This is a genomic window from Paractinoplanes abujensis (assembly GCF_014204895.1).
Classification (GTDB): Bacteria; Actinomycetota; Actinomycetes; order Mycobacteriales; family Micromonosporaceae; genus Actinoplanes; species Actinoplanes abujensis.
The window spans coordinates 4,211,347-4,262,884 of record NZ_JACHMF010000001.1 but is presented as its reverse complement, the minus strand read 5'-3'; the positions used below and the strand labels follow the sequence as shown (position 1 = coordinate 4,262,884).

Genomic DNA, 51,538 nt, shown 5'->3' with positions numbered 1-51,538 from the left:
TGCCGGCGTCGGCGGCCAGGAAACGGACGGCTCGCTGCAGGAACGCCCGGTCGGCGCGGGCGGAGGCCACGATGTCGGGCAGGAACTGCCGCACCTGATCGCCCACGGCCCGGTCGGCGGGGTAGTTGTCGGTTCCGCCCAGCCAGTAGTTCCAGATCCTCGCCGTGTGCGGCACGTCGATGTTCACCAGCGTCCTCCCGGTGGCGATCCAGCATGGACAATCATAGATTTCCGGCGCCCGGCCCGGCGAGAGCGAGCAGGCTGGCGGGATGGTGGTGGCGGCGGATTACGCGTGGGCGATCGAGACCTACGCGCTGGACCTGAACTTCTGCCTGACCTTCGTACGGGGGCTGGAACCGGACGAAGTGATCGAACGGCTCGGTGGGGCCGATCCGGTGCCGGTAAGAGGCTCCGGACGGGCTCTGAGCGGCGCCGGCCCGATCCGCACGTGGGTCGACGAGCGCGGCGCGGAGCATCCGACGGAGCTGGACTACGTCGCCGTGACCCGGGCCGGAGACTGGGCGATGATCATTGAACCCAACGGGTTTCTGTGCACCGGCGACGAGGTCGTGCGGGTGTTGTCGGCGGGCGGCGAGATGGTGTCGCTCTACTTCAACGAGAACACCACGCCGCAGTTCTCGTTCGCGCTCGACGGCCGCCGGATCGTCGTGTTCGACCCGGGACACCCGCCGGGACGCTACGGCGACGACCCCGGCCGCCTCGACGGGCTGCTGGCGGAGCTCGGGTTCGTCACCGCTGCCGCCCCGGACGACGAGCTGTGGGCGGAGGAGTACGACGAGGAGTACCTGGAACGGGCGCTCGCGCTGATGGAGCGGATCACCGGCGTGCGCTGGGATGCGGACTTCCTCGCGAACGCGACGTTCTCCTGCGCCGGCGTCGGGCCGGACGCCGCGGCCCGGCCCTGGTACGACGAGGTGCGGGAGGAGCTGGCGGCCCACGCCGACGACACGGTGCCCGAGGGCGACTTCGACCGGTGGGGTGAGCGCGACGTCAGCGATCCGCGGATCAGGGCGCTCGGCTCGGCCGGGGTACGGCTGTTCCGGGAGGATCGCGAGCTGGCCACGGCGATCGCGTACGCGCCGGCGGAGCTGATCGAGCGGATGGCCCGCTGGGCCTGGGAGCGGCCGTTCCGGATGGCCGGCCTGTCCGGTGAGGCGTGGCTGGCGCCGATCCGCGACCGGGTACGCCGGGGCGAGCTGGTCCCGCCCGAGGAGGTGCGGCTGGTCGAGGACCGGATGGACGCCCACTTGCGTTCGGTGCTGCCGCCGTGGTTCGACGAGGATCAGCGGCGCAACAACGCGCGGGCGCTGGTGGTGGGGTGGGATTCGCACGGGCCCGTGGCCGACCTGTGCTGGGCGTTCGCCAGGGCCGAGGGCGCCGGCGGCGGTGCGTGGCCGGCCCTGTTCGCCGACCTGCGGCGCGACTTCCCCGACCTGGCGGGCGTGGTGATCCCGCCGCCGGGGGAGCCGCCGGTCGAACGCGCCGCCGTGCGCCGCAAGCGGGAACGCCGCGAACGGGAGTGGGCGGAGTACGACCGTCAGGAGGCGGAGCGCCGCTGGGGCGGCCGCGTCCCGGCCGATGAGCGGCTGCTGGATCCCGAGGTGCGGATGTACGCCGCTGACCTGGCTCGAGCCGACCGTGAAGTGCTCGATCGGATCGCGGCGGCGGATCCGCGGACGCAGCGCGCGATGGCGGCCTGGGCGGTTCGGGCCTGCTGCACCCGCGCCGGTCTGATCGGTGCGGACTGGGTTGAGGCGGGAGTGTCCGCACTCGAGCGCGGTGACCCGCCGCCGCCGTGGTTCGCCGACTTCGAGGCCGCCTTCGCCCGGTGGCAGGGGGTGCCGAAGGAGAGCCTGATCCGCACGGCCAGTTTTCAGACCGACGCGGATCCCGGTGCGCCGCCGCGGATCGAGCCCGCTGTGCTCGCGCTGGGCGCCGTGCTGGGCGCGCGCCACGACAATCCGCTGGTGGCGGTCCTCGACCCGCTGCGGACCGCGCTCATGCTGGACGATCCGGCGACGGTTCTGGCCGGCTTACGGGTGGCGTTCCGCCTGGCTTGAGGCGGCCCAGGTAGTGCTGCCACAGGATGCGGGCCGCGACCGCACGCCACGGGCGCCAGGGTTCGGCGCGCAGGGTGGTCTCGGCGGGGGAGGGCAGGGCCGGCAGCTGCCACAGTTCGGCGATCGCCGCGATGACGGCCAGGTCGCCGGCGGGCCACGCGTCGGGCCGGCCCAGCACCGAGAGCCGGTAGATCGTCGACGTCCACGGGCCGATGCCGGGCAGGGCCTGCAGCTGCCGGTCGACCTCGGCGTCGTCGAGGGTGGCCAGCTCGTCGAGGTTCAGGGTGCCCTCGAGGACGGCGGTGGCCGCGGCCCGGGCGTACCGGGTCTTCTGCCGGCTGAAGCCGACCGCGCGCAGCTGCTGGTCGTCCAGGGCGAGCAGGCTTTCCGGGGTCAGCGGGCCGGCCTGCGCGCGTAAGCGGTCGAAGACGGCCCGCGCCGAGGCCAGCGACACCTGCTGTTCGAGCATGATGTGCAGCAGCGACGGGAAGCCGGGCTCCCGGTCCCACAGCACGGGCATGCCGTGGCGCTCCACGACGGCCGCGAAGACGGGTTCGCGCCGGCTGAGTTCGTCCACGCCGGCGTGCAGGGAGGCTTCGGTGAGCACCTCCCCACGCTAGTCGGCGCGGGCGGGGGAGCCGTCCGGCCGACGGTGGGGTGGCCGGCCGGACGACCCCCGGCGGTGGAGAAACTGATCTTGGGTACGCGTCGTCGCGCGATTGCGGTTCCCGCGGCTCACACTCTGATCACTGATCATGACTACGGGGTGGCAGGGATGACGACAGGTACCAGCATCATCGATCTCGTGGACGGCTTCGTCGCGACGCTGCGTGAGCACGGCGTGCAGATCGAGCGGGAGGCGGTCGAGGCGGAAGTGGCCGAACGCCTGGCCGACATCGCGGAACGCCTGGGGGTCGGCGTGCCCGTCGTCCTGCGCGACTACGCGTCCGTGGAGTGGGGCCGGCAGATGGCGCTGGCCGTGGTGGCGCAGATCCGCGACGATCACCTGCTCGACGTCGCGCCGCGCTGATCATCACTGAACCGGTTCACCTCCTCGGCGTGCTCGTGGCCGTGGCGTCCGGGGTGGCCGTCGAAGAGCGGGCAGTCGCGCTGCTCCGGGCACCAGGTGTACGGGTTGATCTCGGACGCGCTCAGCGTCCACTGAACCCACCACATCGTGGCCTCCACCTGCTGCCCGAGCGCAGCGTGGGAGCCCTCGTGCCCGCGTTCGAGCTCGCATCCGAGCTCGGACTGCACGCTCGGCGCCGCATTGGGGAGCCCGTTGAAGAAGGCCAGCTGGGCCGCGTCGAGGGTGATCCGGGCCGGACAGATCATCACATCCTGACAATCGATAGACATGATTCCCTGCTTGCCCGATTCCGGCCCGGCTGAACCGTATCAGCCCAGGTTGAGGACGATCTTGCCGCGCCGCGAGCCAGGCGTTCTCATGTTCACTCTCCGCGGAGCAGGCTCAGCACGCCCTCGGCGGGCCGGTACCCGAAAGCGTCCGTCGCCGCGCCCGAGTCGTAGACCCGGTCGAGGCGCGCGGGCAGCGGCCAGCCCCGGGCCCGGAAGGCCGCGGCCACGTCGGGGGCCCGTACAGCAATGAGCCCAGCCGCGTCGTGATGCAGGGCCACACAGTCGTCGCGCCGGAACGGGTAGCGCCCGGCGATGGTGAACGTGCCGGTCACGGTGCCGTGGGTCAGCACGCCGGTCACCGCGGCCACGACGTCCTCGAGGCGCACGGCGCGGTGCAGCAGCCGGGTCGCCAGCACGGGCAGCGGCTCCGGGAAGCATCGGGCGATGCGCAGCACGACGGACGGCAGGGGACCGGCCGCAACGAGTCGCTCGGCCGCGAGCTTCGTCTCGTCGTAGATGTCACGCGGCTGCGGCGCCAGCGCTTCGTCGACCCAGACCGCCCGATCGACCGGCACCAGCGCGCTGCCGTACACGCTCGTGCTGCTGATGTAGACGAACCGTCGCCCGCCTGCCGCGTCCGCCAGCAGCGCCTCGGTGGCGTCCACGTTGACCGCCCGGAACTCCGCGTCGTCCATTACCCCGACGTGCGGCGCGTGCAGGGCCGCCGCATGAACCACCACCGCAGCCCCCCGTACGAGGTCCTGCCGCACCCGGGGGTCCCGGAGGTCACCCACCACCTGCGTGCATGGCCCCGGCGCACGATCCCCGCCCCGGACCCGCCACCCGGCCGTCGCCAGCCCCCGGGCGACGGCCTCGCCGACCCGCCCCGAACTCCCCGTCACCGCGACCAACCGCTCGTCGTCCACCCTCGGCAGGATAGGGCCTGTCCTGCCGACCACGGAGGGCTGCCGCGTGGCCAAGGCGGCGCCTGACGGCGTTGCGGTACTGGACGCGGGCTCGCCGATGGCATACCGGATACCGGCCGGTTGCAATCGGGTGCCATGTGTCCGACCCCTGCGATCCGGGCCCGGGGCGGCCGACAAGAGGCCCCAGACGCGGCCCCACCTCGGCGGGCCGCCCATTCGCGGGGAGCGTGGGATGAGTTCGGTTGAGGCGCCGGTGCATCGGCGAGGTGTGATCGGCTGGGTGCAGGATCGCCGGGTGAGCACGAAGATCCTTTCGGCGGTCCTGGTGGTCGCGGCCACCGGCACGGGGGTGGCCTCGTTCGCGGTGACGCAGATGACCAGCCTCAACAACAGCACCAACGAGGTGTACGTCGGCACCCAGCAGTTGAACACCATGGCCGAGGTGCGCAACGCGTTCAACCGGGTCCGGATCGACTCGCTCAACCACTTCTTCGCCCCCGACAAGGCCACCCAGGACCTGGCCGAGAAGGCGATCACCGAGGACCTCGACGCGCTGGCCAAGGCGGAGGCCACCTACAAGACGTTCGAGCTCGGGGCGACCCGCGCGGTGGCGCTGGCCGACTTCGACAAGGCGTGGGCGCAGTACGTCTCGATCCTCAACGACCGGCTGCTCCCGCTGAGCCGGGCCAACAAGAGCGCCCAGGTCGCCGTCGTCCGTAAGCAGGAGATGGACCCGCTGATCGCCACCTCCCGGGCCGCCATGGACGTCCTGGCCAAGGAGACCGTCGCGGCCGCCGAGAAGGAGAAGGTGGAGGCCGCGGCCGCCTACGCCAGCGCCCGCAACCTCGTGATCGGCCTGATCATCGCCGGGCTGCTGGTCGGCGTGGCCGCCGCGATCGGGATCGCCCGGCTGATCACCAGGCCGCTGGCCCGTTGCGTCGAGGTGCTGCAAAGGATCAAGGACGGTGACCTGACCGCCCGTACGGGCCTGACCGGCAAGGACGAGGTCGCCCAGCTGGCCCTGTCGCTGGACGCGTCGACCGAGTCGGTGGCCTCGACGGTGCGCCAGGTCGCCGACAACGCCCGCCACGTCGCCGCCGCCTCCGAGGAGCTGTCGGCCGTGTCGGTGCAGATGTCCTCGGCCGCCGAGGAGACCTCGGCCCAGGCCGGCACGGTGTCCGACGCCGCCGGCACGGTTTCGCTGAACGTGCAGACCGTGGCGGCCGGCGCCGACGAGATGGGCGTGGCCATCCGGGAGATCGCGACCAGCGCCACCGAGGCCGCCTCCGTCTCGGCGCAGGCCGCGGCGACCGCCGAGCGCACCAACGAGATCGTCGCCAAGCTGGGCGAGTCGTCGGCCGAGATCGGCAACGTGATCAAGACGATCACCGCGATCGCCGAGCAGACCAACCTGCTCGCTCTCAACGCCACCATCGAGGCGGCGCGGGCCGGCGAGATGGGCAAGGGCTTCGCCGTGGTCGCCTCCGAGGTCAAGGACCTGGCTCAGGAGACCGCGCGAGCCACCGACGACATCTCCCGCCGGATCGGCGCCATCCAGAGCGAGACCGAGCAGGCAGTCGTCGCGATCGGTGAGATCACCGAGGTCACCGCCCGGATCAACGACCACGCCGCCACCATCGCGGCCGCCGTCGAGGAGCAGACGGCCACCACCAACGAGATGGCGCGCAGCGTCGCCGAGGCGGCCTCCAGCGCCAACGACATCGCCGGCAACATCAGCGGGGTGGCCCAGGCCGCCGACGCCACCGCCACCGGCGCCACCGAGACCCAGACGACGGCCCAGGAGCTGGCCCGGATGGCCGAGGAGCTCAACCAGACGATCTCGGTCTACCGCGTCTGACACCAGGTTCTGACCGAACGAGGCGGCCCACCGGGCCGCCTCGTTCGGTATGCGCAGTGCGCTCGGGTTACGCGCCCGCGCCGAAACCCGGTCGTCCCGCCGCCCACTGCGGCTGCAGCAGCACCGACGTGCGCGGCCAGCCCCGCTGCTCGACGAGGTGCCGCTGCAGCAGGCGGCACGTGTCGCTCTCCCCGGCCACGTACGCCGTGCCCGGCCGTGCGGGCAGGTCGAGCTCCTGAACCGCGCGCAGCAACACGCGTGACGCCACACCCGAGGCCGTGCCACGGTGCACCCACGGCAACGGCGTCCGCGCCCCGAAGTCGGGAACCTCGTTGCCCGGGGTGCTGGTCTCGAAGACCCCGTACGTCTCGGCGTCCCGGCCCAGCGCGGCCCGCATGGCCAGCAGCGGCACGGCCCCGGTCTCGTCGCCCAGGAACAGGTGATGCCGGGCCGCCTCGTCCAGCGTGATCTTGCTGCGCGGCGGCTCCACGACGACCCGGTCGCCCACCGCCACGCCGCGGGCCCAGGCGCAGCCGGGCCCGCCCGCGTCGTGCAGGGCGATCCGCAACGTCACCGAGGCCGCACCCGGATCGTGCCGCCACAACGAATAGACGCGCCGCTCGGGCGTGTGCACCACCAGGTGAGCGCCGGGCCGGCTGCGCAGCCGCCGCAGCTCGGGCCCGACCAGCTCGACCTGTCGGATGTGGGTGGCCACGTCGCAGACCGCCCGCACCTCGGTCATCAGCGGCGCCCGCCGGGTGAAGGTCACCGCCCGAGGCTAACGCCCCGGTGGCGCACTCGGGTGCGGCCCCGGCCCGGCCGCTGTCCGGTGCGGGATGGTGAGTATCAGGCTGTCGTGCCGGACCGGCGGAGTCTCGATGTGCTGGGCGCGTGGGCGCAGGGGCTGCATCGGGACGGCCGGGGTGCGTACGGGAGAAGGGGTCGTCAGCACGAGGTCGCGCAGGCGGCGGCCCAGGGGCCGCTCGACCCAGCGGTGCACGAGCCCGGCCAGGCCCAGCATGAGCAGCGTGGTGACGGTGATCAGCACCCAGACCGGCACGGTGAGCCGCTCGTAGGCGGCCCGGATGACGGTGTGCCCGATCCGCGAGTGCAGCAGGTAGAGCGGGTAGGTGAGCGCGCCGGCGACGGTCAGCCAGCGCCATTGGATGCGCTCGGTGTACCCCAGCGCGACCAGCAGCAGCACCCCGTACGAGAGCGTGATGATCACGAAGCCGGGCCACGGCGGCACGTCGGAGCCGAGGTCGTGCATCCGGTCGTCCACCCGGGCCAGGCAGACCAGCCAGGCCAGGCCGGTGATGCCGAACAGCAGCGGGGCCGGGCCGAACCGGTTGATCAGGTAGAGCGCGATGCCGCCGATGAAGTACGGCGCGAAGTCGCTGATCACCAGCGCGTTCAGGGCGGGGCTGCCCAGCGAGGGCACGAGCACGGCGGCGGTCATCCAGACGGCGCACAGCAGCACGGCCCGCCGGTACGTCAGTCCGCCCCGGGCCAGCACGAGCGCCATGATCAGGTAGAACTTGAGCTCGATGAACAGCGTCCAGTAGACGCCGTCGACGGAGTGGTGCCCGAGCGGCTGCTGCAGCATGGTCAGGTTGACCACGACGTCGAGCACGCTGGGCCGGTGCCCGTCGGTGACGCCGCCGCGCAGCGGGAAGAGCATGGCCACGAGGCCGGTGAGCACCACCGCCGCCCAGTAGGCCGGGAAGAGCCGGCTCACCCGCGAGGCGAAGAACTGCCCGAGCGTACGGCCCCAGCTGCTCATGCAGATGACGAACCCGCTGATCAGGAAGAACAGTTCGACGCCGAGGAAGCCGTAGATGGTGACGTGCACGGTCGAGGGCAGGAAGTGCTCGGGCAGGCGGACACCGTCGATGCGCCAGGCCACGGTGTAGTGGAACGCCAGCACGGCCAGGGCGGCCACCAGGCGCAGACCGTCGATCACGGCCAGCCGGCGGCTCATATCTTGGTCAGTTTCAGTGCGTACGCGTCGAACTGCCCGATGCTGCTGAACACGATGCGCACGGATCCGGCGCGGGGCATCGTGAGCTCGTACTCGCGGGCCTCGCCCGCGTCGGTGCAGTCGACGCTGCTCTGCTGATCGACCGTGCCGTTGAGCAGGATCGTGAACGGCAGCTCGGTCGGACCCGAGCAGCCCACCCGCAGCCGGTATCTGCCTTCGGTGGCCTCGATGCCGACGTCCTGGTCGAACGCGTCCATCACGTCGGCGTGGCTGGCCCCCGGCACCAGGGCGGCGGCCACCTCGACCTTGTCCGCCCGCCCGCGCCAGAGCATGCCCGAGGCGGACGGGCTCGCGGACGACGCCGGCACGATGGTGTTCTGATAGTCGTTGCGCTGGTCGATGATGAAGGCCCCACCGGCCGCGATGACCACGGCGGCCACCACCGACGCCCGTACGGTGGCCCGCCGGTGCACCGTGCGCCGGGCGGCCTCGGTGCCGGGCGGCTGCACCTGGGGCAGCGTCCGGGTGCGCAGGTCGTCGAAGAGCGGGGTCAACGGGTCAGACACGACGGGCCTCCGGCTGCAGCTGGCTGGCGAGAGCCGTACGACCGCGGTGCAGCCACGACTTGACGGTGCCGACGGCGACGTTCTCGCGCTCGGCGATCTCGTTGACGCTCAGGTCGCCCAGGTAGTGCAGGACCACCGCGCGCCGCTGGGCCGCGGGCAGCGTGGCCAGCGCCTCCACCAGTTCGATGCGGACCGTGTCGGGCCCCGCCACCTGTGGTTCCTGCGGGCGCTGGCGGCGCAGGAACGACAACGCCGTGCGCGAGCGCCGCCAGCGGCTGACCGCCAGGTTCCAGGCGACCCGGCGCACCCAGGCGACCGGGTCGTCGTAGCGCGACACCTTCGACCAGCGCCGCAGGGCCCGGCAGAACGCCTCCTGGACGACGTCCTGGGCCTCCTGGCGGTCGCCGAAGTACGCGTACAACTGCACGGTCAGGTCGGCGTACTGCGCGGCGTACACCGCGTCGAAGTCCGCTGGGGGATCGGCGGCCGGCATCGTCGTTGCTCCCCTCGGAGGACCCTCCGCGGTGGTGGTCATGGGGACTACACGCGGCACTGCCGATCAAGGTTGCACCCTATTTTTGCCCTTCTACCGCCGGATGCTTCCCGAACACCGTGTATTCACGTTCGTCAAAACTAGCTAGCGTGAGAGCGCTCTCCCCGTTCTCCCCCCAGACTCGGAGTCCGTCCTCATGCCATCCCGACGAAGAATCGTCTCCGCCCTGGCCGCGGCCGCGCTCGCGGTCGGATCAGGAGTTCTTGCCGTGACCCTGACCAGCACTGCCGAGGCCGCCACGGTCGGCGCCGGCAGCTACACCGAGACCCTGCCGGCCGGGGCCAAGCTGCCCACCGGCTGCGGCTCCCTCAGCACCAACCCGCGCCAGTTCGTCACCGCGAACGCCCCCGCGGGCGCGGTGCCCACCAACGACTGGTGGTCGTCGCTGCTGTTCAAGAAGGGCGACGACTGCAACTTCTCGCAGCCCCTGTTCGCGGGCCCGGCGGCCTACCGGCCCACCGCGAACGGGCTGGGCCTGTCGTACCAGACCGACGCGGCCATCAGCGGCAGCGGCACCGGCGTGGGGGAGTACCACTACCCGTACGCGCAGCACGTCGTGGCCGGCGTGGCCGGGCTCAACGCCCCGCGGGCGCTGGTCGACGGCTGGAGCGACTGGACCGTCACCCCGAGCTGGACCGACGGCGTGCGCACGATGAAGGCCACCATCGGGCACGGGCTGCCGCTGTCGTACTACCGGATCACCGGGGGCGACGCTCAGCTCAGCATCGCCGGGCCGCCCACGGTCTGGCAGAACTCGGGCGGCCGGATCGGCTTCTCGATCGGTGGGCACGACTACGTCGCGTACGGGCCCGCGGGGTCGGCCTGGAGCCAGTCCGGCACCACGCTGCGCTCGAACCTGAACGGCCAGGGCTACTTCACGGTCGCGGTGCTGCCCACGCTGTCCAACGCGAGCACGGCCGACAAGACCGCGCTGGCCGACCAGTTCGGGCAGTACGCGCACAACCACGTCACCGGCACCCGGATGGCCTACAACTACAACCAGGCCAACGGCACGGTCACCACGACGTACACGGTCACCACGCAGAACCTGGCCGGCGGCTCCGGCGGCACGGTGTTCGCGCTCTACCCGCATCAGTGGCGCCACCTCACCGGATCAACCCCGCTTTCCCGTACGTACGTGTCGCCGCGCGGCGCCATGAAGGTGCTGACCGGCACGCAGTTCCAGACGTCCATGCGCTACTCGGGTGTGCTGCCCGAGCTGCCCGCGGTGGGCGACTCCAGCGGGGCCGACCTGTCGCAGATCACCACGCTGCTGAACAACGAGCTGGGCAACCCGGCCGACTTCAAGGGCAACGACACGTACTGGACCGGCAAGGGCCTGGGCCGGGCGGCGCGGATCGCCGAGATCGCCGACCAGCTGGGCATCACCTCGGTGCGTGACTCGGCGCTGAACGTCATCCGCACCCGGATCACCGACTGGTTCACCGCGTCGGCGGGCAAGAACGAGCGGGTCTTCTACTACGACAAGAACTGGGGCACGCTGATCGGCTACCCCGCCTCCTACGCCTCCGACGAGGACCTCAACGACCACCACTTCCACTACGGCTACTTCATCGCGGCCGCAGCCACCCTGGCCAAGTTCGACCCGGCCTGGGCCGGCAATTCGCGGTACGGCGGCCTGGTCGACCTGCTGATCCGCGACGCCAACAACTACGACCGCAACGACACGCGGTTTCCGTATCTGCGCGACTTCGACATCTACGCGGGCCACGACTGGGCCTCCGGGCACGGCGCGTTCGGTTCGGGCAACAACCAGGAGTCGTCGTCGGAGGGGCAGAACTTCGCCAACGCGCTCATCCAGTGGGGCCAGGCCACCGGCAACACCGCGGTGCGCGACGCCGGCATCTGGATCCACACCACGCAGGCCGCGGCGATCAACGAGTACTGGTTCGATGTGCGCAACGAGAACTTCCCCGCCACCTGGGGCCACAACTACACGGCCATCGTATGGGGCTCGGGCGGGGCGTACGCGACCTGGTTCTCCGGCGAGCACGAGATGATCGTCGGCATCAACATGTTGCCGATCACGGGCGGGCAGCTGTACCTGGGCGAATATCCGGCCGCGGTGCGCAACACGTACGCGGAAATGGTGCGCAACAAGGGCGGCGAGCCGACGATCTGGCGCGACATGCTCTGGCAGTACCTGGCCCTGGGTGACCCGGACGCGGCCATGTCGAAGTGGCGGGCGGCGGGCAACTACACGCCGGAGGAGGGCGAGAGCAAGGCCCACACGTTCCACTGGATCCGCAACCTGCAGGCGCTGGGCCAGGTCGACGCGACCGTGTCGGCCAACCACCCCCTGGCCAAGGTGTTCAGCAAGAACGGGGCCAAGACGTACGTGGCCTCGAACATCACCAGCAGCGCGCTGACCGTGACGTTCACCGACGGCCGGACGCTCTCCGTGCCCGCCGGCAAGACCGTGGCCAGTGGGGCGCTCAACTGGACGGGCGGCAATGCCACCGGCGGCGGCACGACCACGCAGCCCCCGACGACGCCGCCCGCGACCACCCGGCCGCCGACAACCCCGCCGACCACCACGCCCCCGACCACTCCGCCTACGACCACGCCTCCTGCCGGCACGGCCTGGGCTCCCAGCACCGCGTACGCGATCGGGGCGGTCGTCACCTACAACGGCGCCCGCTACCGCTGCATCCAGGCCCACACCTCGCTGGTGGGCTGGGAGCCGGCGAACGTCCCGGCCCTCTGGTCGCGGATCTGAGCAGTCCCGGCCGGGGCGGTGGGCATTCACCGCCCCGGCCGGGACGTCGTCAGCCCTGGCTGACCATGATGCAGAAGGGATGCCCGGCCGGGTCGGCGAAGACGTAGAGCGGCTCATCGGCATCGTCGAAGCGGTCCAGGAGCAGCGAAGCCCCGAGCTCCTCGGCCCGCCGGCGATGCCGTTCCAGTTCTTCGGCCGTATCCACCCGGAAGTCCAGATGCATCTGCGCGCTGACGTCGTGCGACGGCCAGGTCGGCCGGTCCAGCCGGGGCACCCGCTGAATCGTGATCACCCGGCGGCCGTCAGAGTCGAGCAGCACCATCCAGTCCTCCTCGTCGCCCTCCCGGTAATGCAGCCCCAGCAACCGCCGATAGAACTCGGCGAGGGTCTTGCTGTCGGTCGCGTCGAGCACGGTGTGCATGAGCCGTGGATAGCCGGACATCAGGCCCCCTGGACGAGTTCGAGGACGTCGTCGGTGCTGCGCACGTCGCCGTACGTCCGATAGATCGTGTAGAGCGTGGCGTTGTGGTCCTCGTCGCGGCGGGCGGAATTGCCGTCGGCCACGAAGATCACCCGGTAGCCGAGGGTGGAAGCGTCCCGGGCCGACGCCTCCGAGCAGACGTTGGTCACGGTCCCGGTGACCACGACGGTGTCGATCCCGCGTTCGCGCAGCAACTCGGGCAGCGGCGAACGGCCGGGGAAGAACGCGCTCGTCGCCGTCTTCTCCACGATCAGATCCTCGTCGTGGACGGCGAACTCGCGCCAAACGCGCTGTCGTAGCGAGCCCTCGCCGCCGCTGTGGGCGAACACCCGCGCCTGCTCGGGTCCGAAGAACTCCTCGGCGACCGGGGTCGGCTCGGTCACCCCGGGCAGCACCCAGGCGACCGTGCCGCCCGCGGCCCGCAGGGAGTCGGCCAGACGCGAGATGTTCGGCACGATCCCGTACGTGTACTCGTTCTCCTCCACAAAGAACGGCACCATGTCGACCACGATCAGCGCGGTCCGCTCGGGGGTCAGGCTGACGTACGCGTGCCGCCGCCCCCGCCGCGACTCCTGCCGCTTGATCTCACGTTCCTCGATCCGCCAGGCGTGAATTTTCCGCTCCACCCCGGCGAAGCTATCGCATCAGGGCGTCACTGCGGGGCCAGCCGCCAGGCCTCGACGAAGCCGGCCACGGCGATCAGGGCGAGCAGGAGGTTCGACCAGTGCGGGCCGAGCCGGCGCCGCCCGTCGTCGGGCAGCGCGGGCACCTCGGCCAGCGTCGTGCCGAACCAGCCGGTGCCGGGCGTGGCCGGTTTGTGGCTCCCGGTGATGCGGGGACTGTAGAACTTGTCGAACGCCGACACGTCCACGGCCGGGTGCCCGGCGATCCGCAGCTCGGTGTCGTCGATGTCGTCCGACCGGCTGATCAGGCTGCGGCCGATCCGCCACGTGTGGAACGTGTTGCGCACAACGACCTCCTGCCGGGTCACCGTCACGCTGACCACCGGGCCGGTCAGCCAGAGGGCGCAGGTGAGGCCGAGCACGAACCAACCGGCCATCGCCACGTTCGGCAGCATGAGCCAGAAGGCCACCGGGGCGAACGCCACCCAGCACCCGATGACCGCCAAAGCCTGCTTCTCGACGCGGCGGAAGGTTCGCCGATCACTTCGCACGCGGTCATTGTCGGATCCGGCGTCCACCGTTCGTGGAGAGGGTGACGAACCGCCGAGCAGAAGGGCACTGACATGACCGCGACCTACACCTGGGACGTCTTCTCCACCCTCGACGGGTACGGCTCGTTCGACGAGGGCGCCGACTGGGGCGGCTACTGGAGCAAGCAGGGCCCCGAACTGCTGGCGCACCGGGCCGCTCTGTTCGACACCGAGCAGCGGATGGTCTACGGGGCGACCACGTTCCGCGAAATGGCCGGGATCATGTCGTCCGGTCTCGACCCGAACGCGCTCGACGAGTGGAACTTGCGCACGATGCGCGCCCCGGCCACCGTGATCTCGTCGACCCTGACCGGCACGCTGGGCTGGCCCGACGCGACCATCGTGAGCGGCGACGCGGTCGAGATCGTGAAGCGGCTCAAGCAGGAGTCCGACGTGCCGCTGCGCTCGCAGGCCAGCCTGTCGCTCAACTGGGCGCTGCTGGCCGCCGGCCTGGTCGACCGCCTGCAGGTGACGATCTTCCCGGTCGTCTCCGGCCGCACCGGCACGAGCCCGATCCTGGGCGGCGCGGGCGATTTCGACCTCGAGCTGCTGGAGAGCCGCACCCTCGACGGCCACACCCTCGAGGTGGTCTACCGCCCGACCGCCCACTGACCCATCAGAGCTTGATTCAGGTATTGACGCTCGTCGTGATCACTTGAATACTCAGCGCAAGATCGCCTCGCGAGATGGAGTACAGGTTGTTCCGACGAAGGATCCTGTCTGCCGCCCTCACGACCATCGCCTGCGTTGTTGCCTTGCTGCCCGGGGCTGCCGTGCAAGCCCAGGCCGCCGCGGACGCGCCGCGGACGTGTGAGGGCAACAACAAATGGTTCCGCCTGCAGAACGGAAACAGCAACAAGTACCTACTGCCCAACACGCAATCGCCGACCAAGAGCGGTGTCGGTGTCCGGCAGTATTACGATCCCGACTTCTACCCGTCGACCTGGTCGAGATGGTGCATGTTGGACGACACCCGCGGCTATGTCAACCTCGTCAACGCTGCGACACCGAACTGGTACGCCATGACGATCAGCACCAGCAGTGACTACGACGGCTGGATCAACAAGCCCGTCATCGTCTACCCCAGAAGCACCAGCAATGTCCTGCAGAGCTGGCGGATCCTTCCGGGCAAGTACTCCAACGTCAGAATGATCACCAATCCGACCACCAAACAGTGCCTGCGCATGTTCGACCGGCAAACAGCCGACAACGTTCAGCTTTACGCCTACGACCAGAGCCTCTGCGATTACAACGACGAAGCTCAGATGTGGATCATCAAGTACGACTGACCAGGTGGCGCGGGGCCGCTGAGGACTCCGTGATGGTCCTGGGTCGCCTCACTGAACCGTCAGGCGATCCAGGACCGCCCGCTGGGCCTCGTTGAAAACCGTTTCCCCGTACGCCGTGAGCAGCGTCTCGGTTCCCGAATCGACCGCGTGCAGGCCGTCGAAACTGAGGTGGCCCAGCACGTTCTGGAAGTCCGCGACCAGCCGGTCGATCTGGTCGTCAGGCGTGTCCGGCCCCAGCGCGGCGAAACGGGCGGTCAGCGCGGTCGTGGCCGCCAGCAGGCCGGGCTCGGCGACTTGGCCGAGCAGGCCGGTCAGCGCGGTGCGGCCGGCGTCGTCCAGCCGGTGGTGCAGCAGCAGCATCATTTCGCGGTCGTGCCGCAGCATCTCGGCCGACAGGCCGGGCGCGTCGGCGACGTTCGTGAGCAGCCCGGCCAGCTCCGGCGGGGTGTCGGGGCTGGCGCCGGCCGCGCGCAGCCGGGCGATCACCTGGCGCCGCGCGGTCAGACGCTCGATCTGGGCGGCCAGCTCGCGGTCGAGGTCGTCGAGCACGGCCTCGGCCCGGTCGTCGCTCGCCAGCAGCGGCGGTATCTCCTCGAGCGGGATGCCCAGCTCGGCCAGCCGCCGGATCCGCAGCAGCAGCACCAGGTCGCCGACCGTGTATTCGCGGTAGCCGTTGGACCGCCGTGGCGGCTCGGGCAGCACCCCGATCTGGTGATAATGGCGCAGCGTGCGCGCGCTGACCCCGGCCGTACGGGCGATCTCGGCGCTGTTCATCGAGGTGAGCCTACGAGCTGGGGCTCCAGGTCGCGCAGCGCTCGCGCGCCGAGCGCGACCACGCCGGTGACGAGCCAGACGGACGCGAGCACCATGGCCCCCGTACGGGCTCCGGACCCGTCGACGAGCAGGGCGGCGCTGCCCATGCCGAGCGCCGGGGCCAGGGTCAGGATCGAGTTCTGCAGGCCCATCACCCGCCCGCGCAGCGCGTCCGGGATCCGCTCGACCATGAGCACGCCCATCAGGCTGCCGAACAGGCCGTTGCCCAGCCCGACCAGGGCCGCCGCGCCGAGCACGAACCACGGTCCGGCCAGCGTCGCCATCGCCCCGAAGCCGGCGATCGTGATCAGCATGCCGGTCCGGAACCAGGTGCGCCGCCGGCCCCGGCCGCCCGCCGCCGCGTAGATGCCGCCGCCGGCCAGCAGCCCCACGGCGAGCGCGCTGAGCACCAGGCCCAGCATCTCGGGCCGTTCCTGCAGGGTGAAGTAGACCGGCAGGACCAGTGCCTGGAACCCGGCCAGCACCACCACCAGGCCCACGCTGAGCATCGTGGTGATCAGCAGGAACGGCGAGCGGACCAGGGTGTGCCAGCCGTCGCGCAGCACCACCCGCTCCTTCGACGCCACGACCGCGCCCGCCGAGCGGGGGATGAGCAGGGTGACCGCGGCGGCCGCGGCCGACGTGGCGGCGGTGACCCACGGCACGGTGACACCGTCGAAGAGCGCGAGCAGGGCCGCCCCGGCCGCCGGCCCGACCAGCATGACCACGGCGCCCAGGGCCTCGCGCAGCCCCAGCAGCCGTTCCGCGCTCAGCCGCCCGGCCCGGGTGACGCCCGGGATCATCGCCTCGCGGGCGGTCAGCCCCGGCACGTCACCGAACGAGCCGATCACCGCGAACAGCACGAACCAGCCCAGGGCCAGCTCCACGGCCGCGTCGACCAGGGGCAGCGCGGCCACCGCGAGCGCGGAGATCACATCGGTCAGGACGGAGGCCGTACGGCGGTTGATCCGATCGATGACCACGCCCATGACCAGCCCGGCCCCCGCCGCGGGCAGCGCCGACGCGACGGCCACGGCCCCGGTGGCCAGCACACTGCCGGTGGTCTGCAGCACGAGCAGCGGCAGCACCACCCCGGCGATCGAGTTGCCCAGCATGGACAGGACGTAGGAGGCCAGGTAGGCCGACGACACGCGGTTCATGCCCCCAGGGAAAACTACGACGTCGCGTCGGGGTCAACCCAGCGCGACGCGGGCGATCGCGTGCTCGGTCAGGCTGCCCAGCCACAGGGTGCCGCCGTGCTGACGCACCCCGGTGGCCATCACGTACCGCCCGGCCGGCCCGTGCAACGCGCGCAGCAGCTTGCCCTCGCCGTCGACCTGCGCCGCGATCGTGTACGGCAACGGCTGCGGCTGCAGGCGGGTGGGCAGCACGGCGGCGATCCGGCGCAGCATCGGGTGGGGCAGCAGCCGCTCGGCCAGCGCGACCCGGGGGCTGGCCAAGGCGATCCAGTACGTGCCGTCGCCCGCCGCCGACATGTTGTCCGGATAGGCCGGCAGGTCGTCCAGGACCCGTACGGCGCCGTCGGCCAGGCTGATCCGCACCAGCCGGTGGGCCACCGTCTCGCACAGCATCAGCGCGTCCTCCTGCGGGGTCAGCGCGATGCCGTTGGGGAAGTAGAAGCCCTCGGCCACCACGTCGACGCGGCCCGACGCCGGGGCGTAGGCCAGCACCCGCCCGTTGGGCCGATGCTCCAGCAGGTCGCGCCGCCAGTGCGAGACCGGGAAGCGGTTCGAGCTGTCGGTGAAGTACACGGTGCCGTCACGCGCCACGGCGGCGTTGTTGCACAGCAGGATCCGCCGGCCGCCGACCCGGTGCGCGAGGTCGGTGATCGTGCCGTCGGCGGTCAGCCGCAGCAGCCCGCGGTAGGCGTCGCACACGATCAGGCTGCCGTCGCGCGGATCCACCTCCAGACCCAGCGGCCGCCCACCGGTGCCGGCCACCAGCGCGGGCCGGTCACCCGCGTGCGCGTCGGCCGGCCAGCGCCAGATCCGCCCGTCGTCGGCCCCCGCGTAGACACCGCCGTCCGGCCCCACGACGACGTCCTCCGGCCCGTGCCCGTCCGGCAGCGGCAGCAACTCCACGTCGTCGAGCCGGGTGTCGTCGGGCGCCCACACCCCCTCCAGCGGCGGCGGAGTGGTCGCGGGCAGCTTGACCGGCCGAATGAGCCACGGCGCGGGCGGGCGGGGAATCGGCATCCTCGCATCCTCACCCGGTCACCCCCGTACGGTCGAGGGCCGCCCGACTGACGCGGCAGTGTTTTCGCCCGGCTTGCCGTGGTACGTTGGCGCAGTTGCAGTTTTGATTTCCTTTTGGACGTTTCTCTTGACGCCTGACGGGTTTTTGAGCCCGGGTCAGGCGTCTTTTTTGTTTCGTCGGTTCACGGGTCTGCCCGGGGTGATCACTACCGCGACGTGGAGGGCCCGCACGGTGCGAGCCCTCCTGAGTCGAGAGGATTCCGTTCGATGGCAACTGGCACCGTGAAGTGGTTCAACGGCGAAAAAGGCTTCGGCTTCATCACTCAGGACGACGGTGGCGCCGACGTGTTCGCCCACTTCTCGGCCATCGCGTCGTCGGGCTACCGCAGCCTCGACGAGAACCAGCGGGTCGAGTTCGATGTCGAGCAGGGCGCCAAGGGCCTCCAGGCCGCCAACATCCGCCCGCTCTGACGCAGCACCCCGGCGGTCGCTACGGCCGCCGGGTGTGGTGACGGCCGGTCGCCCGTGGTCGCAGATCCGCTCATCGGCGTGATCTCCCGGGGTGACCGGCCGTCTCCTGTCTCCGCTCTACTCGCCCAGCTTTTCCAGCTCGGACAGGCTCGCGCCGCCGCCGAAGTACGGCATCGTGGACAGGTCGAGCTCGGTCGCGCCGGTCGGGGCCTCGATCGCCTGCGGCGTGCCGACCTCGACGCGGGCGGCCACCCGGCCCGTCGCGCCCTCGGCGAACTGCAGCACGTTCAGCTCGGCCGCGGTCAGCTTGCCCTTGTCGATCCACAGGTCGAGCACGATCGGCTTGTCGGCCGGCGCCTTCTTGAACTGCGCGGCCAGCGACGGCTCGACGGCCGTGGCGAACCGCTTGGCCTCCGCGTACGCCTCGGCGGTGGACGACGTGACGATCAGGTGCTTGTCGTCGGCGCTGTCCCGTTCGATGTCGGCCCCCTCCAGCAGGTTGGTCGCGCTGGTGGTGAACTCGGCCAGCGCTTTCTGCTGGTCGGGGCCGGTGGTCGGCGTGGCCGCGCCGGCGCCGAGCGACTTGGTGTCGATCGAGACCCACTTGCCCGCGAAGAACGCGTCGAACTCCGACGTGCCCCCGCTGAGCTCCTTGACCTCGGCCGGCGTGGCACCGAACTTCGCCGCCAGCTCACTCACCGGCGCCTTGGCGTAGACCAGCCCGTCGACGAACCGGACCTCGGTGCCGGTGACGCCGTCGACGGTGGCGGCGAGGCTCGACTTGTCGTCGTCGGCGCCCGGCCCGCCCTTGTCGTAGGCGAGCGTGACCGACGAGGCGAACAACTTGCCGACCGACTCGGCGTCGGCGCCCGGGCCGGCCGCGGCGACCAGGTCTTTCGGGTTGCCGGTCACCGTGAGGGTGAACCCGGCCTGCTGAGCGTCGGCCAGTTGCTGAGCGGCGTTGCGCAACTCCAGCTTCGGCTCCAGAGCCTGGAACTGCTGGGCGGCGCAACCACCGGCCAGCGCGATGGCGGCGACACCGGCGATGCCGCCGGCGAGAAGAACACGCATGGATCCCCGTTTCCCTGATTAGGCCGTCTCAGGGTAGGGCCGCCGTTCAAGCGGGCCGCCCGTACGGGGCCTCAGCGGGCGGCCGTCGCGACGATCCGCAGCAGCGTGTTCAGCTGCTCGGCCTGATCCGGGGTCAGTCCGAGCGACTGCAGCACCTCGTCGACCGTCGCCGCGCATTCCTGAAGTCTCTGCCGGCCGATCCTGTTCCTGACCTTCGTCTCGCCGGCCCAAGTGGCCACCACCGAGGTGAAGATCTGGCCACCGGGCCGGCGCTGGGTATCGTCATCGACGCGACCCTGGTGCGCGGTGTGCTCGCCCCGGCGCTCGTGGCCGCGCTCGGCGACGCCAACTGGTGGTCGTGGCCCGCCGCGGAAGCTGGTGAGCAGCCAAAACTACACCGATGTAGTTAGGTGATCTTTCCGCGTACCGGTTGCCGGATGCCCATGCGTCGTGATCACTGGAGGGGTGAACTCCGCGCCGATGCTTGCGGCCGCCGGCCCCATGCCGGCCGGTCCCGGGTGGGCGTTCGAGTTCAAGTTCGACGGGGTCCGCGCGGTCACCACGGTGTGCGGGGGCCGGGTCGAGGCGCGGTCGCGCAACCTCAACGACATCACCGGCAGCTACCCCGAGCTGGAGGAACTGCCCGGGCTGCTCGCTGGGCGCGACGCCGTGCTCGACGGTGAGATCGTCGCGCTCGAGGGCGACCGGCCGTCCTTCGCCCTGCTGCAGCAGCGCATGCACGTGGCGGCGCCCAGCGCGGCCCTGGTCACGGCGGTGCCGGTGCTCTACTACGTCTTCGACCTGCTCGCCCTGGACGGTGCTGACCTCACCCCGCAGCCGTACGCGACCCGGCGCGAGCTGCTGTCGGGCCTCGGGCTGGTCGGCGAGCACACCCGCGTCCCGGCCCGGTTCGCCCACGCCGACGGGCCCACGGTGCTGCGCGCGGCCGAGCTGGCCGGGCTCGAAGGCGTGGTGGCCAAGCGGCTCGACTCGCCGTACCGGACCGGCAAACGCTCCGCCGACTGGACCAAGATCCCGCTCATCAAGACGCAGGAAGTGCTGGTCATCGGGTGGAAGCCCGGGTCCGGGCGGCGCTCCGGCACGATCGGCTCGCTGCTGCTGGCCGTGCACGACGAACGCGACCGGCTGGTCTTCGCCGGGCACGTCGGCACCGGCTTCACCGACAGCGCCCTGCGTCACCTGCAGACCGAGCTGGCCGCGCTGGCCCGGACGACCCCGCCGGTCGAGGGTGTGCCCCGCGAGCACGCCCGCCACGCCCACTGGGTCGAGCCCGCGCTGATCGGCGAGGTCGCGTTCCGCAACTGGACCCCCGACCACCGGCTGCGCCACCCCTCGTGGCGGGGCCTGCGCACCGACCGTTCCCCGGGGTCGATCCGCCGCGCCCCGGAACCGGTGCCACCGCCCAGCCAGGGCACGGTCATCGGGGCCATGCAGACCCCCGACGGCCGCTGGCGGGTCGAGGCCGTACGGCGGGGCCGGCAGGACTTCTTCCGCCTCATCCACGGCGACAACATCATCGACGGCCTGGTCATCGCCACCGTCGAGCGCCTCCTCGCGGAGGCCGGCGTGCACCTGGGCGACCTGGTCGATATTCGGGAGGGCTCCACGACCGGGGCCGCGTAAGGTGGCTCGCCGTGCGGATCGTGAGTGTGAACGCGTGGGGCGGGGCCAAGTTCGACGACCTGATCGCGTGGCTGCCCGAAGTGGGGGCCGACGTGTTGTGCCTGCAGGAGGTGACCCGCACGCCCGGGCACACCGGCTGGACGCATTTCGCCGACGCCGAGCGGGACCTGCCGCAGCGGGCCGACCTGTTCGACGACGTCCGCTCCGCGCTGCCCCGTGCCCAGGCGTTCTTCCTGGCCAGTGACTCCGGCCCGGTCACGGTGGGCGGCGAGCGGCAGCGCCAGGATTTCGGCGTGGCGACCCTGGTGGCCGAGCACTTGCCGGTCGTCGGCGTCGACTCCGCGTACGTGCACGGGGAATTTCTCGACCACGACGAGTGGGCCTCGACTCATCGCCCCCGCAACGCGCTGGCCGTGCGCACCGTCGACCGTGACACCGGCCGCGCGGTCTGCATCGTCCAGGCCCACGGTCTGCGCGATGCCCAGGGCAAAGGCGATTCCCCCGTACGGCGGGAGCAGGCCCACAAGCTGGCCGGCCTGGCCCGCCGGATCAGCCGCCCCGGCGACCTCACCGTCCTCTGCGGCGACCTGAACCTGCTGCCCGGCAGCGAGACGTTCACGATCCTGGCCGAGGCAGGCCTGACCGACCTCGTAGGCACGGCCGACACCCGCACGTCGAGCTACCCCAAACCCGTACGGCATGCGAGTTATCTCTTGATCTCCGACCCCGCCGCCGTCAAGCAGTTCGAGATCCCGGCGGCCCCCGAGGTCTCCGACCACCGCCCGCTCGTCCTCGACATCTGAGCCGTTGCCCTTGACCCGGTTCCCAGGACATCGTTTCTACTGGCCTGATGTTCGACGACTACCGGCGGCGGCGGGCCATCGCGCGGGTCAAGCCCGGCAACGGCCGGCCCTTGAAGCGTTTTCGCTGGTGGCAGACGTTTTCGCGATCGCTGTTCTTCCTGCCGCAGGGCGGGTCGGTCTACGCCGTCGACGTGCGGCAGTGGCAGCAGTTCACGACCGAGGACGGCAAGGGCAAGGCGCAGCTCTACCTGAACGGGGTGCAGGTCGCCGTGTCCACGCTGCCCGCGGTCTTCGAGGTGCCGGGTGGGGTGATCGAGGTCGCGTCGAGCCCGTTCGGCCTCAAACGCTGCCATTACGTCAGCGACGACGGCGCCGAGCGGCAGCTCACCCCCGACCCCGCGTCCAGCGAGGGCCGCCGCGCCCGGCTCGACCGCGACCATCCCGGCCTGAGCCGGACGATCGGGGTGCTCTCGGTGTTGCTGCTGCTCATCCCGCTGGCCCTGGCGGTTCCGCAGGTGCTCGAGGCGATCACCAAGGTGCCGCCGATCGCCGAGCGGTTCGGCCCGTTCGTCTCGCCGGTCGACCTGTCGGCCTGGCAGAACATCGCGCTCGGCCTGGTCGCCGCGGCGGCCAGCACCGAACGGGCGGCCCGGCTGCGCTACAACCGGCTGCTCGACACGGTCGGCTGAGCCCGGCATCGCACAGGGCGGACGCTGCCGCCGGTCGCCACTCCGCTTACCCTGGTCCGGTGACTGATCTTGACGAGACCCCCGTGCAGCCCGAGCTCATCGCCACGCACTACCTGACCAGCATCGACGACGTCACCGAGCACCTGAAGGCGGCCCACCAGCTCGGCCTGGGCGTGCGGGTGCGCAGCTATCTGGAGGCCGAGGAGGGCGAGGAGCCGACGGCGGGCTGGGAAGTCGAACTGCTCGTTTCCTCCCCCGTCGAGGAGCCCGAGGTCACCGAGCCGGCGGAGTAAGAGCCGCCTCGGCCCGGCCGCCGCACAGCGCCGGGCCGAGGCGTTCAGTCGCCGTTCGGCAACGCGGTGGCGTGGAGCAGCGCGCGGACGGCCGCGGCGTCGCCGGTGACGACGACGGCCTCGTCATCGATGCGGGCATTGCCGATCACGAGCGCTTTCCAGTCACGGGTGGAGGCCTCAGCGAGCGCGTCGACCTCGCCCGGAGCCGGGTCTTTGGTGATCGAGGTGCCCGCCGGGCTCACTGTCGCGAGGTATCCGACCGGCTCGCGGCCGGTGTCACGGGAGTCGGTCAATCTCAACGCGATGCGGCGCGGCGGTTCGCCTGCCGGAGCCGGGCGCGCATGGGCGCGCATCGCCAGGACGAGCGTGTCGGGGCTCATGTCCGCGTGCAGCGGCAGACGCGGGGACCGCACCGCCCACCGCGACAGCGCCGCGTTGACGTCTTCCAGGCCGCGTCCCCAGTCGGTGAGGTCGTAGACGGCGACGTCCGCGGGGCGCGGCAGGGTGCGCCGGACGACGACGCCGGACTCCTCCAGATCTTGCAGCCTGCGGGAGAGCACGCCGGGGCCGATGCCGGGGATGTCGTGGTGCAGGTCGACGAAGCGCTTGGGCCCCAGCAGCAACTCCCGCACGACCATCAGGGCCCACCGTTCGCCGATCAGGTCCAGCGCATGCGCGGAGGCGCAGCCGTCGTTGTACGACCCGTAGGTCCGTCGCGTCGCCATCGGACCACTCTAACTACTTGTGCGGTAGTGCGAACTACTGTTTTAGTATCGCCATGGTGACGAACGCTGCTGTGTGGACCGCGGTGCATCAGGAACGCGCGGCTCTGGCTCGCGACCTGGCAACTCTCACGGCCGACCAGTGGCGGGCGCCCACCGCCTGCGCCGGGTGGGACGTGCACGACGTCGTGGCCCACCTGGTCGACACCGCCAAGACGACGAGGCGCTCATTCCTGCGGGACATGGTCGTCGCACGCTTCGACTTCGACCGCCAGAACGCCGCCGGCGTCACCCGCGAACGGCGCGACGATCCGCGGGACACACTGGCCGAGCTCCGCTCCGTCGTGGAACGGACCAGCACCCCGCCGGCGCCCCTCGGCACCCGTCTCGTCGAGGCCTTCGTCCACGGCGAAGACATCCGGCGAGCAGTGGGCCTGCGCGGCGACTACCCGATCGCGCAGGTCACGCAAGCCCTGCACCTGCAACTCCGGACCACCGTGAAGATGGGCGGCGGTAAGGAACGCGCCAACGGCCTGCAGCTCATCGCCTCGGACGCCCCGGTGGACAGCGGGGCCGGCCCCCAGGTCCGCGGCACCGCCCTGGCCCTCCTGCTCGCGGTCTCCGGCCGTCCGCTGTCACCCGGAGAGATCACCGGCTCGGGAGCGCCGGAGCTCTGCGCTCGCGCCGCCTCCTGACGTGGCCGTTGCCGATTCGGTGGACGCCTACGTCGACGGCCACTCCCGCGCGGCCGGTCACCGGATGGTGAGGGCGATGATCAGCGAGGTCGTCCAGGCCGGGTCGCGCAGTTTGTCGCCGTACAGCTCGCGTAGTTGGGTCATGCGGTAGCGGACCGTCTGCGGGTGGATGAACAGCTCGGCGGCCACGTCCTCGCGGCGGCCCTGATGCCGCAGCCAGCTGCGCAGCGTGTCGACCAGTTTGGCGGCCGAGGCGTCCGAGGTGTCGCCGATCGGGGCCAGCACGTGCGCCCGCAGGTCGGCCAGGGCCTGCGGGTCGGCCGTGAGCACCAGTTCGGCCAGGTGCTCCTCGGTGTCGATCACGCCGCGGGCCGGGGTCAGGGCCAGGATCCGTACGGCCCGGTCGTACGAGGCCTTGACCTGCAGCCAGGGGCGGGCCGGGCCGACCACCACGTTCCGGCCGCGCAGCAGGCCCAGCAGCGCGTCGCGGGAGCTGCCGGCGGCGTCGGGCACCAGCAGCACCAAGCGGTCGGGCGCGCCCGGGCCGGCCTCGCTGAGCTGCAGGGTGCGCCGGTCGAGCAGGTCGATCGCGGCCCGGCTGGCGTGTTCGGGCACCAGCACGGCGGTCAGCGTGCGCGGGGGCGACCAGTCGGCGCGCTGAGCGGCGGCCATCACCGTGGCTTCCGGCTCGCCCGCGAGCAGGGCCCGGGCCAGGTGCTCCAGGTGGCGGACGCGGGCCCGGCCGGTGGAGGCGAGCTCGTCGGCGTGCCCGGCCACGCTGGCCGCGGACAACTCGTCGATGTAGGCGAAGACCAGCTCGGCGAAGTGGGCGATGGTCGCGGCGGGCTGCCCGCTGCGCACACTGATCTCGGCCAGTTCGTGCCAAGCGCTGCGCGCGCCCACCCGGTACGCCGCGAGCAGGGCGTCCAGGCTGCGGCCGTTGCGCGCCTCGCCCCGGCCCAGCGCATATGCCGCCTCCAGGGCCGGAGCCAGGGGAGACTGGGGATCGGGGCTGTGACCTCGCGAGACCAGGCCGAGGAACGTGCCCAGCGCGGCCCGGACCGCCCGCTCGATCTTGACGCCCAGATCGCCGGCGAACGCCTCACGGTAGGCCGGAACCTCGGCCATGATCGCATCGATGGTCTGGGTCGCGACGTGCGGCAGCCGTTCCCTCAGGGGTGTGACCACGGCTGGCGACAGACGGAAAGTCCGTACGTCCGGAAGAGGTTCAGACATGCTTAGTTGTCCCTCACGAACAAAAAACACGGGTTGATTCACTTCGCCTGGTCAGGAATCTACCCCGCCGACGCAGGAAGCTTGTTACGTGGCTGTTATACGCAACCTCCGGAGCGGCGCCTGGCGCGTCGTCGAGCTGATCACGACCCCGGTCGTCCCCGCGGACTACCTCGACGTGATCGCTCCGCTGCGCAACGCCCGCGTGCTCCGGGCCAAGATCGACGCGGTCCGGCCGGAGACCGAACGCAGCGTCACCCTCGTGCTGCGGCCCGGCCGGGGGTGGACGCCGCACCGGCCCGGACAGTACGTCCGCGTCGGCGTGGACGTCGACGGCGTACGGCTGTGGCGCTCCTACTCGATCACCAGCGCACCCGGCCGCCCCGACGGGCGCTTCACCATCACCGTCAACGAGGTGACCGGTGGCGCCGTCAGCACGCATCTCGTGCGCCAGGCCCGCCGCGGCGCGATCGTGCACCTCGACCCGCCCGCCGGCGAGTTCCTGCTCGACGAGCCCCGCCCGGCCAAGGCGCTGTTCGTCACCGCGGGCAGCGGCATCACCCCGGTCATGGGCATGCTGCGCAGCGCGCTGCACGAGCTGGCCGACGTCGTCGTGGTGCATTCCGCCCGTACGGCCGAGGCAGTGGTGTTCGGCTCCGAACTGCGCGCGCTGGCCGCCGCGGGCCGGATCCGCCTGATCGAACGGCACACCCGGGCCGACGGCCGGCTCAAACCGGCCGACCTGGAAGAACTCGTGCCCGACCTGTTCGACCGGCAGACCTGGGCCTGCGGCCCCAACGAGCTGCTGGACGACCTGGAGACGCACTGGGCCGACGGCGGTCACCCGGCCCGGCTGCGCACCGAGCGTTTCCGCCCCGCCCTGATCAGCGGTGGCGGCGGCGGCACGGTCACCTTCAGCCAGTCCGGCACCGTGGTCGAGACCGACGGCTCGCAGCCGCTGCTCGACTCGGGCGAGGACGCCGGCGTGCTGATGCCCTCGGGCTGCCGGATGGGCATCTGCTTCAGCTGCGTGCTGCCGCTGCGCGAAGGCGCCGTGCGCGATCTGCGCGACGGGCAGCTCACCGTCGCCGAACCGGGCGACAACATCCCCGTACAGACCTGTATCTCGGCCCCGGCCGGCCCCTGCACCATCGACGCTTAGGACACACACATATGACGACCATCCAGCGCAAAGACGCCAACCCGATCGCCCACCTGACGGCTGCGGACATCGAGCAGATCGGCATCGAGCTCGACGCCATCCGCGACGAGGTCATGGGCAGCCGGGGTGAGAAGGACGCCGCGTACATCCGGCGCGTGATCGCCTGGCAGCGCGGGCTGGAGCTGGGCAGTCGCGGAGTGCTGCTGTTCTCGATCTTCCCGCCGGCCTGGCTGGTCGGCACGGCGGGCCTGTCGGTGGCCAAGATCCTGGAGAACATGGAGATCGGCCACAACATCATGCACGGCCAGTGGGACTGGATGCGCGACCCGAAAATCCACTCCACGAAGTGGGAGTGGGACCACGCCTCCCCGGCCGAGCAGTGGAAGCACTCGCACAACGAGCTGCACCACACGTACACCAACGTGGTCGGCCGCGACAACGACCTCGGCTACGGCATCATGCGCGTCGACGAGGACCAGAAGTGGCACCCGGCGCACCTGGGCCAGCCCTTCTACAACTTCGTCAACGCCTGCTTCTTCGAGTACGGCATCGCCGCCTACGACCTCGAACTGGGCCGGAACCTGGCCACCAAGGAACGCCGCCGCGACCCGCAGTTCCGGGCCGCCCTCAAGAAGGTGCGCCGCAAGATCGGCAAGCAGGTGCTCAAGGACTACGTCGTGCACCCCGCGCTGTCCGGCCCGTCGTTCCTGCACACGATCGCGGCCAACTTCACGGCCAACCTGATCCGCAACGTGTGGAGCCACTCGGTCATCATGTGCGGCCACTTCCCCAACGGCGTCGAGACGTTCGAGAAGACGTCGATCGAGGGCGAGACCCGCGGCGAATGGTACGTGCGGCAGATGCTCGGCTCGGCCAACATCAGTGGCAGCAAGGCCATGCACCTGATGACCGGCAACCTGTCCCACCAGATCGAACACCACCTGTTCCCGGACATGCCGAGCAACCGCTACAAAGAGATCGCCCCCAAGATCCAAGACCTTTTCCAGCGGTACGGGCTCTCCTACGTCAGCGGCCCGCTGCCCAAGCAGGTCGCCTCGGCCTGGTACAAGGTCTTCCGGCTCGCCCTGCCCAACCGCGGCGAAGCCGCCGTACGCCGCCCGGTCGCCAAGAAGGCCCCGGCCGTGGCGAACCGCTGGCGCCGCGCCCAGGCCCCGGCCACGCCCACCCCGGTCACGACCGCCGCGCCCTCAGTCTGAGGCAGGTCCGCCGCCGAAACCGATCTCGTTGCCGTCCGGGTCACGGAAGACCGCCTTGCGTACGCCGTTGCCGTAGGTCTCGCGGACGTCGGGCTCCAGCCCCCGGGCGGCGACCTCGGCCAGGCGTTCGTCGAAGTCGCTGAGAAAGACGGTGACCAGACCATGCCCGGCGTGCTCCGGGCGCACCTCGATGTAGACGTAGCGGTTCTCGGCGAGCTCCCACACCGCCTCGGTGTCATTGGGCAGAAACGAGGGCGGTCCACCGAGAAGCCGCTCATACCAAACCGCCGCGGCGGCGAAGTCACGAACAGACAGCCCCGCAAACAGGTCGACGGTCATGCCGGACAGCGTAGAACCCCGCGGAGCCGTCGGCCCGCTACGCCCGTCACGCCGCCGCGCCGCCTCGAACCGCCACGCCGCGCGGCCTCGAACCGCCACGCCGCGCGGCCTCGAACCGCCACGCCGCGCGGCCTCGAACCGCCACGCCGCGCGGCCTCGAACCGCCACGCCGCCACGCCGACTGGCGTCGCCTCGCACCGCTACGCCCGCCTGGCACCGATTAGCCCGCCTCGCGCCGCGTCCGCCACGGCGACACGCCCGCCCCGCCGCCCTCATCTCCGGCGCGCCGACCCGCGCTGCGCCCGCTTGGCCCCGCCGAGCCTGCCCCCGCGCGTCTGCCCCGCCTCCGCACCGCGCTCGCCTCGAGCCTGCGGCGCCCGCCTCCGGTTGCGCCCGCCACCACGACACGCCCGATCCGCGGCGCCCGCCCCGCCGCGCCGGTCCGGCGCCACGCCTGCTCAGCGCCGAGCCGAGCCGCCGCGCCGAGCCGCCGTCGCGCCGTCCCGCCGCCGCGCTATCCCGCCAAGCCCGCCGCCGCGCCGCGTAGGCCGCGGCGACACGCCGGCCCGCGGCGACCAACTCGCGCGACGGGTTGGCTTCGGATGACCCTGGCGCAAATTGGTTTGTTGTGGAAACCTATTGGCATGACCGCTAACCCGCTTCCGGCTGCTGGGGATCCGCGCCGGCTGCTTTCCGAGATGCGTGCGCTTTCCCACCGCGTACGGCTTGATCAGCGCATGACCTGGGCCGCCCTGCTGGTGCTGGCCGTGGCCGTCCTGGCCGCCATCCCGTTCGACTGGTTCGGCATGTGGGTCAGCTGCACCCCTGACGGCAGCTGCCAGTTCGCGCGCCGGGGCATGCTCTACTTCTGGCCCGCGGCCATGGTGCTGATGTACGCGGCCATCGCCTACATCTACCTACGGGCGGCCCGGGAGCGCGGCGTGGGCGCCCGCGTCCTTCCGTACGCGATCACCGGCGCGGCCACGGCCGTCGTGTTCCCGGCCGGGTGGATCGCCGTGCAGATGTATCTCGACCGCAGCCCGTTCCCCGACCCGCTGCCGTACTGGGGTTTCGTGCTCGACCGGCTCGTCATGCCGTGGGGCACGATCGGTATCGTGCTGCTCGTGCTGGCCTGGCTCGAACGCAACGTGGCGCTGCTCGGGTTCACCCTGGCCTATCTGGCCCTGGTGGTGTTCGTGCTGCCGATGAACGACGGGCTCGCCCTGTTCGACTGGGGGCTGCGGGCCGGCATGGCCGTGCCGCAGGTGATCGCCGGGGTGGTCCTGCTGCTGGGCGCGCTCGGTTTCCGGGTCGCGGCCCGGCGTCAGCGGTGACGGCCGTGACCGGCGCCGAGGACGCCGCGCACCCGGTGACCGGCCTCGACGAGGTGGTGCACCAGCGCGTACGGCTGGGAATTCTGACGGTCACGCATGAGGCGCGCCGGGTCGAGTTCGGCTATCTGAAGTCCAACCTGGAGCTGACCGCGGGCAACCTCTCCAAGCATCTGAGCGTGCTCGAGGAGGCCGGCCTGGTCGAGGTCGAGAAGGGCTACGAGGGTCGTCGCGGCCGCACCTGGATCAGTTTGACCGCCGCCGGACGGGCCGCCCTGGCCGCGGAGATCGGCCGCCTCAAGCAGCTGATCGCCCGGGTCGAGACCAGCGAGGCCTGATCAGTCGTTCGCCGCGGTCAGGTAGCGCAGGCCGCGCTTGAGGAACGTACGGGGATTGGTGTCGAGGTAGCGCGCCCAGGGCGGGTCGGGCTCGCCGCGCAACCAGGCGTAGCGGGCCAGGCCGTAGCCGTACATGGGTTCGGTCAGGTAGCCGAGCCGGCTCGTCTGGGTGTAGCTGTAGTCGCCGCGAACCTGGCGCGAGAAGTCGAACGCGGAGTTGGCGCTGAAGATGCCGTAACCGAAGAAGATGGTCAGCAGGTCGGTCAACGGTTCGTGATCGTCCCGCCCGGCTTCACGCTGCAGCAGCACGTGGCCCAGCTCGTGCGCGATGGTGGCCACCAACGCCATGGGCCGGGCCGCCTGGTCGTCGCGGATCCCGATGATCGATTTGCCGTTGCGCACGCGGTGATGCCCGGCCGCGCCCGAGCCCGCTGTGTTGATCGGGACGTGGGCCGACAGGTCCGGGTTGTCGTCGGCCTCGTCGTGTTCCAGCACGATGCGGGCCGGGTCGAGCCCCATGTGGGCGCAGAGTTTCTTCAGGACCGCCTGTACGTCCTGCCGGGAGCCGCTGTACTCACCCGGGAAGTAGTCGTCGGTGGGCAAGATGACCTCGGCGCGCAGGCGATGCGGGCCGAACTCGGTCACGAACCAGTCCATCGACCGGTCGATCCATTCCTGTTCGACCGGCCGTACCGGGCACTCCGGCCGCCGCTTCCAGAACATGCCCGGAGTGTGCGCCACGCCCGCAAGCCTTTACCGTCACTGGGTGGCCCTGACCGACCTGCACCGCGGCTTCCGTGACGACGCCCAACGCCGGCGGGCGGCCGAGCTGGTCCTGAGCCGGCTGGGCGACGAGCGCAGGCAGGCCGAACTGCACAGTCTGCTGCAGTTCACGGCGCAGCTGTCCGACGAGCGGGCGGGCATCGACGAGGCGTGGCTGGCCGAGGCCTTGCCCGGCGTCAAGCTCATTGTGGTCGAGGCTTTGATCCGAGCCGTACGGGCATCGCCTCAGGCCGTCGACCACTGGATCGCCGTCACGTCGCGGCCCGGTCCGCTGCTTCCACCGGAACCCGTGCTCGACGGCACCGTGCTGCCGGCCCACCATGGTGACCTGCATCGGGCCGCCGCCCACTACCGCCTGGTCAGCGAGACCGGTGACGTGCACGCCCTTTACGCCCTGGGCTGCGTTTACTGGACCCTCGACCAGCAGGAGAAGGCCCGGTCCGACGAGCACTTCTGGATGCCGGCCTGGCGCATCACCGAGGTCTGGCAACACGCCGCGGACCTGGGTTCGGTCGAGGCCATGTACGCGGTGGCCATGATGCAGGACCCCGGCTCCCGCATGGCGCTGCGCTACTTACGTCAAGCCGCAGCCCACGACCATCCGGCCGCCTGCTACGCCCTCGGCTACGAGGCGGTCCAGCGCGGCGACCGCAACGAGGCCCTGATGTGGTGGACGAGGGCCGCCGAAGCCGGCCACGAGCCCGCCATCGCGGCGATCCCCCTTCTCGAGATCTACTCGGTCGAGGGGGAGAGCGATCCGATGTGACTCGCTCACACCCACCGGTGGTGAAGGCGGGCTGAGGGCTCGCCGGGGCCGGCGAGGCGGTCGGCGACCCGATGCAAGGTCCATGCGAGGTGCCGCCGGACGGGACCCGGCGGCCGGGGTGCGAGCACGGGACTGTCCGGCAGTGCTGAGTTCATGGGCCGGGTCGTGGCGCCGGTGACGATGGGGGTCAGGCCTAGTGCTCTGGGCGCACCACGCCGGGTTGCCGGCCGGCGCCGGGCTCGAGGTGTCCCCATCGCCGGCCGCGGCCCGGAAGGCGCTCGCGACGGCCATCGAACTGCGCTGAAGGTGTGCGCCGCCGAGGTCGGATGTATCGGGCTGTTCCTGGACTCGAGCACGAATCACAGCCGGCGCTGGTGCACCGACGGCTGCAGCCTCGACGCGAAGATGCAGCGGCAAGCGCGGCGGCGCCGGGCGACATCGAATCGTTGGAGAGTTCGGGCACCGCGGCGGGACGAGAAACGAAGGAACGGAACCATGGTGAACTGGGTGGACGGGGCGATCGACGACCCGCGGCCGGCGTCGGACACGGCGGTGCGGGAGGCGCAGGAAGAACTGGAAGTCGTTCTGCCGCCCGAGTTTCTCGCCGTCGCTCAGGTCCACCAGGGTGCCGCTCCGGTCCCGGCCGGGATCGACCTGCCCAACGGCTTCGGCACCGCCGTCGATCATCTGCTGCATTTCGCGGACGCGCCGTTCGTCAGCAACATCGTCGCTGCCGTCTTTCCCCTGCTCGACGTGCTGGACGAGGGCATCATCCCGTTCGCCGCCGACGTGGGCGGCGACTTCTTCTGCTTCGACTACCGCGCGGACGACAAGCACCCGTCGGTCGTCTTCTGGAGCGTGGACTGGGGTGTTGTGCCGCTGGCCCCGGACTTCGCCGGCTTCCTGGGCATGCTGCGGCCCTAGACCGGCCGGCCGCCGTCAAGCGCGCGTATCACCGGAGGCGGCTGGTCAGCGTCTCGACGTCGATCGGGCCGACCTCGGTGGCGGGCACCGTGCAGGCGTGGGCGCCGGCGATGGCGCCCAGGCGGAGGCAGCGGGCGAGGGGTTCGCCGGTGAGGTGGCCGTACAGGAAGCCCGCCACGAAGGCGTCGCCGGCGCCGTTGGTGTCGCGGACCTCGGCCGGGGGCGTCGCCGGCCCGTACGGGGAGATCTGCCCGTCGGCGGGGTCGAGCACGTAGCCGCCCCGGTCGCCCGCGGTGGCCACGACCACGGCCCGGCCACCGATCGAGCGCATCGCGGACTCATGGTCGGGCAGGTTGACCGTGGACAGGAACACGATGTCGGCCTGCTCGGCGAAGCGGCGGTGGTGGTCGTCGGCGCCGTCCCAGTCGTGCAGGTCGGTGGAGATGGTCAGCCCGGCCGCGACCAGTGCGGGGATGGCCTCGGCGCACGGCTCGGTGACGCAGACGTGGGCGTGCCGGGCGGTGCCCGCGAGCGTGGCCAGCAGGTCGGGCGGGAACGTGACGCCGCCCGCGCCGCGGCTGGAGTCGTACAGGGATTGCCGGCGGCCCCGCGGGTCGACCAGGTTGACCGACCGTTTGGTGCCCCGCGGGGTGCCGATGGTGTGGAACGGCACGCCCTGCCGCTCGTGCAGGTCGCGCACCAGGGCGCCTTCGGGGTCGTCGCCGAGCACGTCGAGGTGGGTGGTGGGCAGGCCGAGCGCGTGCAGGCCGAGCGCGACGAAATCGCCGGTCTGCCCGGCCCGGGTGTGCACTGTGGAGTGGGTGGAGTCGGCCGGCGGCAGGGGCAACTGCGGCACCCGTACGACGTGGTCCACGCCCGCGCCGCCGAGCACCAGCACACCGGCGCGCGCGGGCACCGGCTCGGCGACCAGGAGTTCGGGGGCCGGACCGGCGACGATCAGGGTGGCCCGGGCCCAGGGCTGTTCGCGCAGCAGGAACGGCAGCTCCTCGGCCAGCCACTTCGCGATGTGTTCGCGCTGCTCGGGGGAGTCGCCGTCGCGCGCGGCCAGCAGCCGTTCCTGCTCGTCGAGGTCGCCCTGCACGTAGATCGAGGCGTCGAGCCAGGGCGCGAGTTCCGAACGGAGGACGCCGGTGCCCTCGACCCACACGACCGGCGCCCCGGCCGGCACGCGGATCGAGCCGGAACGGTCGTGCGCGGCCCAGGCCGCCGGCCGGAAGTCGACCGCTCGGCCGCGGTGCAGGGGTGCCAGCACGTGCTCGGCCAGGGTGGCGCCCCAGTCGAAGTAGGCCAGGTTCCACGCGACGTCGTCGGTGTGCACGATCGCCGAGCCCGGCACCGCCGTACGGAGTCTTTCCGCGAGGGTTGTCTTGCCCGCGCCGCCGCGGCCGTCGATCGCGATGATCCGCGGCCGGGCGCTCACGCCGGGCGACGCGTCGAACAGGCGGCGGACGACCTCGTCCAGCGTGGTCGCGCGCCGGCCGGTGGCCTCGATCTCGCCCGGGTGCAGCCGCATCGGCTCACGATAATCTCCCGGCGCCGGACCGGACGGTTGTGAGCCGGGGAATGGAAGCTAGCCGGTAGTGCGGTTGGGGGCTTGCCCTGACGACAGCGGGCCGGCCGCGGAGGATCGTCTTCGACATGACAGTTGTTTCGTACGCCCCGGCGGTCGGCCGCACACTGGCTGACGTTCTGCGCGAGGACGGCCCGCTGCCGGTCGCCGGCGTACGGGCCCTCGGCCTGCAACTGCTCGACCTCCTCGAGCGCACCGGCCACGGCAACCTGCACCCCGGCTCGGTCTACCTGCACGACGACGGCCGGGTGGCGCTGCTGCACCCGGCCCCCGGCGCCGTCGCCTGCGATCTGGCCGCGCTCGGGGCCACGCTGTTCGCGGCCACCGGGGGTCGCCCCGGCCCGCTGCGCCCGATCATCGAGGACCTGCTGACGGCCGACGACCGTCACCTGGCCGCGCGCACCCGGGCCGCCCTGAGCTTCGACTGCTGGTCGCGGTAGGCAGGACGGTCGGCGGTGTGCATGACATGTCGCGCCTGGCGGGTCTGCCCGAGCTGACCGGCGTACGGAAGCTGTGGTTCTCCGGCTGGTACGACGGCCCGCTGACCGGGATCGCGGTGCACGACGGGCGCGAGTACTGGTATGTCATGGTGACCGGCGACGAGCCTGGCGGGCACTGGGATCTCGACCCGCGCGTTTTCGTTCTGCATCGCCTGACCGACGAGCAGCTGGCCGACGAGTGGGAGGCGCATCGCAGCTTCGCGGCGGCCGGTCTGCCGGGTTGCCTCCACTCGCCGGCGTGTCCCGAGGCCGGCACCGGGGCCGAGGCGGTGAACGCCGTGCGCGACCGATGGCCCGCCGAGCAGGAGGACGCTTACCGGGAGGCGCCCGCGATCGGCTGGTTCCGCGACGCGTAGCGCGCATCCGGGGGACGACAAGCTACATCTTCACCTGAGAGGCGCGGACGGCCCGGCGCTTGGCCCGGGCCATCCGCCACAGGAACGCCGGCGTGGGCGGGACCCAGCCCAGCTGCGTGGCCATGCCGAAGTCGTCGCGGTTGGCCCAGTGCTCGAAGACCTGCCCGTCCCTCATCCGGAACCAGTGGGTCTGGGTGATCGCGAACGTGCGCCCGGTCGGCGGCATCACCTGGGCCACCTCCCCGCGCTCGTCGTAGGACACGAAGTCGCCGACCTGGCGGCCCGACATGGTGCAGTGCACCGCGATCAGGTCGCCCTCGGCCACCGTGTCGTGGACGTCGAAGCGCAGGTCGGCGAACCCGGCCCGCAGCCAGCGGGCGGTCGCCGCGAACGCGGCCGGCCCCTGACCACGGCAGGCCGGCGGCTCCGCTTTGCCCTCACGGTTGGTGGCTTGCGGATGGACGATCGGGGTCAGGTCGTCGAGGTCGCCCGCCGCCATGATCGTCATGGAGCGGATGCAGACGTCGGTTTCCAGGGTGCGCATGATGCCTCCACGGAACAATCGGATACAGTGGAGAAGTATTCGATACCAGTGAACGGTAATCAATGACGCGTCGCCCATACGACAACACCCGCCGGGCCGAGCAGGCGCGCCTGACCCGCCGCCGCGTCCTCGACGCCGCCCGCGCCCTGCTGGTCGAGCGGGGCCCGGCCGCCGTCACCATGCGCGACGTGGCAACCGGCGCCGGGGTCTCGGCCGAGACGGTCTACAAGACGTTCGGCACCAAGGCGGCCCTCGTCAAGGACGTGTACGACGTCACGCTGGCCGGCGACGACGAGGACGTCCCGATGATCGACCGCCCCGAGATCCGGGCCGTCCACGCGGCGACCAGCCCGCAGGGCGTCCTCACCGCCTATGCGCACGCGGCCCGCCTGATCAGCGGACGGACCGGGCCGCTGCTGGCCAAACTGCTGGCGGCCGCCCGTGGGGGCGACCCCGACCTGGCGCAGTTCCGCGAGACCATCAACCGTGAGCGCATGGTCGGGGCGAGCGGGGTCGTGCGTCACCTCGCGGCCATCGGTGGCCTGCGCGCCGGCGTCGACCCCGCCCAGGGCGCCGACATCGTGTGGACGCTGATCGCGCCCGAGGTCTACGAACTGCTCGTCGGTGACCGCGGCTGGACCCTCGACCAGTACGAGCGGTGGCTGGCTCAGTCGTTCATCGACGCCCTCACCTAGGATCGCGGCCGTGAGCGACAATCTGCATCCGGTGCGGCGGGTCCGGGTCGGCGAGCTGAGCGCCGACATCGACGAGGAGCTGGCGCCGATCATCGAGGCGATCTGGCGTCTCGGCTGGACGACGTGGACCTGCTGCCAGAATGCGGGCGAGAGCAACGCCGGCTGGCCCGAGAAGCTGCCGCACATGGCCTCGGTGGTCGCGGCCCAGCGGGGGTGGGCCTACATCGACTTTCCCGTCGATGACGGGCTCGCGTTCCTCACCGCGCTGGCCCAGGCCGGGCCCCGCGACGCGTTCTACCTGCGGATGACACATTGGGCGGCGCCCGATTCCTGGCACGTGAACGCGCGCCCGATGGACGCCGCGATGTTCGACTCGTTGCGTGAGTCCCGGTTCGCGTTGCGCCTGCTGCTCATCCGGTTCCCGGCCTACGACGGCCCCGAGATCCTGCGGCGGCTGACCGCGTACGCGGCGGGTGAGCTGATCCCGCCGGCCCCGGTCGACCGGTCGAGCATGGAGCCGCCGCAGGCCTGAGCGGGGCTCAGGGCGCCTTCGGCGGGTCGAGAGCCCATTCCACGGTGACCGTCACCGACAGCTGCTGACGGCCGGGTTCGATCGGCACCGACGCGTCGGCCGCGGCGAACCGGTCCTGCCCACCCTGCGGCCAGACATTGGTGGCGCCCTCGCTCACCCGCACGACTCGGCCCAGCGGGCGGCCCGCCTCCCGGGCGTAGAGCTCGGCCTTGCCCCGGGCGTCGGCGAACGCCTTTTTGCGGGCCTGGGCCAGCAGCGCGGTGTCGTCCGCGATGGAGAACGACACCCCGTCGAGCCGGGCCGCGTCACCGCCCGCGGTCACGGCCGCCGACATCAGCGCGCCGCCCCGCGACAGGTTGCGGATCTTCGCGGTCAGCCCCTGGCGCACCGTGTAACCGGTGATCGGGCCGTCGTCCTTGCGCATCGACGTGACGTTCACGTGGGAAGTCTGCAGGTCGGCCTTGGTCACCCCGCCGCGCACGAGCGTGTCCCGCATGCGGGTGGCCGCCGTGGTGGCCTGCTTCAAGGCCGCGGCCACGGTGGTCGCGCTGGTCTCCACGCCGAACGTGGCCTCGAGCGTGTCGGGCTCGCCGGACACGGTTCCCCTGCCGGTCACCTGCACGCTTTCCCGCTGCGCAACGTCGGCCGAGGCAACCGCCGGGCTGCTCCCCAGAAGCAGCGACACAGCCATGATGGACGCCGCAAGCGCCCGATTAATACCCTTTTGCATAGTGCCACGGTATAACGTCCGATTCGGGGGCGAGCGCCCACCGCCGAGCTCATCGAGCGTCGTCGGTCTCCGGGAGCCCGCGCCGGCGACGCTGCTCGGGCACCCCGGCGAGCAGACAAGCGCGGGCCTGGGCCGGGTCGGCCCGCACCCGGTCGCGCAGCTCGGTACCCACCGACGCTGACCGAGCCCGGTCGCAGCGGGACGCGATTTGTAGAGTGCCGCTGTATCGATCAGGACCTACGCCTGCGGAGTTTGCTGTGGACACCGAAGACGAAGCCGCTCGGAGCCGAGTGGACGCCGGCCCACCGCATCGCGGACGCCGGGACGCTGGTCGCTGACCTCGCCACTGCCGCCGTGCCGTGGCTGGCCGCGACCCGCGACCCGCGGGCTCTGCCGGAGGCGGTTTCCGACGGCTTGCTACGGCCCTGGGCCTTCGCCCAGGACCTGCTGGAATACCTCGTCAGTCAGGACCAGCCCGGCCCGGCCGAAGCGTTGATCGGCCGCTACCTGTCCATCAGCGCGGCCCACCAGGAGTCCTTTGCCGAGGGACGCCGGCTGGCCCGGGCCGGTCGTCGCCCGGACTGGCACACGACGCCCGCGTTCGGCTGGAGTTGTGAGGTTCTTGGCCTGACCGGTCCCCGCTCAGGAGGATGACGGGCTCGAATAACCGCGGCGGGCGAAGTCGGCGGCCACGTCGTCGAAGACCGCTGCGGCCAGGCCGGGCCGGGCCGCGGCCTCGGCGAGGGGCAGTTCGACCTGCGCGTCGTAGCCGGAGAGGCCGGTGTGCTGCTCGACGATGTGCCCGAGGGCGTAGATCGCCTGCACGACCCGTACGGCGTCGGCGCCCTTGTACCAGTACGGCACGGTGATGCCGGCCTCGCCCGCGTACAGGCTCAGCTGGATGCCGGTGGGCTCATGGTTGAGCTCGTAGTGCGAGCCGCCACTGGTGTCGGTGACCTCGCCCAGGATCCGGCGCGCATCGGTCAGAACCGCGTTCCACGTACGCTCGCCGGGCCGCTCACCGGGCTCGTCGTCCTCGCCCAGGGTTTCGAGCAGGTCCTCCCACGACTGGTCGGCGGGCTTGTCGACGAAGGTCAGGTCGTAGCTCACGGCGGCGTCCTCAGCGCAGGCGGCGGCTGGTCAGGCCGGCCGGGGGATGGGCGATCACGTCCTGGGCCGCGATCAGTTCGAGTTCGCGGGTGCCCGCCGCGAGCGTCGCCTCCAGGACGGCGAAGATCGACGACACCGTCCGTTCCAGGGCCGTCGGCGGCGAGTTCGTGGTCCACAGGTGGGCCAGGTAGAGCGCCGCGGTGATGTCGCCGCCGCCGTTGGGGGTGATCGGCAGCAGGGGAGTGGTCACCGCCCACGCGCCTTCGTCGGAGACGGCCACCACGTCCACCGTGCCTTCGGCAGCGTCACCGTGCACGACGCTGGTCACCAGCACGTGCCGCGGACCGGTTTCCCGTACGACGTCGACCGCGGCCAGCACCTCGTCGAGTGTGGTCGTCACCCGTCCGGACAGGAAGTCCAGCTCGAAGTGGTTGGGCGTGATGATGTCGGCCCGGGGCACCACGACGTCGCGCATGTACTGCGGGATGCCCTCCTTGACGAACAACCCCCGGCCCACGTCGCCCATCACCGGGTCGCAGCAGTAAACGGCGTTCGGGTTGGCCGCTTTGACCCGGTCCACGGCGTCCAGGATCACCGCCCCCACCGCCGGGTCGCCCTGATAGCCCGACAGCACCGCGTCGGCCGTACCGAGCACCCCACGGTCGTCGATGCCCGCGATCACCTCGGCCACGTCGGTCGGCGCCAGCAGCGGCCCGCGCCAGGCGCCGTACCCGGTGTGGTTGGAGAAGTGGACGGTGAACACCGGCCACACCTCGTGCCCGAGCCGCTGCAACGTGAACGCCGCGGCCGAGTTGCCGACATACCCGTACGCCACCGAGGACTGAATGGAGAGGATCTTCACCCGCCCATTCTGCCGGTCCGCCCGCACCCACGCCTCGGGTACCGCCCAGTTCCGGCACGTCACCCGTGCGGAAGTCGATGTCATTCATGGTGCAAGGCCCTGCGGACGGTGGCGCGGACAGCGTCGTCGTTCTCGGCCCGCAGGTGCTCGGCGAGCACATCGGCCATCTGCGGATGGTCGCGTGGGGCCATCAGGATCACCGCGAGTGAGCGGACGTCGGGCGACGGGTCGGACAGGGCCGCCGGAAGCAGTTCGCGGCCGTGGGGTCCCTGGGCGGCCAGGGCGCGCACGATCGTCTCGCGTACCGCCGGATCGGTTTCCTCCGCCAGCGCCCGCACCAGGGCGGCCGGGAGCGACCCGCTCGGCTGCGGGTAGGTGATGAACGAGTACGCGGCGGCCCGCCGGCGCCGGGGGCGGGCGTCGTTGCGCAGCGTGTCGAGCAGGGCGTGCTCGTCGCCCGCCATCTGCTGCGCGAACCACGTCAGGTCGACGGGGCCGGCGCCGCGCCCGACGAAGTCGAGCCAGCGCTCGTACCAGGAGAGGAAGCCGGCGTCGGCGTGGAAGTAGGGCGCGAACAGGCCGTCGGCGTTGACCTCGACCAGCCGTCCTCGCCCCGGCCCGGAGACCACCAGCACGGTCCAGTCGAGGCAGCCGCCGTGGACCACGGCGATCGTGCCGGGGAAGTCGCGCGTCACGGGCGCTTCGGCGTCGGGGATGAGCGGGCTCGTTCCGGCGGGTTGCCCGGGCCGGGACGCCCAGCGGGTGATCGGCAGCAGCCCGTACGTGGGGCCGTAGCCGCCGTGACCCACCCGTGTGACGAATTGGCGGAACTCCTCGGGGAGCCGGATGCCGTGCCGCTGCTCGAAACCGGCGACCTGGTCCTCGCTGAGCACCGGGCCCAGGGTGGCGTTCTCCGTACGGGGGAGGGCGGCGAGCTTGGTCCGGATGCGCGCGATGGCGTCCACGGTGGCTTCTCAAGGTGATCGATGTCGGTCCCCCGCAGCGTACTCGTCGGGCGGCGCCAGCACGCGGGCGAGGTGGTAGTCCAGGGTGCGCCGCACCTGGGCGCGGGTGCGGCGGCCGTGCAGCAGGTCCAGGCCGAGGCCGCTGATGCCGCCGACGAGCAGGTTGGCCTCCTGGGCGGGGTCGATCGTCCGGCGGGCCCCGGCCGCGCGGATCAGCGCGGCCACCAGGTCTTCCAGGGGGTGTTCGGCGGGCAGGAAGACCGCGGCCAGGGCCGGGTCGGTCAGGCTCCACGCGTAGTAGGCGGTCAGCACGCGCAAGCTGCGGCGGCGCTGCTCGTCGAGGGGGAGCAGTTCTTCCAGGGTGGCCCGCAGCAGTACCCGGGGGTCGGACGCGTCGCGCAGGGCCTCGATGCGTCTGCGGCCGCGCTGCTCGTTGTCGCGGTGCAGCTCCTGCAGCGCGGTGACCAGCAGGTGGTGCTTGCCCGCGAAGTGGTACTGCACCGCGCGGGGCGCCACACCCGCAGCGGCGGCGATCTCGCGGACGGTCGCCATCTGCAGGCCGCGTTCGGCCGCGATGCGCCAGACCGCCTCGACGATCTGCCGTCGCCGCCCGGCGAGCAGCGGTGCGGGGGCGGGGATCGGCGGGTTCTTGCGGGACCGGTACGCCCGGGCCTGGCACGCGCGCGAGCAGTAGACCGGGCGGCGGCCGCGCGGCGACGCGGGCCGGACCGGGCCCCGGCAGACCGGGCAGCTGATTTCGTCACGCACAAGATCAGCCTAGACGCGTACTCTGCGTGACGTTTCGGGTGAACAGCGCTTGTCGCAGCAGGGCCCGGATGGTGTCGTTGGTACGTTCGTATCTCGACGGGGGAGTCGCTGTGGACGACGGCTGGTACCGGTTGGCAATGCTGCTGACGCTCGTGGCGGGCGTGTGGGAGGGCCCGATCGCGATCCTGTTCCGCCTCTTCACCGACAAGGGGCCCAATGCGCTGGTGGCGGCCAATTACCTGCCCGCCCCGTGGTGTTATGTCGTCGCCGTCGCGGCCGCCGGGGTGGCGTTCGCCGTGCTCGCCGTTCTGGAGAACAGGCGCGCGGCTGGCAAGCTGGGGTGATGGAGTCAGTCTGGGACTACCCGCGGCCACCGCGCCTGGAGCGCAGCCGCGCGCGGATCACGGTCGTCCACGCGCAGAAGGTCATCGCCGACAGTGAGCGCTGCTGGCGGGTGCTGGAGACCTCACACCCGCCGGTGTATTACATCCCGCGCGACGACATCGCCGAGGGGGTGCTGGAGCCGGGCGACGGCCGGTCGTTGTGCGAGTTCAAGGGCATGGCGAGCTACTGGGATCTCGTCGTCGGCGAGACCCGCGTCCGGCAGGCCGGTTGGTCCTACGAGCGCCCCGTGGCGGCGTACGGGGAAATGGTTGGCGCAGTGGCCTTCTATCCCAGCCGCGTCGACGAGTGCCGGGTGGCCGGCGAACTGGTGCGGGCGCAGGAGGGCGACTTCTACGGCGGCTGGATCACCGCGGACATCACCGGCCCGTTCAAGGGCGGCCCGGGGACCATGGGCTGGTGAAACGCCGGTAGGCGGCCGGGTCGACGTTGCCGCCGCAGACGATCGTGACGACATGGCGCCCGGCGAAGCGCCGCCGGTCTTCCAGCACGGCCGCCACACCGAGCGCTGCCGACGGTTCGGCCACCAGACCCGCGTCGTCGAGCAGCAGCCGCATGCCGGTCTTGATCGAGTCTTCCCGTACGAGGACAGCGTCGTCCGCGACCGCCAGCAAGTCGTCCAGCACCTCCGGGATCGGGAAGCGACCCGCCACACCGTCGGCGATAGTGTCGGCGGCCTCGGTAGTCACGACCCGGCGCTCGCGCCACGACAACGTCATCGCGGGCGCGCCCCGCGGCTGCACGCAGATCACCTCGACGCCGGGCGCCAGCGACTTCAGCACGTGACCGACGCCGGTAGCCATCGCGCCGCCCCCCAGCGCGATGAGCACGACGTCCCCGGCCGACACCGCGCCGATCAGTTCGAGCCCGATGGTGGCCGCACCCTCACACGTCTCGACGTCGAGACTGTCCTCGACCAGCCGGATGCCGCGTTCGCGGGCCAGGTGCACCGCGCGTTCGCGGGCCGCCTCGAAGTCGCCGTCGACCAGCTCCAGGCGGGCCCCGAAGGACCGGATCCGGTCGAGCTTGACCGCGGGCGCCCGCCGCCGTGCCACCACCGTCACGTCGAGCCCGCGGCGGCGGCCCGACCAGGCCAGGGCCTGCCCGAGGTTGCCCGCGCTGGCGCACACCACCGCCGAGGCGGCGGCCAGGCGACTCGTGACCAGTTCGGTGCCGCGGCCCTTGAAGCTGCGAACGGGATTGGCCGTCTCCAGTTTGATGCTCACGGCACAGCCGAGCCGCTCGCCCAGCGGGTCGCAGCGATAGAGCGGGGAGTCCAGGAAGGCCGGGTCGATCACGTCGCGGGCCGCCCGTATCCGATTCACATCCAGCCTTCCCATGACCACCAGCCAAGCCCTCGCGCCGGCCCGGGGCAACCCGACTATCGCCCGACCGGGTGAGCACCGCGCCCGGCGTCCGGTGATCCCCGGGCTTCCTCCGTACGGTGATCTTCCGTGCCGTCCCGAGGAGTAGCCGTGAAACGTCGTTGCCTGGCGGTCGCCGTGGCCACCGCGATCAGCGCCGCCGCCGGTCCGGTGCCGGCCGCCGCGACGGCACCCGACGCCTGGGGTCAGGCCAAGTCGCACGCGACCGGCGACCATTACAACCCGGGCGAGACCCGGCTGACCCCGGCCGTCGCGGGCACGCTGAAGCCGCGCTGGAACGTTCCCCTGGCCGACGCGAAATGCGCCTACGCGGCCGCGCCCCTGGTCGGCGCGAACCGGCTCGTGACCGCGGCGTCGTACCGGATCCGCACCTACGACGCGACGACCGGCGCGGTGGCCTGGGAGACCCCGGCCACCACCAAGAAGACCGGCTACATCCTGTCCGCGATCGACGGGACCCGGCTCATCGCGCAGTCCCGCGACTGCCGCTCCGGCAAGACGTTCCTGGCCGCGCATGACGTGCGTACCGGCCAGGTGATCTACCGCAAGCGGATCCCCGGGACCATGTACAACACGGTCGTCGACAAGGGCATCGTGGCCGGCGGTGTGTGGGACGAGACGGTCAGCCGGTACGTCGTCCGGGCGTACCGGATCAGCGACGGCGTGCGGGTGTGGGAGCGCACCGGATCGATCAGCGGGGAGAACATCGCCGCCGGCGGCAAGGTCCTGGTGGCCGGCGACACCTCGACCACCGCGGTCGACATGGTGACCGGCAAGTCCGCGTGGCCGGCCGCGACGGGCTGCTACACCCCGATCGGCGCCTCACCCGACGGCGCCAAGTTCTACATGCACTGCGACCCCGACGGGCTGATCCGCACCGTCAGCTCGGCCACCGGCGCGGTGCTCAAGACGTTCCCCGGCCACGGTTCGACGTACGGCTTCGCCACCGACGGCGAACGCGTCTACTTGCACAGCTTTGCGGGCGCCATGCTCGCCATCAGCGCCGACGACGGCCGCACGATCTGGTCGGCCCCGTTCGGTGAGGAGGCTCCCATCGAGTTCGCCATCGGCGGCGGCGTGGTCTACGGCTTCCGCGACACCAGTCTGCCGCTGGCCGCGTTCGAGGCCCGCACCGGCAAGCCGATCCCCCTCGACGCCGGCACCAAGGGTCTGCGCGAGGCGCCGATGGTGGCCAACGGCCGCCTGTACGGCCGGACCGCGTCCACGGTGACCGTCTACGCGCCCAGCGCCAGCCCGGTGAGGTAAGCGCGGTAACCCTCGTGCGGCACCTCCGGCGCCAGGGCGTGCAGCAGCTCCCGGTCGGCCGGTGAGCCGTCGGCCCGGAACCGGTACGCCGCACCGGCGGCCCGCAGGGTGACGTCCTCAGGCTCGTGGCGCAGCCCCTCGGTGACGAGGCCGGCGGCCGTACGGAAGTCGTCGTCCTGGGCGGCGAGGTCGGCCAGGTCCAGGTAGAGCGACCAGTTGGCCGGGTCCAGCCGCAACGCCTCCCGCAGGGCGGCGGCCTGCTGCCGGGTGTCACCGAGGTAGCCCCACGTGCCGGCCCGGACCACGTGCGCGAGCATCGTCGGTTCGAGGGCGTCGGCGCGGTCGCACAAGGCCAGAGATTCCGCCGTACGACCGCAGAAGCGCAACAGGATCGCCATGCGCGCCATCTGCTCGGCGACCGGGTCACGGTCGCAGACGACGTCGACGGCTCGCAGCCACGGACGCAGGTTCTCGCGCACCACGTCGGTGTCGAGGTCGGTGCCGTAGCCGGTCATGGTCGTCGAACCGTCGGCCAGCCCGATCGCCGTGACCGCGGTGAGGAAACGGTCGTCGCTGAACCAGGGCGCGGCGGCCCAGGCGATGGCCGGCTGGGAACCGATCAGCGATCCCAGTAACCGCGCGGCCTCGTCCATGTCACCCGTGGCGAAGGCGAGATACGACCCGGCGACGAACTGCCAGGCGCTGCCCGGCTCGGCGACGGCGGCCGCCACCTCGGCCGGGGACTGGCGGCGCAGCTCGTCGAGGACCGCGTACGGCTCCGGGTCGGCCGGATTCTGGGCGACCGCGCGGGCGAGATACGCCACGGCCGCGGTGGGGGAGCCGCCGCAGTGGGCCAGGACGCGAGCGAGAGCCAGGAACATCCGCGGCACGCTACCCGACAGCCTGGCGGTACTCCGCGGACATGGCCCGCTCGAAGTCGTCGGCCGCGCCGGCCGGGCCCCGGACCGGCATCGCCTGCAGCGGTGGCCGGGGCGGGCCCAGCCGGCGCAGATGGTCGTAGGTGCAGGCGTCGATCGGGTGCAGCGGAAGGTCGAGTGCGAAGGCCAGCCGCCGCACGATCGTCGACTTGCCCGGCCCCGGATTGCCTCCGACCCAGAACATCGGCGCATTCGTCACCACCTATGGCACGGTACGCGTGGATAGCCTGGCTCGTATGACGCGGTTCCTTGTGGTTCCCGGCCGTGGAGTTCCGTCCGCCGACCACTGGTCGCGCGCGTGGGTCGACGGCTACCCGGAGTTCTCGTGGGCGCCCGAACCACCCGGGCCGCCCGTCGACGTGGCGGGCCGGGTCGCCGCGCTGCACGCCGCGATCAGCGCCGACGACGAGCCGGCGGTTCTGGTCGCGCACGGTGCGGGCTGCCTGATCGTGGCCGCCTGGGCCGCTGCGCACGCCGGTCCGGTGAGCGCGGCCCTGCTGGTCACGCCGCCCTGGGCCCCGGACGGGGCCGACGGGCCACGGCGGCGTTTGCCGTTCCGCTCGATCCTGGTGGCCAGCCGGGACGATCCGATGGCCACCTTCGAGCAGTTCCGGGCGTACGCGGAAGATTGGGGCTCGGAGCTGGTCGACGCGGGCCCGGCCGGGCACCTGGACTCGAAGAGCGGATCCGGCCCGTGGCCCGCCGGTGAACGGCTGGCCCGATCGTTGAGCGGGCCGGTCCCGCGGAACCCGGCCCAGGTGTTCGGTGAGGTCCCCGGCGAGTACGACCGGGTGCGTCCGGCCTATCCACTGACGCTGGTCGACGACGTGCTGAGCTACGGCCCGTCCGGTCCCGGCGGTCGCCGCGCGCTGGAGGTCGGGGCGGGCACCGGCCGCGCCACCGTGCCGTTCGCCGCCGCCGGGATGCCGATCGTCGTTGTGGAACCGGACGACGCCATGGCCGACGTTCTCGAGCGCCGGGTGAGCTCGCTGGCGGGCGTCGACGTCGTACGCGACAGCTTCGAGGGGTTCCGCTCCGACGAGAAGTTCGGATTGTTGTTCAGCGCCGAGGCCTGGCACTGGACCCGGCCCGGGACCCGCTGGTCCCAGGCCGCGGACCTGCTCGCCGACGGCGCGACGCTGGCGCTGTTCTGGAACACCGAGCGGATCGCCGAGCCGGGCCTGCGGACGTCCATGCTCGAAGTGCTGGCCCGGCACGCCCCGGCGGTCGTCGTCAACGACGAGGCCGTCACCGCCGACCAGGTGTGGCACCGGTGGCCGGGCGACGAGCTGTCGCAACTGGCCGGCTTCGAGGGGCGGACCAGCCGCCACTACCTCTCCCGGCGCAGCGTGGCGGCGCGGGACTACCTGGGTCTGACCCGCACCAGGTCGCAGTTCCGCATGCTGCCACCACCGGTCCGGCGCGACGTGCTGGCCGGCCTGACCCAGCTGTTCGCCGACGAGGTGCCGCTCGAGGTCCACACGACACTGCTCCTCGCGCGCCGGTCGCTACGCGGCCCGGATCTCCAGGGCGGTCGACGGGCGGAGGAAAGCGCCGGTGAACGTCATTGAGTGCTCGGTGAGGGCGCCGGTCACCGAGAGGGTTTCCGCCTCGCCGAGGGTCAGGTCCAGGGGTCTGCTGCGGAGCCAGTCCATGCGGGCCTGGACGACGTGGCGACCGGCGGGCACGGTCACGCGGACGCTTTCGCCGCGCTTCAGCCTGGCCACTGGGCGCCCGTCGAGCAGGAACGTCATGCGCCGCGCCAGGGCGGCGGCGTCGGGAGCGCGGACGAAAGTCAGGACTGTCATGCTGCCCAGAAGACAGTGCATTCGCCGTTGTGGGTGGCTGCGCGATAGAAGTGGGTCAGGTCGGTGTAACTGGCGGTCAGCCGGGTGCGGTAGGAGTCGAGTTCCTCATCGGTGAAGCTCGGTGTCACGATGCGTTCCGGGGGCAGGGGCCGGCCGTACGTGGGTGAGTCGTAGTCGTAGTCGACCCGTACGGTGTCTCGTTCCACCAACGCGCCGAGCAGGTGGGGGGCGAGCGCGGTGAACGGCGTCCGGTCGAGCCGGGCGGATGCCTCCGCCACCTGAGGAGGGTCCAGGGCGCGGGCGAAACCGTTTGGCTCCTCGGGGAACAAGACGCCCGACCGGAACGGGTTGACGCTGAAGCCGGCCGCCGTGAACAGGGGGCCGAACAGCTTCCACTCCCAGTCGAGTTCGAGTCGTTCCGGATCGCCGAACGTGGTCATCCGTTCGTACGCGGTCGCGGGGTGGGATCGGATGTCCTCGCGCAGCTGCGGCGAGAGCCGGACGAGGTCACCGAGCAGGCTCATCGTTACGTCGCTTTCTCAGGGTGCCGATGGCATCTGTCGTGGCGAGGGCCCACAGCACGAGCAGCGGCTGGAAGAGCAGGCGGACGGCGCGGGCCGCGTCCGTGTCGAGGCCGAAGGCGTCGCGGTGCTCGGTGAACTGGGCGATGTTGCCGGGCAGGATCGCGACGAAGAAGGCCGCCGTGAGCGCGCCCGCGACGGACCGCCACGGCTGCTTCCAGGTGCTCAGCAGGGCCACGGCGAGCAGCAGTTCGGCCAGGCCGGAGGCGATGACGACGACGCCCGGGTCGAGCGGGACCCACGTCGGAACTTGCGCGCGGAACTCCGTACGGGCGAAGGTCAGATGGGCTGTGCCGGTGACCAGGAGCAGCGCACCCAGCAGGAGCTGGCCTGTGGTGGTGAGCGCACTCCGCATAGAGACCCAAGGTACGGGAAACTAGGGGAGTGTGACTAAGACGGTTCTGGTGAGCGGGGCTTCCGGTTTCATCGGCTCGCACGTGGCGGCGAAGCTGGCCGAGGACGGGTACCGGGTGCGCGCGATGACCCGGCACCCGGAGAAGTACGACGGCGCGGGGGAGCCGGTCGCGGCCGACGTGTCCGACCCGGCGAGTCTGCGCGAGGCGTTCACGGGTGTGGACGTGGCCTACTACCTGATCCATTCGCTCGGCTCGGACGACTTCGAGCAGCGCGACGCCGATGCGGCCCGCAGCTTCGCCGAGGCCGCCGCGAACGCCGGGGTGGAGCGGATCGTCTACCTCGGCGGCCTCGGCGCGGACGGTGGCGAACTGTCGGCGCACCTGCGGTCCCGCCGCGAGGTCGAGGAGATCCTGCGGTCCGGGCCGGTGCCGGTGACGGTGCTGCGGGCCGCGGTGGTGATCGGGCACGGCGGCATCTCGTGGGAGATGACCCGTCAGCTGGCCGAGCGGCTGCCCGCGATGGTGACGCCGCGCTGGGTCAACACCCGTACGCAGCCGATCGCGCTGCCCGACGCCGTGCGCTACCTGGTCGGGGTGCTGGAGCCGGCCGAGGCCCGCGGGCAGACGTACGAGATCGGCGGGCCCGAGGTGCTCCGGTACATCGACATGCTGCAGCGGGTGGCCCGGATCCGGGGCGCGCGGCTGCCCAACGTCACCGTGCCGCTGCTGACCCCGCGGTTGTCGTCGGCGTGGCTGAAGTTCGTCACCGATGTCGACTCGGCCACCGCCCGCAACCTGGTCGACTCGATGACCACCGAGGTGGTGGTGCGCGACGACGCGATCACCCGGGTCGTGCCGGGCGCGCCGATGAGCTACGACGACGCCGTACGGCTGGCCCTGGCCGACCGGGAGCGGGTGGCCCGGTGAACTCGGCCTGGCTGCGGCGCGCCCTCGGTCCGTCGCTGATCGACCGGGTCGAACGTGACCACCAGCAGACCGATCAGGCGTTCCGCCGGCGCCGCATCGTCGTGGCGTTCACCTTGGTCGCGGGGGCCGTGCTGCTCGGGATCTCCCTGTCGGTGCGGCCCGGCGACGACCTGTTCTACCTGCTGACCGTGCTGGTGGCGGCCACCTGGATCATCGGGGCGCTGCTGTCGGGGCCGCTGCACCTGGGCCGCATCGCGTTCCGGGACCGCCTGCGCCGGCCGATCATCACCCCGATGGTGACCGGGCTCGTGCTGGGCGCCGTCTTCGTCACCGGTTCGCTGATCGTGCGGGAGATACCGGCGCTGCGTGAGCTCGTCAACAGTGTGCTGGCCCACGCCCGTTACGGCGCCATCGTGCCGATCGCGGCGGTCACCCTGCTCAACGGCGTGGCCGAGGAAGTCTTCTTCCGCGGCGCCCTGTTCGCGGCGATCGGCCGCCGGCACGCCGTGCTCATCTCCACCGTCATCTACGCCGCGGCCACCGTGGCCACCGGAAACCTCATGCTCGTCTTCGCGGCGGCCCTGCTCGGCTTCGTGCTGGGCCTGCAGCGGCGCGCCTCGGGCGGCATCCTGGCCCCGATCCTGACCCACGTCACCTGGTCCACCACGATGCTGTTCGCCCTGCCGGCGCTGATCCACCAATGAGCTGGGCTCCCGGCGACACCGTCCTCTACCGGTACGGGCGGGACGGCCGGGCGCGTTTCGTCCGCGTCGGCCGGGTCATCACCGACGACGCCGACGGGCTGGCACTGTGGGTCGCGCCGGGGTCGCCGCAGATCGAGTCCGTGCTGGCCGACGGGCGGCCGCTGCGCGCGGTCCCGATCGCCGGCCGGGCGTCCCTGCCCCGGGCCCGGCGTCGTTCGACCTGGCGCGGTGCGGGCATCGTGCATTTCGCCCCGGCTGCCGGCGAGTGGTCGCTGTGGTGGTTCTTCGACTCGGCGCAGCGCTTCACCGGCTGGTACGGCAATCTCGAGTCCTCCCGTACGAGGTGGGAAGCTGACGGTGTGAGGGGCGTGGACACCGCGGACCGGGCACTCGACGTGTGGATCACGCCGGACGGCGCGGGCCGGTGGAAGGACGAGGACGAGTTCGCCGCGCTCACCGGGCGGCCCGGCCGGTGGAGTGCCGCGCAGGTTCCGGCGATCCGTGCGGCCGGGGAGCAGCTGATGAGCCTGGCCTCGGCCGGTGCCCCACCGTTCGACGGGCGCTGGACCGATTACCGGCCCGACCCGCGATGGGGGGCCGTCACGCTGCCGGACAACTGGGACCTGCCGCATCGGGCCGCGCCGTGACCGGCACCCTGCGGCTGATCGGTTACTGGGACGGGGAGTGGCCCGACGTGTGTGGCTTTCTGTCGGAGACCGAGGACCCCGTACGGGCTTCGGTTGCGGCGTTTCTGCGGTCGGGGCGCACCTTGGTCGCCAGCCCCGGCTTCTCCGTGTGCCGGCTGTGCGGGGCCCGCAACGGCAGCACCGACCTCACCGACGGTTCGCACTTCGTCTGGCCGAGCGGGCTCGCCCACTACGTCGAGGACCACGGCGTGCGGCTTCCGGAGGAGGTCGTCGCCCGCAGCCGCGGCCCGATCGTCGACCCCGGCGACACCGATGACGTGACCGTCGACGGCGAGTGGTGGCGCGACCAGGCCGTCGACGGCCCGGTCACGCACCGGCTCGGCTGTCCCCGCAATCCGGGCGTGGCCGGCTGGGATCTGCCGCCGCGGGCCGAGATCTGGGTCGACGGCATCCCGCCGGACGCGACGGCCGTCCTGGTCGGGGTCCGTCGTCTGCTCGGCGCCGCCTGGCCGTTCGCCGGCCTCCGCGAGCAACTGAAGTGTCAGCCGTTCCGTGCCGTCGCCGGCAACCCGGCCGAGCTGCACCGCTCCCTGAGCGCCCGCCCCGAGCTGCGGCCGTATCTGTTCTACGGCACCGAGCACGACTTGCGCCCGATCTGGGCGTGACGCGCTCGGAGCAGAACGGGCGCGGCCGCGCTGCGAGGATGACGACATGGATCGTGTGGTGCAGGCCTTGATCGCCAGTATTGCCGCGTTCGAGACGGCGTTGCAGCTGGGCCGGGATGACGACCGGCTGGCCGGCAACGCGCTGGAGGAGATCGCCTACCACCTCGGCGAGATGGACCCGGACGAGCGCCGCCAGTTCGTTGCGGCAGTGGAACGCGCCGCCGCCCGGTGGGAGGCGGATGATCCGGGCCGCGGCCAGGGTGACTGGGTCCGTGGGTTGCCCGGTCAGTTGGGGCTGAGCTGACGTACGTGGCGTGCGGCCCACTCGGCGAAGGTCCTCGGCGGCCGGCCCAGCACCGCGGCCACGTCGGGGCTGATCCGCTGCTCCCGCGCGGTCGGCGCGCCCAGGATCGCCAGTGTGCCTTCCACCACGGGCGGCGGCATGAACTGCAGCATCTGCTCGCGGGCCTGCTCCGGGGTCTGGTCGACGAAGTTGATCGGCCGGCCCAGCACGGCGGCCAGGTCGGCGACCCGCTGCCGCGGCGTGCTCAGGGCCGGTCCGGTCAGTTCATACGTACGGCCCTCGTGTCCACCGGGCAGGACGGTGGCCGCCACCGCGGCGATGTCGTCCGGGTCGATCACGGGCAGG

At 71.7% G+C, this 51,538-nt stretch carries 67 protein-coding genes and 1 pseudogene (2 of these 68 running past the window's edge); 33 read left to right on the top strand and 35 right to left on the bottom strand.

What is annotated here, in order from left to right:
* A protein-coding gene (locus BKA14_RS19070; protein WP_221477830.1) for an SAM-dependent methyltransferase crosses the window boundary here: on the bottom strand, positions 1-190 show its start. 578 nt of this gene lie to the left of the window's left edge; the window shows 190 of its 768 coding nt (coding positions 1-190); the start codon lies at positions 188-190; its stop codon lies beyond the left edge, outside the window.
* 79 nt (positions 191-269) lie between these two features.
* Between BKA14_RS19070 and BKA14_RS19065 the strand changes: the two genes are divergently transcribed.
* Positions 270-2,081, top strand: a complete 1,812-nt coding sequence (locus BKA14_RS19065) for a DUF6461 domain-containing protein (protein ID WP_184952281.1) — start codon at positions 270-272, stop codon at positions 2,079-2,081.
* On the opposite strand, the gene BKA14_RS19060 is transcribed toward BKA14_RS19065, so the two are convergent.
* Complete coding sequence (locus BKA14_RS19060; protein ID WP_239093035.1) at positions 2,020-2,688, bottom strand: DNA-3-methyladenine glycosylase family protein; 669 nt, start codon at positions 2,686-2,688, stop codon at positions 2,020-2,022. The genes BKA14_RS19065 and BKA14_RS19060 overlap by 62 nt on opposite strands.
* A gap of 168 nt (positions 2,689-2,856) precedes the next feature.
* Between BKA14_RS19060 and BKA14_RS19055 the strand changes: the two genes are divergently transcribed.
* Entirely contained in the window at positions 2,857-3,111 is a 255-nt protein-coding gene (locus BKA14_RS19055; protein WP_184952280.1) for a hypothetical protein, read from the top strand.
* Here the strand turns inward: BKA14_RS19055 and BKA14_RS19050 are convergent.
* Both BKA14_RS19050 and BKA14_RS19045 read right to left on the bottom strand, forming a co-directional pair.
* Positions 3,084-3,440 carry a hypothetical protein gene (locus BKA14_RS19050; RefSeq protein WP_184952279.1) on the bottom strand — a complete coding sequence of 119 codons (357 nt, stop codon included), beginning with the start codon at positions 3,438-3,440 and terminating at the stop codon, positions 3,084-3,086. The two genes, BKA14_RS19055 and BKA14_RS19050, sit on opposite strands and share 28 nt — an antisense overlap.
* Positions 3,441-3,532: 92 nt before the next feature.
* Complete coding sequence (locus BKA14_RS19045; RefSeq protein WP_239093037.1) at positions 3,533-4,366, bottom strand: NAD-dependent epimerase/dehydratase family protein; 834 nt, start codon at positions 4,364-4,366, stop codon at positions 3,533-3,535.
* Between the two features lie 232 nt (positions 4,367-4,598).
* Here BKA14_RS19045 and BKA14_RS19040 point away from each other — a divergent pair, with 232 nt between their 5' ends.
* Positions 4,599-6,224 (top strand): methyl-accepting chemotaxis protein, encoded by a 1,626-nt coding sequence (locus BKA14_RS19040; RefSeq protein ID WP_184952277.1) that lies wholly within the window; start codon positions 4,599-4,601, stop codon positions 6,222-6,224.
* A gap of 67 nt (positions 6,225-6,291) precedes the next feature.
* Here BKA14_RS19040 and BKA14_RS19035 read toward each other — a convergent pair whose 3' ends face one another.
* From BKA14_RS19035 to BKA14_RS19020, 4 genes are read right to left on the bottom strand one after another with little or no spacing between them, the layout of a single operon-like run.
* Positions 6,292-6,993 (bottom strand): siderophore-interacting protein, encoded by a 702-nt coding sequence (locus BKA14_RS19035; protein ID WP_184952276.1) that lies wholly within the window; start codon positions 6,991-6,993, stop codon positions 6,292-6,294.
* Positions 6,994-7,002: 9 nt separating this feature from the next.
* On the bottom strand, positions 7,003-8,205 hold the full coding sequence (locus tag BKA14_RS19030) for an acyltransferase family protein (protein WP_184952275.1): 1,203 nt from the start codon (positions 8,203-8,205) through the stop codon (positions 7,003-7,005).
* Complete coding sequence (locus BKA14_RS19025; protein WP_184952274.1) at positions 8,202-8,771, bottom strand: hypothetical protein; 570 nt, start codon at positions 8,769-8,771, stop codon at positions 8,202-8,204. The genes BKA14_RS19030 and BKA14_RS19025 overlap by 4 nt, the downstream gene beginning before the upstream one ends.
* The gene (locus BKA14_RS19020) at positions 8,764-9,306 is read right to left on the bottom strand and encodes an RNA polymerase sigma factor (protein ID WP_184952273.1); all 543 of its coding nucleotides are present in this window, start codon (positions 9,304-9,306) and stop codon (positions 8,764-8,766) included. The genes BKA14_RS19025 and BKA14_RS19020 overlap by 8 nt, the downstream gene beginning before the upstream one ends.
* A 154-nt stretch (positions 9,307-9,460) precedes the next feature.
* Between BKA14_RS19020 and BKA14_RS19015 the strand changes: the two genes are divergently transcribed.
* The gene (locus BKA14_RS19015) at positions 9,461-12,064 is read left to right on the top strand and encodes a glycosyl hydrolase (protein ID WP_184952272.1); all 2,604 of its coding nucleotides are present in this window, start codon (positions 9,461-9,463) and stop codon (positions 12,062-12,064) included.
* A 49-nt stretch (positions 12,065-12,113) separates the two neighbouring features.
* On the opposite strand, the gene BKA14_RS19010 is transcribed toward BKA14_RS19015, so the two are convergent.
* The 3 genes from BKA14_RS19010 to BKA14_RS19000 are packed head-to-tail and all read right to left on the bottom strand — an operon-like array spanning position 12,114 to position 13,719.
* On the bottom strand, positions 12,114-12,506 hold the full coding sequence (locus tag BKA14_RS19010) for a VOC family protein (protein WP_184952271.1): 393 nt from the start codon (positions 12,504-12,506) through the stop codon (positions 12,114-12,116).
* Positions 12,506-13,171 (bottom strand): cysteine hydrolase family protein, encoded by a 666-nt coding sequence (locus BKA14_RS19005; protein WP_184952270.1) that lies wholly within the window; start codon positions 13,169-13,171, stop codon positions 12,506-12,508. Before BKA14_RS19005 ends, BKA14_RS19010 begins: the two co-directional genes overlap by 1 nt.
* A gap of 26 nt (positions 13,172-13,197) precedes the next feature.
* Positions 13,198-13,719 (bottom strand): hypothetical protein, encoded by a 522-nt coding sequence (locus BKA14_RS19000; protein ID WP_184952269.1) that lies wholly within the window; start codon positions 13,717-13,719, stop codon positions 13,198-13,200.
* A gap of 72 nt (positions 13,720-13,791) precedes the next feature.
* Between BKA14_RS19000 and BKA14_RS18995 the strand changes: the two genes are divergently transcribed.
* Both BKA14_RS18995 and BKA14_RS18990 read left to right on the top strand, forming a co-directional pair.
* A complete protein-coding gene (locus BKA14_RS18995) occupies positions 13,792-14,370 on the top strand; it encodes a dihydrofolate reductase family protein (protein ID WP_184952268.1) in 579 nt (192 codons plus the stop codon).
* A 74-nt stretch (positions 14,371-14,444) separates the two neighbouring features.
* Positions 14,445-15,047 carry an RICIN domain-containing protein gene (locus tag BKA14_RS18990; RefSeq protein ID WP_184952267.1) on the top strand — a complete coding sequence of 201 codons (603 nt, stop codon included), beginning with the start codon at positions 14,445-14,447 and terminating at the stop codon, positions 15,045-15,047.
* Positions 15,048-15,095: 48 nt separating this feature from the next.
* On the opposite strand, the gene BKA14_RS18985 is transcribed toward BKA14_RS18990, so the two are convergent.
* Genes BKA14_RS18985 through BKA14_RS18975 form a run of 3 tightly spaced genes read right to left on the bottom strand, consistent with a single transcriptional unit; the run spans position 15,096 to position 18,076 of the window.
* Positions 15,096-15,821, bottom strand: coding sequence for a MerR family transcriptional regulator (locus tag BKA14_RS18985; RefSeq protein WP_184952266.1), 726 nt, complete (start codon positions 15,819-15,821; stop codon positions 15,096-15,098).
* Positions 15,818-17,020, bottom strand: a complete 1,203-nt coding sequence (locus tag BKA14_RS18980) for an MFS transporter (protein ID WP_184952265.1) — start codon at positions 17,018-17,020, stop codon at positions 15,818-15,820. Before BKA14_RS18980 ends, BKA14_RS18985 begins: the two co-directional genes overlap by 4 nt.
* A gap of 33 nt (positions 17,021-17,053) precedes the next feature.
* Positions 17,054-18,076 (bottom strand): SMP-30/gluconolactonase/LRE family protein, encoded by a 1,023-nt coding sequence (locus BKA14_RS18975; protein WP_184952264.1) that lies wholly within the window; start codon positions 18,074-18,076, stop codon positions 17,054-17,056.
* Between the two features lie 267 nt (positions 18,077-18,343).
* Between BKA14_RS18975 and BKA14_RS18970 the strand changes: the two genes are divergently transcribed.
* Positions 18,344-18,547 carry a cold-shock protein gene (locus BKA14_RS18970; protein WP_184952263.1) on the top strand — a complete coding sequence of 68 codons (204 nt, stop codon included), beginning with the start codon at positions 18,344-18,346 and terminating at the stop codon, positions 18,545-18,547.
* Between the two features lie 117 nt (positions 18,548-18,664).
* Here the strand turns inward: BKA14_RS18970 and BKA14_RS18965 are convergent, their stop codons facing one another.
* Both BKA14_RS18965 and BKA14_RS18960 read right to left on the bottom strand, forming a co-directional pair.
* On the bottom strand, positions 18,665-19,618 hold the full coding sequence (locus BKA14_RS18965; RefSeq protein ID WP_184952262.1) for a hypothetical protein: 954 nt from the start codon (positions 19,616-19,618) through the stop codon (positions 18,665-18,667).
* Between the two features lie 71 nt (positions 19,619-19,689).
* On the bottom strand, positions 19,690-19,860 hold the full coding sequence (locus tag BKA14_RS18960) for a hypothetical protein (RefSeq protein ID WP_184952261.1): 171 nt from the start codon (positions 19,858-19,860) through the stop codon (positions 19,690-19,692).
* A gap of 238 nt (positions 19,861-20,098) precedes the next feature.
* Here BKA14_RS18960 and ligD point away from each other — a divergent pair, with 238 nt between their 5' ends.
* From ligD to BKA14_RS18940, 4 genes are read left to right on the top strand one after another with little or no spacing between them, the layout of a single operon-like run.
* Positions 20,099-21,262: a non-homologous end-joining DNA ligase gene (ligD, locus tag BKA14_RS18955; protein WP_184952260.1), complete on the top strand. Its 1,164-nt coding sequence runs from the start codon at positions 20,099-20,101 to the stop codon at positions 21,260-21,262.
* Positions 21,263-21,273: 11 nt separating this feature from the next.
* On the top strand, positions 21,274-22,065 hold the full coding sequence (locus tag BKA14_RS18950) for an endonuclease/exonuclease/phosphatase family protein (protein WP_184952259.1): 792 nt from the start codon (positions 21,274-21,276) through the stop codon (positions 22,063-22,065).
* Positions 22,066-22,112: 47 nt separating this feature from the next.
* Complete coding sequence (locus BKA14_RS18945) at positions 22,113-22,754, top strand: hypothetical protein (RefSeq protein ID WP_184952258.1); 642 nt, start codon at positions 22,113-22,115, stop codon at positions 22,752-22,754.
* 59 nt (positions 22,755-22,813) lie between these two features.
* On the top strand, positions 22,814-23,047 hold the full coding sequence (locus tag BKA14_RS18940) for a hypothetical protein (RefSeq protein WP_184952257.1): 234 nt from the start codon (positions 22,814-22,816) through the stop codon (positions 23,045-23,047).
* A 44-nt stretch (positions 23,048-23,091) separates the two neighbouring features.
* Here BKA14_RS18940 and BKA14_RS18935 read toward each other — a convergent pair whose 3' ends face one another.
* A complete protein-coding gene (locus BKA14_RS18935; RefSeq protein ID WP_184952256.1) occupies positions 23,092-23,772 on the bottom strand; it encodes a winged helix-turn-helix transcriptional regulator in 681 nt (226 codons plus the stop codon).
* A 56-nt stretch (positions 23,773-23,828) separates the two neighbouring features.
* Between BKA14_RS18935 and BKA14_RS18930 the strand changes: the two genes are divergently transcribed.
* The gene (locus BKA14_RS18930) at positions 23,829-24,464 is read left to right on the top strand and encodes a maleylpyruvate isomerase family mycothiol-dependent enzyme (RefSeq protein ID WP_239093040.1); all 636 of its coding nucleotides are present in this window, start codon (positions 23,829-23,831) and stop codon (positions 24,462-24,464) included.
* Between the two features lie 57 nt (positions 24,465-24,521).
* Here the strand turns inward: BKA14_RS18930 and BKA14_RS18925 are convergent, their stop codons facing one another.
* Positions 24,522-25,700, bottom strand: a complete 1,179-nt coding sequence (locus BKA14_RS18925) for a PucR family transcriptional regulator (RefSeq protein ID WP_184952254.1) — start codon at positions 25,698-25,700, stop codon at positions 24,522-24,524.
* 88 nt (positions 25,701-25,788) lie between these two features.
* Here BKA14_RS18925 and BKA14_RS18920 point away from each other — a divergent pair, with 88 nt between their 5' ends.
* Complete coding sequence (locus tag BKA14_RS18920) at positions 25,789-26,859, top strand: ferredoxin reductase (protein WP_184952253.1); 1,071 nt, start codon at positions 25,789-25,791, stop codon at positions 26,857-26,859.
* An 11-nt stretch (positions 26,860-26,870) separates the two neighbouring features.
* Positions 26,871-28,076 carry a fatty acid desaturase family protein gene (locus tag BKA14_RS18915; protein WP_184952252.1) on the top strand — a complete coding sequence of 402 codons (1,206 nt, stop codon included), beginning with the start codon at positions 26,871-26,873 and terminating at the stop codon, positions 28,074-28,076.
* Here the strand turns inward: BKA14_RS18915 and BKA14_RS18910 are convergent.
* Complete coding sequence (locus tag BKA14_RS18910; RefSeq protein WP_184952251.1) at positions 28,068-28,415, bottom strand: VOC family protein; 348 nt, start codon at positions 28,413-28,415, stop codon at positions 28,068-28,070. The genes BKA14_RS18915 and BKA14_RS18910 overlap by 9 nt on opposite strands.
* A gap of 644 nt (positions 28,416-29,059) precedes the next feature.
* Between BKA14_RS18910 and BKA14_RS18905 the strand changes: the two genes are divergently transcribed.
* Positions 29,060-29,749 carry a hypothetical protein gene (locus tag BKA14_RS18905; protein WP_184952250.1) on the top strand — a complete coding sequence of 230 codons (690 nt, stop codon included), beginning with the start codon at positions 29,060-29,062 and terminating at the stop codon, positions 29,747-29,749.
* A complete protein-coding gene (locus tag BKA14_RS18900) occupies positions 29,746-30,084 on the top strand; it encodes a transcriptional regulator (protein WP_184952249.1) in 339 nt (112 codons plus the stop codon). Before BKA14_RS18905 ends, BKA14_RS18900 begins: the two co-directional genes overlap by 4 nt.
* Here the strand turns inward: BKA14_RS18900 and BKA14_RS18895 are convergent, their stop codons facing one another.
* Positions 30,085-30,807, bottom strand: a complete 723-nt coding sequence (locus tag BKA14_RS18895) for a hypothetical protein (protein WP_184952248.1) — start codon at positions 30,805-30,807, stop codon at positions 30,085-30,087.
* Between the two features lie 43 nt (positions 30,808-30,850).
* Between BKA14_RS18895 and BKA14_RS18890 the strand changes: the two genes are divergently transcribed.
* The 3 genes and pseudogenes from BKA14_RS18890 to BKA14_RS18885 all read left to right on the top strand — a co-directional run bounded on the left by BKA14_RS18890 (position 30,851) and on the right by BKA14_RS18885 (position 32,557).
* Entirely contained in the window at positions 30,851-31,633 is a 783-nt protein-coding gene (locus BKA14_RS18890; RefSeq protein WP_184952247.1) for a tetratricopeptide repeat protein, read from the top strand.
* A gap of 153 nt (positions 31,634-31,786) precedes the next feature.
* Positions 31,787-32,050 (top strand): annotated as a pseudogene (locus tag BKA14_RS45590) (CGNR zinc finger domain-containing protein); the annotation flags it as partial.
* Positions 32,051-32,128: 78 nt separating this feature from the next.
* Positions 32,129-32,557 (top strand): SMI1/KNR4 family protein, encoded by a 429-nt coding sequence (locus tag BKA14_RS18885; RefSeq protein WP_239093042.1) that lies wholly within the window; start codon positions 32,129-32,131, stop codon positions 32,555-32,557.
* Positions 32,558-32,585: 28 nt separating this feature from the next.
* Here the strand turns inward: BKA14_RS18885 and BKA14_RS44140 are convergent, their stop codons facing one another.
* Complete coding sequence (locus BKA14_RS44140; protein ID WP_239093044.1) at positions 32,586-34,091, bottom strand: PfkB family carbohydrate kinase; 1,506 nt, start codon at positions 34,089-34,091, stop codon at positions 32,586-32,588.
* Between the two features lie 125 nt (positions 34,092-34,216).
* Between BKA14_RS44140 and BKA14_RS18870 the strand changes: the two genes are divergently transcribed.
* Together BKA14_RS18870 and BKA14_RS18865 are read left to right on the top strand one after the other, a co-directional pair.
* Positions 34,217-34,588, top strand: a complete 372-nt coding sequence (locus BKA14_RS18870; RefSeq protein ID WP_184952245.1) for a protein kinase family protein — start codon at positions 34,217-34,219, stop codon at positions 34,586-34,588.
* Positions 34,589-34,614: 26 nt separating this feature from the next.
* Entirely contained in the window at positions 34,615-35,004 is a 390-nt protein-coding gene (locus tag BKA14_RS18865) for a hypothetical protein (RefSeq protein WP_184952244.1), read from the top strand.
* A gap of 22 nt (positions 35,005-35,026) precedes the next feature.
* On the opposite strand, the gene BKA14_RS18860 is transcribed toward BKA14_RS18865, so the two are convergent.
* Positions 35,027-35,548 (bottom strand): ester cyclase, encoded by a 522-nt coding sequence (locus BKA14_RS18860; protein WP_184952243.1) that lies wholly within the window; start codon positions 35,546-35,548, stop codon positions 35,027-35,029.
* A 62-nt stretch (positions 35,549-35,610) separates the two neighbouring features.
* Between BKA14_RS18860 and BKA14_RS18855 the strand changes: the two genes are divergently transcribed.
* Together BKA14_RS18855 and BKA14_RS18850 are read left to right on the top strand one after the other, a co-directional pair.
* Positions 35,611-36,243, top strand: a complete 633-nt coding sequence (locus tag BKA14_RS18855; protein ID WP_184952242.1) for a TetR/AcrR family transcriptional regulator — start codon at positions 35,611-35,613, stop codon at positions 36,241-36,243.
* A gap of 10 nt (positions 36,244-36,253) precedes the next feature.
* On the top strand, positions 36,254-36,775 hold the full coding sequence (locus BKA14_RS18850; RefSeq protein WP_184952241.1) for a hypothetical protein: 522 nt from the start codon (positions 36,254-36,256) through the stop codon (positions 36,773-36,775).
* A 7-nt stretch (positions 36,776-36,782) separates the two neighbouring features.
* On the opposite strand, the gene BKA14_RS18845 is transcribed toward BKA14_RS18850, so the two are convergent.
* Together BKA14_RS18845 and BKA14_RS44135 are read right to left on the bottom strand one after the other, a co-directional pair.
* Entirely contained in the window at positions 36,783-37,466 is a 684-nt protein-coding gene (locus tag BKA14_RS18845) for an SIMPL domain-containing protein (protein ID WP_239093046.1), read from the bottom strand.
* Between the two features lie 88 nt (positions 37,467-37,554).
* Complete coding sequence (locus tag BKA14_RS44135) at positions 37,555-37,677, bottom strand: hypothetical protein (RefSeq protein WP_260416530.1); 123 nt, start codon at positions 37,675-37,677, stop codon at positions 37,555-37,557.
* Between the two features lie 80 nt (positions 37,678-37,757).
* Here BKA14_RS44135 and BKA14_RS18840 point away from each other — a divergent pair, with 80 nt between their 5' ends.
* Positions 37,758-38,159, top strand: a complete 402-nt coding sequence (locus BKA14_RS18840) for a hypothetical protein (protein WP_184952239.1) — start codon at positions 37,758-37,760, stop codon at positions 38,157-38,159.
* Here BKA14_RS18840 and BKA14_RS18835 read toward each other — a convergent pair.
* From BKA14_RS18835 to BKA14_RS18820, 4 genes are all read right to left on the bottom strand, one after another.
* Entirely contained in the window at positions 38,148-38,615 is a 468-nt protein-coding gene (locus tag BKA14_RS18835) for a hypothetical protein (protein ID WP_184952238.1), read from the bottom strand. The genes BKA14_RS18840 and BKA14_RS18835 overlap by 12 nt on opposite strands.
* Positions 38,616-38,625: 10 nt before the next feature.
* The gene (gene pdxY, locus BKA14_RS18830; RefSeq protein ID WP_184952237.1) at positions 38,626-39,477 is read right to left on the bottom strand and encodes a pyridoxal kinase PdxY; all 852 of its coding nucleotides are present in this window, start codon (positions 39,475-39,477) and stop codon (positions 38,626-38,628) included.
* Positions 39,478-39,557: 80 nt separating this feature from the next.
* Positions 39,558-40,442, bottom strand: a complete 885-nt coding sequence (locus BKA14_RS45125; protein ID WP_184952236.1) for a HEAT repeat domain-containing protein — start codon at positions 40,440-40,442, stop codon at positions 39,558-39,560.
* 9 nt (positions 40,443-40,451) lie between these two features.
* Positions 40,452-41,210: a TetR/AcrR family transcriptional regulator gene (locus tag BKA14_RS18820; protein ID WP_203722452.1), complete on the bottom strand. Its 759-nt coding sequence runs from the start codon at positions 41,208-41,210 to the stop codon at positions 40,452-40,454.
* A 110-nt stretch (positions 41,211-41,320) separates the two neighbouring features.
* Between BKA14_RS18820 and BKA14_RS18815 the strand changes: the two genes are divergently transcribed.
* Both BKA14_RS18815 and BKA14_RS18810 read left to right on the top strand, forming a co-directional pair.
* Positions 41,321-41,554, top strand: a complete 234-nt coding sequence (locus BKA14_RS18815) for a hypothetical protein (protein WP_184952235.1) — start codon at positions 41,321-41,323, stop codon at positions 41,552-41,554.
* The gene (locus tag BKA14_RS18810) at positions 41,554-42,015 is read left to right on the top strand and encodes a DUF427 domain-containing protein (RefSeq protein ID WP_184952234.1); all 462 of its coding nucleotides are present in this window, start codon (positions 41,554-41,556) and stop codon (positions 42,013-42,015) included. The genes BKA14_RS18815 and BKA14_RS18810 overlap by 1 nt, the downstream gene beginning before the upstream one ends.
* Here BKA14_RS18810 and BKA14_RS18805 read toward each other — a convergent pair.
* A complete protein-coding gene (locus BKA14_RS18805) occupies positions 41,984-42,937 on the bottom strand; it encodes a threonine ammonia-lyase (protein ID WP_239093049.1) in 954 nt (317 codons plus the stop codon). The two genes, BKA14_RS18810 and BKA14_RS18805, sit on opposite strands and share 32 nt — an antisense overlap.
* A 150-nt stretch (positions 42,938-43,087) precedes the next feature.
* On the opposite strand from BKA14_RS18805, the gene BKA14_RS18800 reads away from it, so the two are divergent.
* Complete coding sequence (locus tag BKA14_RS18800; RefSeq protein WP_184952232.1) at positions 43,088-44,263, top strand: outer membrane protein assembly factor BamB family protein; 1,176 nt, start codon at positions 43,088-43,090, stop codon at positions 44,261-44,263.
* On the opposite strand, the gene BKA14_RS18795 is transcribed toward BKA14_RS18800, so the two are convergent.
* A complete protein-coding gene (locus tag BKA14_RS18795; RefSeq protein WP_184952231.1) occupies positions 44,233-45,144 on the bottom strand; it encodes a tetratricopeptide repeat protein in 912 nt (303 codons plus the stop codon). The two genes, BKA14_RS18800 and BKA14_RS18795, sit on opposite strands and share 31 nt — an antisense overlap.
* A 10-nt stretch (positions 45,145-45,154) precedes the next feature.
* Positions 45,155-45,403, bottom strand: a complete 249-nt coding sequence (locus BKA14_RS18790) for a hypothetical protein (RefSeq protein ID WP_184952230.1) — start codon at positions 45,401-45,403, stop codon at positions 45,155-45,157.
* Between the two features lie 34 nt (positions 45,404-45,437).
* Here BKA14_RS18790 and BKA14_RS18785 point away from each other — a divergent pair, with 34 nt between their 5' ends.
* Complete coding sequence (locus BKA14_RS18785) at positions 45,438-46,772, top strand: alpha/beta hydrolase (protein ID WP_184952229.1); 1,335 nt, start codon at positions 45,438-45,440, stop codon at positions 46,770-46,772.
* Here BKA14_RS18785 and BKA14_RS18780 read toward each other — a convergent pair.
* The 3 genes from BKA14_RS18780 to BKA14_RS18770 are packed head-to-tail and all read right to left on the bottom strand — an operon-like array spanning position 46,710 to position 47,945.
* Positions 46,710-47,009: a hypothetical protein gene (locus BKA14_RS18780; RefSeq protein WP_184952228.1), complete on the bottom strand. Its 300-nt coding sequence runs from the start codon at positions 47,007-47,009 to the stop codon at positions 46,710-46,712. The genes BKA14_RS18785 and BKA14_RS18780 overlap by 63 nt on opposite strands.
* Positions 47,006-47,533 (bottom strand): DUF1877 family protein, encoded by a 528-nt coding sequence (locus BKA14_RS18775; RefSeq protein ID WP_184952227.1) that lies wholly within the window; start codon positions 47,531-47,533, stop codon positions 47,006-47,008. Before BKA14_RS18775 ends, BKA14_RS18780 begins: the two co-directional genes overlap by 4 nt.
* Complete coding sequence (locus BKA14_RS18770; protein WP_184952226.1) at positions 47,517-47,945, bottom strand: DoxX family protein; 429 nt, start codon at positions 47,943-47,945, stop codon at positions 47,517-47,519. The genes BKA14_RS18775 and BKA14_RS18770 overlap by 17 nt, the downstream gene beginning before the upstream one ends.
* Positions 47,946-47,976: 31 nt before the next feature.
* Here BKA14_RS18770 and BKA14_RS18765 point away from each other — a divergent pair, with 31 nt between their 5' ends.
* From BKA14_RS18765 to BKA14_RS18745, 5 genes are read left to right on the top strand one after another with little or no spacing between them, the layout of a single operon-like run.
* Positions 47,977-48,873, top strand: a complete 897-nt coding sequence (locus tag BKA14_RS18765; RefSeq protein ID WP_184952225.1) for an NAD(P)H-binding protein — start codon at positions 47,977-47,979, stop codon at positions 48,871-48,873.
* Positions 48,870-49,577 (top strand): CPBP family intramembrane glutamic endopeptidase, encoded by a 708-nt coding sequence (locus tag BKA14_RS45120; protein WP_184952224.1) that lies wholly within the window; start codon positions 48,870-48,872, stop codon positions 49,575-49,577. The genes BKA14_RS18765 and BKA14_RS45120 overlap by 4 nt, the downstream gene beginning before the upstream one ends.
* Entirely contained in the window at positions 49,574-50,224 is a 651-nt protein-coding gene (locus BKA14_RS18755; RefSeq protein ID WP_184952223.1) for a ribonuclease FAU-1 family protein, read from the top strand. The genes BKA14_RS45120 and BKA14_RS18755 overlap by 4 nt, the downstream gene beginning before the upstream one ends.
* Positions 50,221-50,889: a hypothetical protein gene (locus BKA14_RS18750; RefSeq protein ID WP_184952222.1), complete on the top strand. Its 669-nt coding sequence runs from the start codon at positions 50,221-50,223 to the stop codon at positions 50,887-50,889. The genes BKA14_RS18755 and BKA14_RS18750 overlap by 4 nt, the downstream gene beginning before the upstream one ends.
* 46 nt (positions 50,890-50,935) lie before the next feature.
* Entirely contained in the window at positions 50,936-51,193 is a 258-nt protein-coding gene (locus tag BKA14_RS18745; protein WP_184952221.1) for a hypothetical protein, read from the top strand.
* Here BKA14_RS18745 and BKA14_RS18740 read toward each other — a convergent pair.
* A protein-coding gene (locus BKA14_RS18740) for an NAD(P)H-binding protein (protein WP_184952220.1) crosses the window boundary here: on the bottom strand, positions 51,175-51,538 show its 3' portion. Its footprint extends 479 nt past the window's final position; only the last 364 of its 843 coding nucleotides appear in the window; its start codon lies beyond the right edge, outside the window; it ends in the stop codon at positions 51,175-51,177. The two genes, BKA14_RS18745 and BKA14_RS18740, sit on opposite strands and share 19 nt — an antisense overlap.

Excerpts from the sequence above, each read along its gene's own strand:
- BKA14_RS19010 (WP_184952271.1), bottom strand. The coding sequence starts at position 12,506 with ATGTCCGGCTATCCACGGCTCATGCACACCGTGCTCGACGCGACCGAC.
- BKA14_RS18980 (WP_184952265.1), bottom strand. The coding sequence starts at position 17,020 with ATGAACCGCGTGTCGTCGGCCTACCTGGCCTCCTACGTCCTGTCCATG.
- BKA14_RS19040 (WP_184952277.1), top strand. The coding sequence starts at position 4,599 with ATGAGTTCGGTTGAGGCGCCGGTGCATCGGCGAGGTGTGATCGGCTGG.
- BKA14_RS19020 (WP_184952273.1), bottom strand. The coding sequence starts at position 9,306 with ATGACCACCACCGCGGAGGGTCCTCCGAGGGGAGCAACGACGATGCCG.
- BKA14_RS18885 (WP_239093042.1), top strand. The coding sequence starts at position 32,129 with ATGGTGAACTGGGTGGACGGGGCGATCGACGACCCGCGGCCGGCGTCG.
- BKA14_RS18865 (WP_184952244.1), top strand. The coding sequence starts at position 34,615 with ATGTCGCGCCTGGCGGGTCTGCCCGAGCTGACCGGCGTACGGAAGCTG.
- BKA14_RS18970 (WP_184952263.1), top strand. The coding sequence starts at position 18,344 with ATGGCAACTGGCACCGTGAAGTGGTTCAACGGCGAAAAAGGCTTCGGC.
- BKA14_RS19065 (WP_184952281.1), top strand. The coding sequence starts at position 270 with ATGGTGGTGGCGGCGGATTACGCGTGGGCGATCGAGACCTACGCGCTG.
- BKA14_RS19030 (WP_184952275.1), bottom strand. The coding sequence starts at position 8,205 with ATGAGCCGCCGGCTGGCCGTGATCGACGGTCTGCGCCTGGTGGCCGCC.
- BKA14_RS18975 (WP_184952264.1), bottom strand. The coding sequence starts at position 18,076 with ATGCCGATTCCCCGCCCGCCCGCGCCGTGGCTCATTCGGCCGGTCAAG.
- BKA14_RS19055 (WP_184952280.1), top strand. The coding sequence starts at position 2,857 with ATGACGACAGGTACCAGCATCATCGATCTCGTGGACGGCTTCGTCGCG.
- BKA14_RS18745 (WP_184952221.1), top strand. The coding sequence starts at position 50,936 with ATGGATCGTGTGGTGCAGGCCTTGATCGCCAGTATTGCCGCGTTCGAG.
- BKA14_RS18845 (WP_239093046.1), bottom strand. The coding sequence starts at position 37,466 with ATGGCTGTGTCGCTGCTTCTGGGGAGCAGCCCGGCGGTTGCCTCGGCC.
- BKA14_RS18755 (WP_184952223.1), top strand. The coding sequence starts at position 49,574 with ATGAGCTGGGCTCCCGGCGACACCGTCCTCTACCGGTACGGGCGGGAC.
- BKA14_RS18895 (WP_184952248.1), bottom strand. The coding sequence starts at position 30,807 with ATGTTCTGGAAGCGGCGGCCGGAGTGCCCGGTACGGCCGGTCGAACAG.
- BKA14_RS18990 (WP_184952267.1), top strand. The coding sequence starts at position 14,445 with ATGGAGTACAGGTTGTTCCGACGAAGGATCCTGTCTGCCGCCCTCACG.
- BKA14_RS18810 (WP_184952234.1), top strand. The coding sequence starts at position 41,554 with ATGGAGTCAGTCTGGGACTACCCGCGGCCACCGCGCCTGGAGCGCAGC.
- BKA14_RS18915 (WP_184952252.1), top strand. The coding sequence starts at position 26,871 with ATGACGACCATCCAGCGCAAAGACGCCAACCCGATCGCCCACCTGACG.
- BKA14_RS18770 (WP_184952226.1), bottom strand. The coding sequence starts at position 47,945 with ATGCGGAGTGCGCTCACCACCACAGGCCAGCTCCTGCTGGGTGCGCTG.
- ligD (WP_184952260.1), top strand. The coding sequence starts at position 20,099 with ATGCTTGCGGCCGCCGGCCCCATGCCGGCCGGTCCCGGGTGGGCGTTC.
- BKA14_RS18945 (WP_184952258.1), top strand. The coding sequence starts at position 22,113 with ATGTTCGACGACTACCGGCGGCGGCGGGCCATCGCGCGGGTCAAGCCC.
- BKA14_RS18855 (WP_184952242.1), top strand. The coding sequence starts at position 35,611 with ATGACGCGTCGCCCATACGACAACACCCGCCGGGCCGAGCAGGCGCGC.
- BKA14_RS18985 (WP_184952266.1), bottom strand. The coding sequence starts at position 15,821 with ATGAACAGCGCCGAGATCGCCCGTACGGCCGGGGTCAGCGCGCGCACG.
- BKA14_RS18780 (WP_184952228.1), bottom strand. The coding sequence starts at position 47,009 with ATGACAGTCCTGACTTTCGTCCGCGCTCCCGACGCCGCCGCCCTGGCG.
- BKA14_RS18925 (WP_184952254.1), bottom strand. The coding sequence starts at position 25,700 with ATGTCTGAACCTCTTCCGGACGTACGGACTTTCCGTCTGTCGCCAGCC.
- BKA14_RS18995 (WP_184952268.1), top strand. The coding sequence starts at position 13,792 with ATGACCGCGACCTACACCTGGGACGTCTTCTCCACCCTCGACGGGTAC.
- BKA14_RS18775 (WP_184952227.1), bottom strand. The coding sequence starts at position 47,533 with ATGAGCCTGCTCGGTGACCTCGTCCGGCTCTCGCCGCAGCTGCGCGAG.
- BKA14_RS18935 (WP_184952256.1), bottom strand. The coding sequence starts at position 23,772 with ATGGCGACGCGACGGACCTACGGGTCGTACAACGACGGCTGCGCCTCC.
- BKA14_RS19050 (WP_184952279.1), bottom strand. The coding sequence starts at position 3,440 with ATGTCTATCGATTGTCAGGATGTGATGATCTGTCCGGCCCGGATCACC.
- BKA14_RS18795 (WP_184952231.1), bottom strand. The coding sequence starts at position 45,144 with ATGTTCCTGGCTCTCGCTCGCGTCCTGGCCCACTGCGGCGGCTCCCCC.
- BKA14_RS18870 (WP_184952245.1), top strand. The coding sequence starts at position 34,217 with ATGACAGTTGTTTCGTACGCCCCGGCGGTCGGCCGCACACTGGCTGAC.
- BKA14_RS18905 (WP_184952250.1), top strand. The coding sequence starts at position 29,060 with ATGACCGCTAACCCGCTTCCGGCTGCTGGGGATCCGCGCCGGCTGCTT.
- BKA14_RS44140 (WP_239093044.1), bottom strand. The coding sequence starts at position 34,091 with ATGCGGCTGCACCCGGGCGAGATCGAGGCCACCGGCCGGCGCGCGACC.
- BKA14_RS18785 (WP_184952229.1), top strand. The coding sequence starts at position 45,438 with ATGACGCGGTTCCTTGTGGTTCCCGGCCGTGGAGTTCCGTCCGCCGAC.
- BKA14_RS18860 (WP_184952243.1), bottom strand. The coding sequence starts at position 35,548 with ATGCGCACCCTGGAAACCGACGTCTGCATCCGCTCCATGACGATCATG.
- BKA14_RS18910 (WP_184952251.1), bottom strand. The coding sequence starts at position 28,415 with ATGACCGTCGACCTGTTTGCGGGGCTGTCTGTTCGTGACTTCGCCGCC.
- BKA14_RS19015 (WP_184952272.1), top strand. The coding sequence starts at position 9,461 with ATGCCATCCCGACGAAGAATCGTCTCCGCCCTGGCCGCGGCCGCGCTC.
- BKA14_RS18965 (WP_184952262.1), bottom strand. The coding sequence starts at position 19,618 with ATGCGTGTTCTTCTCGCCGGCGGCATCGCCGGTGTCGCCGCCATCGCG.